Here is a 56,076-nt window from a genome sequence, read left to right as displayed (position 1 = left end):
GGGGCCGCGCACCCGGCGCACCCGGGCGGCGGGCCGCGCGGCCGAGCAGGCCGCAGAGCGCGCAGCGGGGGAGTGGGGTGCGGGGTGGCGCGGGGACGACGGCGTCTTCCGCGCGCCGAGCGCCGGGCCGCTGCCCGCCGTGCTGGGCCGCATCAGCGTCGAGGGGGAGTGGCCCAGCTCTGCCCTGGCCGGTGCTCCGCCGCTCCGCGGGCGGCGCCGCACCGTACTCCGCCGCGCCTGGCCGCTCGGGGTGGCCGCTCTGCTGCTGGTGGGGGCGGTCGTCGCCGGCGTGCGGGCCTGGCCCGACACCGCAGACACCGCCGCGGCCGGCACCGGGCAGCAGGCGGGCGCGGCCGAGGAGGCGCGCGACGCCAAGGCGCAGGCGTACTCGGCCGCGCAGCTGCGCGCGAAGGAGGAGGCCCGGCGCGAGGCACAGGACCTCCGCTCGGCAGCGGTGGAGCGCGCCGAGGCGTCGGCGTCGGGCACCGTCGCCGGGGAGAAGCGGCCCGAGAAGGTGACCGTCCGGATGACCGCGGAGCGCCGCACGTGGGTGAGCGTCACCGGGCACAACGGCGAGACCGTCTACACCGGCGCCATGAAGAAGGGCGAGTCCCGCGAGTGGAGTGACGAGAAGGAGCTCCACTTCCACGTCGGAAACACCGCGGGCGTCCGGATGGAGGTCAACGGCGTCGACCAGGGCAGCCTCGGCACCCGCGGCGCGGTCAAGCGCTTCACCGTCTCGACCGAGGACGCCGAAGGCTGATTGCGCTGACCGCGCCGCCTGCCGCCGGGAACGGCCGGGAGGAGAGCATCCCGCGGGCGCACCGCCGTCCTGCGGTGCGCCGCAGCGGAGCCGGGCGCGGCAGCTGCGCGGCGCGCGGCCGCACCGCGGCAGGTTCGGGCGGTGGAGCGTGCCCACGGAAGCGGGGTGTGCGCCGGGCGGTGGCCAGGGCGGCGGGGAGAACATCTAGGCTGGTGGCCAAGCCGGTCACTCCGGGTGGACGATTCCCCTAATCTTGGAAGCCATGACATCGCGCCGTACTGTCTCACTCGTCACCCTCGGGTGCGCACGCAACGAGGTCGACTCGGAAGAACTCGCCGGTCGGCTGGCGTCCGGGGGATGGGACCTCGTCGACGGCGACGCCGGCGGCGAGGCCGACGTCGTGGTGGTCAACACCTGCGGCTTCATCCAGGCCGCCAAGCAGGACTCGATCGACGCGCTGCTCGGCGCCGCGGACCGCGGCGCCAAGGTCGTTGCCGCCGGCTGCATGGCTGAGCGGTACGGCAGCGAACTCGCCGACGCCCTGCCCGAGGCCCAGGTCATCGGGTTCGACGACTACTCCGGTATCGCCGACCGCCTCGACGACGTCCTCGCCGGCAAGGCCCTGGTGCCGCATGCGCCGCGCGACCGCCGCACCCTGCTGCCGATCTCCCCGGTCGAGCGGCACGGCGCCGACACCCACGTCCCCGGCCACGGCCAGGGCGGTGCGGCCCCCGGGACGCTGGACGCGATGCCCGAAGGGATCGCCCCGGCGTCCGGCCCGCGCATCCCGCGCAAGCGGCTCGCCGGCGGCCCGGTGGCCAACCTCAAGATCGCCTCCGGATGCGACCGCCGCTGCACGTTCTGCGCGATCCCCGCCTTCCGCGGCGCCTCGCTGTCCCGCCAGCCCGACGAGGTCGTGCGCGAGGCCGAGTGGCTCGCCGAGCAGGGCGCCCGCGAGCTGTTCCTGGTCAGTGAGAACTCCACCTCCTACGGCAAGGACCTCGGCGACCTGCGCGCGCTGGAGAAGCTGCTGCCGCGGCTGGCCGGCGTCGAGGGCATCGACCGGGTCCGGGTGAGCTACCTGCAGCCGGCCGAGGTGCGCCCCGGGCTGGTCGAGGTCATCACCGGGACGCCCGGCGTCGTGCCCTACTTCGACCTGTCGTTCCAGCACGCCAGCGGCCCGCTGCTGCGCCGGATGCGCCGGTTCGGCGACCGGGAGCGCTTCCTGGAGCTGCTGGCCGGCGTGCGCGAGCTGGCGCCCGAGGCGGGCGCGCGCTCCAACTTCATCGCCGGCTTCCCCGGCGAGACCGAGGAGGAGTTCGGCGAGCTCACCGCCTTCCTCCAGGAGGCGCGACTGGACGCGATCGGCGTCTTCGGCTACTCCGACGAGGACGGAACCGAGGCGGCCGGCCACTCCGGCAAGCTGGATGAGGACGTGGTCGCCGACCGGGTGGACCGACTCAACCGGCTCGCGGAGGAGCTCATGGCACAGCGCTCCGAAGAGCGCATCGGCACGCGTGTCGAGGTGCTCGTCGAAACCGGCCTCGGCGACGGGGTGTTCGAAGGCCGCGCCGCCCACCAGGCACCCGAGGTCGACGGCAGCACCGTCGTCGCGGGCTGCGGCGACGTGCGCCCCGGCGACCTGGTGCCCGCCGTCGTCACCGGCGCGTTCGGTGTCGATCTGGAAGCCGAGGCAGACCCGCGATGAGTGCGCAGAGCCCCGCCCCTGCACCGCACGTCCCGGTGCTCAACATCGCCAACATCCTCACCATCAGTCGGCTGGTGATGGTGCCGGTGTTCGTGGTGTTCATGTTCCTGCCCGAGCCGGCCTGGCGCTACGCCGCCTTCGCCGTGTTCGTGATCGCCGCCGTCACCGACCGGGTCGACGGCGAGCTGGCCCGGCGGCGCAACCTGGTCACCGACTTCGGCAAGCTCGCCGACCCGATCGCGGACAAGGCACTGACCGGTTCCGCGCTCGTGGTGCTGTCGATGCTCGGCGAGCTGTGGTGGTGGGTGACCATCGCCATCCTCGTGCGCGAGCTCGGCATCACCCTGCTGCGGTTCGCCGTGATCCGCTACGGCGTGATGCCGGCCAGCCGCGGCGGCAAGCTGAAGACGGTGCTGCAGATCGTGGCGATCGCGGTCTACCTGTTCCCGCTGCCGGATCCGCTGCACGTCATCGCCCACATCGTGATGGGCGCCGCGCTCGCCGTCACCCTGATCACCGGCGGCGACTACGTCGTCCAGGCACTGCGGCTGCGCGCCGAGGCCCGCCGCAAGGGCACCGCGGGGACCGCGGAGTCCTAGGGCGGGTTCGGCGGGCGGACGCCCGCTGCGCCGGCACCGCCCGCCGAACCCGCCCCGCCAGCCCCGACAGCGAAGGGAGGCGCCGACGATGCCGGAAGCCCGCAGCGGCGCACCCGCCCCCGCTGCCTCCGGCGCGGACGGCCCCGCGGGTGAACGCGCCGCTGCAGCAGTGGCCGCGCTCGCCGCGTCCGGCGCCACCCTCGCGACCGCCGAGTCACTGACCGGCGGCCTCATCGGTGCGCTGGTCACCTCCGTACCGGGCGCCTCGGCGGTCTACCGGGGCGGCGTGGTCTCCTACGCCACCGGCGTGAAGGCCGGCCTGCTCGGCGTCGATCCGCAGCTGCTGCACCGCGCCGGCGCCGTGCACCCCGACGTGGCAGTCCAGATGGCGCTCGGGGCCCGCCGATCGCTGACGGCCGGTTTCGGCCTCGCCGTCACCGGCGTGGCCGGGCCCCAGCCGCAGGACCGCCAGCCCGTGGGCCGCGTCTACGCCGCCGCGGCCGTGCCGGGGGGCGCCGTGCGGGCCGTCCGGTTCGACCTCCCCGGCGGCAGGCCGGCCATCCGGGCGGCCACCGCCGAGCGCGCTCTGGCGCTGCTCACCGCCTGTATCGGCCCCTTTCCCGGCGGTCCCTCCGCACCCGCTGAAGTGGGCGCCCGGTGTGCCGCCAGCGGGGGCACGGTGGTCCGCATCACCCGCGGTTGAGACCTCCTGGACCGTTCAGGACGGCCGCTGCGGGGAACAAATCGTCAACAGGACCGTGTTACCCCTCCAGCGAACAGCTGGTCATGCGGTGTCACGATCGGACGGGTGACAGGTACGGTGTTTTCATGAAGGTCGCGACCGCTGGGAGGGAGCGCGAATGATGGTCCTGCTTCGTCACCTGCTCGGTGACGTGCTACGGCGGCTCCGGCAGCGACAGGGCCGCACCCTCCGCGAGGTGTCGGCCGAGGCGCGCGTGTCTCTGGGGTACCTGTCGGAAGTCGAGCGCGGACAGAAGGAGGCCTCCTCCGAGCTGCTCTCCTCGATCTGCGGTGCGCTGGGCGTTCCGCTGTCGCAGGTGCTCCGCGAGGTCGCCGACCACCTTGCGCTCGCAGAGCTCCAGGAGGCGGCGATGCTCGGCGACTCGGTGGGTTCCGACGCGGTGCCCGAGGGGCTCGACCGGGTGCCGGACCGCGTGCCCGACGTCGTCGACATGGTCGGCGTGTAGCGGCCTGCGCGGTGCGCGCGGCGGCCCGCTGCGGCGTACGCCGGAGGTGCGCGGGCGCTCACGGCGCCCCGCGAACCCGGTCCCCGCGGCCGGAAGACATGCAGAGCCAGCAGACCTGGCCGAGAGAACGACTGCGGCGGGGCCGCCCGGGAGAATCCGGGCGGCCCCGCCGCAGTTCTGTGCCGGTGTGCCGCCTGCGGCGCTCAGCCGCCGCGAGAGCACTCGGCTGCGGCCGGGCGGGCGCGCGGGTGCGCCGGACGGGCCTCCGCGGGGATGCGCCGGCTGGGGCGCGCGTGGTGGGTCGTGTCCGCAGCGAGCGGTGCCCCGGGGTGCGTCCGCCGCACGGCCGGGGCAGGGGAGCGGGCGGGCCCGCTTCTCCTCCTCGCCCCTCGGTTGAGGAGAACGCTGCGAGGGGCGTGGCGGGGCGCCGCGCAGCAGGGCAGGTGTCCACCGGGTACGCCTGGGGCGTGTTGGGTGGGTGGCGTTTGTCGCGAGCGGTGTCGGCGGTGCACCCGTCGCTAGGCCGGCGGAGGAGTCAGGGCGGGGTTTTCCCTGTCGAGGAGAGGAGAACGCCGCGAGGGGGGTGCCAGGGCGCCGCGCAGCAGTGCAGGTGCCCACCCGACACGCCCTAGCTGGCCCACGCCTCCGGGTCCTCGGCGAGGCGGCGCACCGCGTCCGGCAGCTCGCCGGTGGACAGGTGCTCCAGGGTGACGCCTTCGAGGATGGAGCGCTCATTGGCGCGCAGGGCGATCCACACCTGCTGCAGGCTGCGGGCCGCCCCTTCGTAGTCGACGTCCTCTGGGCGCTCGCCGCGCACGTTGGCGAGCGGGCCGTCGACCGCGCGGATGATGTCCGCCAGCGAGATCTCTGCGGACGGGCGCGCCAGCCAGTAGCCGCCGACGGGGCCGCGCTGGCTGCGCACCAGGCCGGCGCGGCGCAGCTGGGTGAGGATGTTTTCGAGGAATTTTCCGGGAATGGCCTGGGCGCGCGCGAGTTGTTCGGCCGTAACCGGGCCGCCACTGGCGGCTGCGAGTTCGGCCGCGGCGCGCAACGCGTAATCGACCCGGGCAGAGAGGCGCATGCTGCGATTATGCCGTGAATCGGAGGGGCGGTGCACAGGGGCGCGGGTGTTGCGCTCCGCGCTGCGCGGTGCCGCGGTGGCCCGAGGTCATACCTGCCGCCTCCAGATCGCCGGGTGCGCCGCCCGGGTCGGATCCGGACGGCGCACTCACCCTACTCCCTCGGTGGGCTGCTCAGCCGCTCCCGCCGTGCCGGGCCGCCACCGCGGGTTCGGTCCGGCCCAGCAGCTCCGCGACGGCCTGGCCGCTGACGCGGGACGCGCCGTGGCTGCACACGTGCGTGCGGGCCGGCGGGCGCCACGCCGCCAGGCCCATCTCCACGACCACGGTGTCCGGCCGCAGCGTGCACAGCTCGGTGACGTAGGCGCGCACTGCCGGGTACCGGTGGGCGTCGCGCACGACCGCGATCACCGGGCGCGCCCCCGCCCGGCGGAGGACGGGGCCGGGGCCCTCGGCGGAGGCGTCCACCCGCTCGGTGTCCGGGAACCACGGGGCGAGCCCCCAGGGCACGTCGCCGACGGCGATCCCGGCCGGCACGTCGAGCTCGACGACGACCGGGTCGGCCCGGTCCCCGGCGGCGGGCAGCGGGCCGTCGACGGCCACCGCGCGGCGGGCACCGTCCAGCCCGGCCGGCACCGCCGGGGCGTCCTCCCCGGCGGCCGGGGCCCGCTCGGCGGTCCAGGCGCGCAGCGCGGCCGTCCGCTCGGCCGCCTCCTCCAGCCGCTCGCCGGGCAGCCGGCCGCTGCGCACAGCGCCGGTGATCGCCGCGCGCACCGCCGCGACGCCGTCGGCGTAGCAGAACCGGCCCAGGCACAGCAGGTCGCAGCCGGCGGCCAGGGACCGCACGGCGGCCTCCGGCAGGCCCACCCCGCCGCTCACGCCGGCCATGTCCAGGGCGTCGCTGATCACGGTCCCGGTGAAGCCCAGCTCGCCGCGGAGCAGGTCCACCAGCACCCGCCGGCTCGTGGTGGCCGGACCGTGCACGCCGAGCCCGGGCAGCGTGATGTGCGCCGTCAGCACGGCCTGCGCGCCCGCCTCCACCGCAGCGCGGAACGGCGCCAGCTCGCGGATGCGTAGCACCTCGGCCGGCGCGTCCACACTCGGCAGGTCCACATGGGAGTCCTGCTCGGTGGCGCCGTGCCCGGGGAAGTGCTTCGCGGCGGCTGCCACGCCGGCCTCCTGCAGGCCGCGTACTGCGGCCGCGGCGTGCCGGGAGACCAGGTCGGCCTGGGCCCCGAAGGAGCGGGTGCCGATCGTCGGGTTGGCGGCCGCGGTGTTGACGTCGACCGTCGGCGCCAGGTCGAGGGTGAAGCCCAGCCCGCGCAGTTCCGCGCCGAGCTGCGCGTGTACGCGGCGGGTCAGTGCTGTGTCGTCGACTGCGCCGAGCGCCGCGTTGCCCGGGTAGTCGCTGCCGTGGGCCTGGCCGATCCGGGTGACGTCACCGCCCTCCTCGTCCAGCGAGATCAGCGGGGCCGCGCCGGCGGCGGCCAGCGACCGGGTCAGGGCGCGCAGCTCGCCGGGCCCGCGGGACAGGTCGATGTTGTTGTGGAACAGGCAGACGCCGGCGATCCCGTTCTGCAGGCCGTCCAGGATCCACGGCGGTGCGGACCCCGCCTCGAACGGGACGAGCAGGGTGGCGTTGGCGAGGCGGTCCAGGGTCGGGTCCGCGGTCATCGGGCGGCTCCGTTCAGTTGCGGTGCGCGGCGGCGGTGCGGCCGCGGCGGGGCGTGCAGGGCGCGTGCGGGCACGGCGCGGCGGGGCCCGGGAGCCTGCGCGGCGCCGCCGCCTCACCCCTTGACCGCGCCCATGGTCAGGCCGGAGACCATTCTCCGCTGGACGAACAGGAAGAACACCATGACCGGCACGGTGAGCAGCGTCGACGCGGCCATGATCGGCCCCCACTCCGTGCCGGTGCGGCCGAAGTAGTAGGAGAGCGTCAGCGGCAGCGTGAAGTATTCGGTACTGCGGCCGAGGAATGTCAGCGCGACGATGAACTCGTTCCAGGCGGTGATGAACGCGAAGATGCTCGCCGCGACCAGTCCGGGCGCCACCAGCGGCATGAGGATCTTCCAGAAGATGGCGGCGTTGGTCGCCCCGTCGATCGCGGCGGCCTCCTCCAGCTCGCGCGGGACGGCGGCGACGAAGCCCCGCAGCATCATGATGGTGATCGGCAGCGACACGGCGGTGTAGACGATGAGGATGCCGGTCAGGTTGCCGAGCATGGTGATGCCGGAGGCGTCCTGGATCTGCCGGAAGTTGATGAAGATGGAGATGATCATGGCCTCCATCGGCACCATCTGGATCACCATCAGCAGCACGATGAACGCCGTGCGCAGGCGGAACCGGAAGCGGGCCACGGCCACCGCCGCCAGCAGCGACAGCAGCGCGCCGGCGGCGACCGAGACCAGCGTGACGGTCAGGCTGTTCACCAGGAACTGCCAGAAGTCCACGCCGGGCAGCAGCCGGCCGTTCACGACCCGGTTGAAGTGCTCCAGCGAGAAGGAGCCGGGGATCAGCGTCTGCTCGGCGGAGAAGATCTCGCCCTGCGGGCGCAGCGCCGTGGCCAGCATCCAGTAGACGGGGAACACCGAGAACACCAGGACCGCGACGCCGGCCAGGTACATCCAGGCCGAGTGCAGGCGCCGACGCAGTGAGCGGCGCGGGCGGCGGCGGGGCCGGGCGGAGCCGGTGCGGCCGCTGGCGGCCGGTGGGGCGGCGGCGCGGGCCGGCGGGCTGGTCGGTTCGGCGCTCATCGGGTCTCCCCCTGGCGGATCATGATGCGCAGGTAGTACGTCGACACGGCGAGGACCAGCAGCGTCATCACGACGGCGATCGCCGACCCCATGCCGTAGTTCGGCGGGCTCGCAGCGAAGCCCTGCTGGTAGATGTAGTAGGAGAGCAGGTAGACCGACTTGTTCTGGAAGCTGTTGGCCAGGATGTAGAGCTGGGTGAACACCCGCAGGTCCCAGATGATCTGCAGCACCAGCAGCAGCGCGAACAGCGGCCGCAGCATCGGGAAAGTGATCGTCCAGAAACTCCGCCAGGCGCCCGCGCCGTCGACCCGGGCCGCCTCGTACAGCTCGCCGGGGATGCTCTTCAGCCCGGCCAGCACCGACACCGCGATGAACGGGAACGACTGCCACACGATCACCAGGATCAGCACGGTGAACAGCGATCCCGGCTCCAGGAACCAGTTGAAGTCGCGCCAGCCGGAGCCCACCAGCCAGTCCGGCATCCGGTCCAGCACCACGTTGACCAGGCCCCGGTCGGGCATGAACAGCCAGCGGAACACCAGCGACGCGCTGATGGCGGGCGTGGCCCAGGCCAGCATCATGCCGATCGCGACCGTGGTGGAGAACCACTTGGGCAGCCGGTGCAGCAGGTTGCCGACCAGGGTGCCGAGCACCAGCGTGATGCCCACCATCAGCACGCACACCACGACGGTGTTGGCGAGGATGGTCCAGAACTCCGCGTCGGTGAGCAGCGTCCGGTAGTGCTCGGTCCCGATGAACTCGGGGTCGGGGCCCGCGGGCATCAGGTGCCGCGTGCTGTACCCGTGCAGCGAATACCAGACCATCTGCGCGATGGGCGCGATCAGCACGACCGTCAGCAGGATCAGCGCGGGCGTGATGAGGAGGTAGGGGGCGGGGAGCCGGAGCCGCCGGGTCCGGCGCGGCGCCGGCCCGCCCTCCGGTGCGCCGGCCGTCCGCTCGGTGCGGTCGGGCGGCGGCGCCTCGACGGTCTGTGCCATGGCGGCCTCGCAATCTAGCGGGCGGAGTAGGGGGCGGAAGGGGGATGCGGCGGCGCACCCGGTGCGGGCGCACCGGCGGCGCCGTCCGGGACGGCGCTGGGTGCGGGAGGTGCCGCCTCCCCCGGGGCACGGGGGAGGCGGGGCGCCCGGAAGGAGAGGGGGCCCGGACGCCCCGCTGCGCGGCGGTGCCGGCGGCGGAGCCCGCCGGCTCGCACGGGCACCGCCGCGGGATCCGGCCGGGCCCTGAGCTGCCCTGTCCCGCCGGGGGAGCGGGGGCGGGCGTCCGGCCGGGCGCGCGGTCCCGGTCCGCGCGCTAGTCGGTCTCTTCGTTGAGGGTGGCGGTGAGGTCCTCATCTGCCTTGGCCAGGACCGCATCCGGGTCGCCGCCCTTGACGATCTCCAGGACCGCCGCGGAGAGGATCTTCTGGTCCTGGTCGGCGGCGTTCCAGCGCGGCGTGGTGGGGAAGAACTGGGTGTTCTTCATCTGCTCGGCGCCGGCCGCGGTGACCGGGTCCTCCTGGTAGGCCGGGTCGTCGAGCATCTCCGGGTAGGCCGGGAAGAAGCCCGCGGCGTCGGCGTAGTCCTTGCCGCCCTCCTTGCCGCCCATCAGGGCGAGCAGCTCGAACGCGTGCTCGGGGTGCTCGGTGGTGGCGAACACCCCCAGCGCGGAGCCGCCGGCGAAGGCCGGGGCAACGCCGTCGGCACCGGGGATCGGCGCGGCGGAGATCTCCTCCAGCAGCTCCGGGTCCTCCGCCTGCTCCTCCATCTGGGTCATCGCCCAGTTGCCGTCGATGTACATGCCGAGGTTGCCGTTGGCCATGTCGGCCAGCGGCACCAGCTCGTTCTCGCCGACGTAGGACTGCGGGGAGATCTGCTCCTCGGTGGTGAGCGAGGCGTAGAACTCGATGGCCTCCTGCGACTCGGCGGAGGAGAGCCGGCCCTGCCACTCGCCGCCCTCCTCGACCGCGAGCTCGCCGCCGTTGCTCCAGATGAAGCTGGCGACGCCGTTGGTGAAGTCGGTGGGTGCGGCGAAGCCCGGGACGCCGTGCTCCTCCTCGATGGCCTTCGCGGCGTCGACCAGCTCCTGCCAGTTGCCCGGCGGCTCCTCGCCGAGGTCCTTGAACCAGTCCGCGCGGTAGTAGAGGGTGCGCACGCCGGCGAACCACGGCACGCCGTACTGCGCGCCCTCGAACGTGCCGTACTCGAGGGCGTCCTGGTCGAGGTCGGCCGCCTCGTCCCACTCGGCGACCTGGTCGTCGACGGCGAGCAGCGCGCCCTGCTGGGCCCAGTTGGCCGTCTGGTCGTTGCCGACCTCGAGGACGTCGGGGGCGTCGCCGCCGGCGACCGCGTTGGTGATCGAGGTCTGGGCGTCCTCCCAGGGGATGAACTCCACCTCGACGGCGGTGTCGGGATAGGTCTCCTGGTAGCGCTCCTCGATGGTGTCGAAGTAGGCGGTGAGCTCGTCGGCGGCGCTGCCCATGACCCAGACGGTCAGGCTCTCCGGGGCTTCGGAGGGGTCGGCTCCTCCGCCGCCCGATCCGCAGGCGGTGGCAAGGAGCACCGCCGCGCCGGCGGCTGCGGTCTTCGGGACTCTCATTCGGTCTCTCCCTTCACGCGGCGCCACGCGCGATGACCGTCTGCGGGGGGCGGGTCGGCGTCGAACGCTGTGCAGGCTTCGTGATCGGTGCGGCGGTGTGCTGAAGTAGCACCCGTGCGTGCGCTTCTGCGGCCCTGCCGCCCGTCGGAGACGAGACCGCGGTCACGTTGCGCGCTAAACTAACAAGAAACTTTCTTAACTAATAGGGATGGGGGTGTCACGGTTATGTCTCGGCGTCCGGGGACTCCGCGGCTGCTGCGCCAGCTGAACGACCGTGCCGCGCTGGAGCTCCTGCTGGCGTCCGGGCCGCTGACGCGCACGCGCCTCGGCGAGGAGACCGGGCTGTCCAAGGTCACGGCCTCGCAGCTGCTCTCCCGGCTGGAGGAGCGCGGCCTCGTGCACACCGTCGGCACCCAGGCGGGCGGCCGCGGCCCCAACGCCGCGCTCTACGCCGTGGTCCCCACCAGCGGGTACGCGGTGGCGCTCGACGTGAGTGCCGCGCAGGTCCGCATCGTGCTCGCCGACGTGGCGGGCACCGTCATCGCCGAGGCGGCGGTCGAGCCGGCCGCCGCTGCAGAGCCGGTCGGGGCGGTGTGCGCCGAGGTGGCGGCGCTGATCGAGCGCTCCGGCGTGCCGCGGGAGCGCATCAACGCGTGCGTGATCGGCACGCCGGGCGTCGTCGACCCGCGCAGCGGCACCGTCCGGTTCTCCTTCGACCTGCACTCCTGGCTGGAAGGGGTCTTCGACGCCCTCGGAGCCGAACTGGGCCGGCCGGTCACCATCGAGAACGACGTCAACCTCGCCGCGCTGGCCGAGCACGCCGAGGGTGCGGCCGCCGACGCCTCCGACTTCGCCCTGCTCTGGTTCGGCCGCGGCGTCGGTATGGCGATCATGCTGGACGACCGGATCCACAGCGGCCGCTCCGGCGGCGCGGGCGAGATCGGCTACCTCCCGGTCCCGGGCGCCCCGCTGCCCGCCGAGGCCGGACTGCCCGGCGGCTACCAGTCGCTGCACAGCGACGACGGCAGCATCGCGCACGGCTTCCAGTCCCTGGTGGGCGCAACCGCCATCGTCGAGCTCGCCCGCGCGCACGGCATCGACGCCCCGACCGCCGCTGCGGCGCTCACCGCCGCCCGCGAGGGCGGCCCGGCCGGCGCCGGGTTCCTGTCCGTGCTGGCCGAGCGCATCGCCCGCGGCGTCGCCTCCATCAGCGTGGTCCTCGACCCGGGACTGGTCGTCCTGAGCGGCGAAGTCGCCCTCGCCGGCGCCGACGACCTGGCCGGCCGCATCGCCGCCGCCGCCCCGACCATCGGCCCCAACGCCCCCGATGTCGCGATCGGCCGCGTCGCCGACCCCGTCCTCCGCGGCGCTCTCCTCCTCGCCGTCCGCAACGCCCGAGAGGAGCTCTTCGCAGCCGCGGAGTGATCCTCCCGGGGCGGGTTCCCCGCGGAATATCGTGATTCTCCGTGATGGGCCGGGTGTGCGCTGTAGTTTTCTGGCGTGTCACCCACCCAAGACCATGAGACCCGGGTTCAGCCCCTCTCAGGTCAACGCTGCAGGGACAACCCGGACCTCGCCGCGGTACTGCTCAGCCGGTGCCGCGGCGTCGACGTCCCGCACTACGAGCAGGCAGTCCTGCACAGCGTCGACGTCGGCCACACCGTCCCGGTCGAGCGCCGGGCCGACGCCGTCGTCGGCCTGGTCGATCCCACGGTGATGGAGAAGAAGGCGGACCACGGCGCGACCGAGATGGTGATTGTCGTCGAGGTCCAGCTCAAGCCGGCGACCGACAAGGTCGCCCGCTGGGCCCAGTGCCTGGGGATGGTCGCCGGTACCGAGCAGTGTCCGGTGGCCCTGCTCGTCATCTGCCCGCACCAGGTCACCGCCGACGTCTTCGACACCTGGTTCGAGCTCGGTCCCGGCTATCGGATCCATCCGCAGGTCATCGGCCCCGACCGCCTCCCGCCGACCGTGTCCGCCGAGGAGGTGGTGCGCGCTCCCGAGCTCGCCCTCCTCGCGGCCGCCGCCCACCCCGGTGCGCCCGGGGCGATCAAGGCGCTCGCCGAGGGGTTCGACACCCTCGCCCAGGCCACCGCAGCGAAATACACTGAGTACACGCTCGCCCTCCTCGACGGCGAGGCTCGCGCCGAGATGGACGGAATCATCGCCATGGGTGCCGTGCATTATCGGAGCGAGTTCACCGACCGCTTCCGCGAAGCGGGTATCGAAGAGGGCATCCTGGTCGCCCGGCGCCAGGATCTCCTCAGGGTGCTGTGGCACCGCGGTGTGCCCGTGGGCACCGCAGAACGGGTGCGGATCGATGAATGCGCGGATCCGGACGTGATGGACCAGTGGTTTGAACGCGCCTGGTCGGTCACGTCGGCCGCGGAGCTGTTCACCGACTGACCGGGGTCAGGGCTGCGTCCAGTCGGCGTCGGCGCCGGTGAGGCGGGCGGATTCGGTCCACAGGCGGCGGGCGGCGGAGGTGTCGCGGGCTGCCGCGGAGCGGGAGCAGGGGCGTGGGGTGCCGGACATGCCGAACAGGCCGCCGGGGCCGATGTAGGCACCGCCGCGCAGGGCGGGGTCGACGGTGGCGCGGACCGTGGGCAGTGCGCCGCCCACATCACTCTGGCCGGTCAGCGAGGTTGCCTGCCGCAGCAGCGACGCCGTGCGGGTCCGGCCCTCCATGGCCGGGCCGGTCGAGGCCAGCTCTGTTGCCGCCATCCCCGGATGGGCCGCCATTGAGAGCAGCCCCGCCCCCGCCTCGTCGGCCCGGCGCTGCAGTTCCGCGGTGAAGAGCAGGTTGGCGAGCTTGGAGTTGAAGTAGGCGGGCCAGCGCCGGTAGCGGCGTGCGTCGGGCACCGCGGTGGTGACGCGGCGGGCGCCCCGGTGCAGTTCGCTGGAGACCGTGGTGACCCGGGGCTCCGGCGCCGCCAGCAGGCGCGGCAGCAGCAGGCAGGTCAGTGCGAAGTGGCCCAGGTGGTTGGTGCCGAACTGCATCTCGAAGCCGTCCGCCGTGGTGCGGAACGGCAGCGCCATCACGCCGGCGTTGTTGACCAGCAGGTCGATGCGGTCCGGTGCGGTTTCGGCGAACGCGCGGACCGACCCGAGGTCGGCCAGGTCCAGCGCAGCCAGCGACACCTGTGCTTGCGGCACCTCGCCGCGCAGGCGCTCCAGTGCTGCCTGGCCGCGCTCGGCGCTGCGGCAGGCCAGCACCGTCTCCGCGCCCAGTTCGGCCAGCATGCGCGCCGCCTGGTAGCCGATCCCGGAGTTGGCTCCGGTGACCACGGCGACCCGGCCGTCCTGCCGGGGAGCGCTGTGCAGGGTCCACGCTGCTTGCGCCATCGTTCCTCCTCCGGCCCACGGACCGTTCCTGCAGTCGGGCTGCCCGGGCGCGCCATGCTATCTGCGTTGCGCCTGCCCGGCCGCGGCGGCGCCCGGTGCGCCGCCGTCCAGCCGGAATTCCATGGCGATCCGCGGGGCGACGCCGATGCCGGCCTGCTCTTCGGCCCGCCATTGCGCGGCCAGGCCGGGGCCCCAGTTCTCCGCGGGGAGTTCGGCGAAGCCGCGCGCGGCATAGAACGGCGCGTTCCACGGCAGATCGCGGAACGTCGTCAGGGTCAGCCGGCTGAATCCGGCGGCTGCGGCGTGCGCGCAGGCGGCCCTCAGCAGCGCCGACCCGATGCCGCGCCGCCCGTGCGCCGGATCCACGGCGAGCTGCTCGAGATGGGCGGCGCCGTCGAGCTCGACCAGAGCGGCAAGCCCCACCGGCGGGTCTCCGGCCACCAGCACCGCGGAGAACCCCTCCGCCCCGCGGACGTGCGCGAGCATCTCCCGCGGATCGTCCTCGGGCAGGTCGAGCCCTGCATCCGCGAACATCCGGTCCGCGGCCAGACTCACCCGCACCACCTCGGCCTCGTCGGCCGCGGTCATCTCCCGCACGGCTACCGTTTCCACCATCCCCTCACCCTCTCAGACCCGCGTTGCGCACCCTGCGGAGAGCGGCCTGCGCGGCCGCACCCGCTGCCAGCCGGAGCGCCGCGGGCGGCCGGGCAGGACTGCTGCCGGGCGCCAGTGGTGTCGGGGCGGTGTCAGCGCAGGCGGAGGCCCTTCGGGGTGGGGTGGAAGCCGGCGGCGGAGAGAGCGGGGTCGAGCGGGGTGTCGAAGACCGGGGCGCCGTCGGCGCGTTCGACGGTGAGGGCGGAGACGCGGCCCGCGGAGACCGCGTCGGCCAGGGCGCCGGCGGCGCGGCGCAGCGCGTCCGGGCCCGAGCCGAAGGTCAGTGCGGTGCGGCCGCCGCGCTCCAGGTAGAGGGTCGGCACGCCGCCGTCTAGTACGACCAGGGCACCCGCCTTCCTCCCGGGCCGCGCCCCCGCCGCACCGGTGTCCGGCCAGGACAGTGCGGCGCCGTAGACGTTGGCCGGGTCGGTGGCCGCGAGGACCAGCGGTGCGGTGCCGGGAGAAGCACCCGCAGCGGCCCGCGGGGCCGGTACGCCGCCCGCCGGAGCGAACGAGCGCAGCCGGTCGACCGCCCCGGGAAGGGCGAACTGCGCGGCCCCCAGGCCCTCGACGAAGTAGCCGCGCCGGGCCCGGCCGGCCTCCTCGATCCCGCGCAGGACCGGGTAGACGGCGCCGAACCCGCCGCCGGTGCGCTCCCCGGTGCGCCGCCGGACCTGTTCGGCGACCACCGGCCCGCGGGTCACCAGCCCGTACCGGTCCAGCAGCGCCTCAGCGCCGGCCAGCGCCCGCCGCGTCGGATCGGGCTCCCGCTCCGGCAGCACCCACCAGCGGCCCGCCGCGGTCGGCGGCCCCGACCGACTCGGCATCGACGGCCGCCGCGACCGGCGCCGGTGCGCCGCGCCGCCCGCGCCGCCCGCGCCGAGCAGGGCGCGCAGCGGCGCCAGCGTGTCGTTGGCGAGCACGCCCGCCCAGACGAGGTCCCAGACGGCGCCGACCAGTGCGGCGTCGGATGCGGCAGCGGTGCCTTCGCGCCCCGCGACCCGGTCGGAGAGGTCGCGGAAGAACAGGGCCCCGCCGCCGTCCAGTGCGGAGCGGACCGCGGACTGCAGTACGTCTTCCGCCGCTTCGGCCGGATCGGGCAGCAGCTCGGCCGCCTCGTCGGACGGGACCAGGCAGACCCAGCCGTCGCTGGCACTGATCCGCCCCACGCCGGCCCACAGCACCTCGCCGGCCGCGGTGAGCTCGTCGAGCATCGCCGGGGAGTAGTCCTCGACACGGGCCGGCAGCACCAGCGACTCCAGCGCCGACGCCGGCACCGGGCAGCCGCGGAGTCCCTCCACGGCGGCGAACACGGCGTCCGGTCCGCGCAGCCGCCGGCGCTCCGCCGAAGGGCGGTCCGGTGCGGCGTTCTGCCACGCCGGAACGAACGACGCCAGTGCCCGCTGCGGCACCGGCTCGACCTCCTCGCGCAGCCGCGCCACGGACGCCCGCCGCAACCGCCGCAGCACGCCCGGGTCGCACCATTCGGTGCCCTGCCCGCCGGGCCGGAAGCCGCCTTCGACCAGTCGGCCCTCGCCGGCCAGCCGCGCCAGCACGCTGCGCACCGGCGCCCGCTCCAGCCCGAACCGGGCGGCAGCGGCTTCCGCGGTGAACGGGCCGTGCGTCCGCGCATGGCGGGACAGCAGATCCCCCAGCGGGTCCGCCACCGGAGCCGCGAACGCTGCCGCCGCACCACCGGTGAGGCCGCCCTCGGCGGCGTCCTCGGACGAGCCGTACCCGCCAATGCGTTCGAGGCGGCCTTCCTCCGCCCCGCCCTCCTGCCCCGCAGCCTCTCCGGCGGGGCTGACCGCGCCGGGACCGGTACCTGCCGCGGCCGCCGGCGCGGCACGGCCCGCTCCTCCGGCATCAGTTCCGCTGTCCGCGGCGCGGGATTCGCGGATGGTTCCGGAGCCGGCCTCCGAGGTCTCGCCGCCGTCGGCCGCTGAGCCGCTGCCCCCGCTGCTAGGGGACGCCGTTCCCGCCCGGTGGTCCTTGCCGGCGCTGCCGCCTTCGCCGGCGTGCGCGGGCGCGGCGTAGGAAGGCACGGCGCCGTCGGCGGCGCTGCCGCCAGTACGGGTGGACGCGCGGCGGGTTTCGGCGCCGGCCTCAGGGAGGCCGGTGCCGCCGGTGGGCTCAGCACCGCTGCTCTCGGTACTGCGGTCCTCCTCCGCGCCCGGCGTGCGCGGTCCGCGGGAGCTGCCGCGATCGGCGGGCGCAGCGGCGCCGCTGCCGACTGCGGCGGAAGGTCCATCGCCCGCCTTCCCGGCAGCCCCGGCTGCGAGGGCACCTGCGCCGGCGGACGGGGCTGCGAGCCAGGCGGGCAACGCCGTGCCCAGGGCGTCGCGGAGGCGGGCGGCGTCCTCGGCCGCGGCCCACTGCTCGGCGCCGGCCAACCGGACCCGGATGGCGCGCCGGGCCGCCTCCAGCTGATCCAGCCAGGCCGGCTGGGCGCCGCGCTCGGCGGCCTGGTCCGGTGTCAGCGGGCCGAGCTCGCGCAGCAGGTCCGCGGTGTCCTCCACGCCCTGCTCGGGGCGGACCCGGCGGTCCGGAGTCAGCCGCTGCAGCGCCGCCTCCACGTCGTCGACCACGCCGGCGTCCAGTAGCTCGCGCAGGTCGGCCTGGCCGAGCAGGTCGGCCAGCAGCTCCGAGTCGAGCGTCAGCGCCTGCGCCTTCAACTCGGCCAGCGGGGCGTCGCCCTCGTACAGGAACGCCGCGGTGTAGCCGATCAGCAGCGACTGCGCGAACGGCGACGCCTGCTCGGTCTGCACCTCGACGATGCGGGCGCGCCGCGCCGCCAGGTCGCCCATGAACCCGACCAGGCCGGGCACGTCGAACACGTCGCGCAGGCACTCCCGCACCGTCTCCAGCACGATCGGGAACTCGCCGTAGCGGCTTGCCACGGACAGCAGCTGCGCCGAGCGCTGCCGCTGCTGCCACAGCGGCATCCGCTTTCCCGGCCGCTGCCGCGGAAGCAGCAGCGCCCGCGCCGAGCACTCCCGGAAACGCGCCGCGAACAGCGCCGAGTTGCCCAGCTCCGCGGTGACCAGCGACTCGGTCTCCTCCGGGTCGAGGGCGACCAGGTCGGCGACGCGCAGCCGGCCTGCGGCGTCGTCCACGTCGGGCAGCCGCAGCACGATGCCGTCGTCGCCGTGCACCACCTGCGCGTCCAGCCCGAACCGCTCGCGCAGCCGCGCGCCGAGCGCCATCGCCCACGGCGCGTGCACCCGCGCACCCAGCGGCGAATGCAGCACCACCCGCCAGTCGCCCAGCTCATCGCGGAACCGCTCCACCACGACCGTGCGGTCGTCGGGCACGCTGCCGGTGGCCTCCCGCTGCTCCTCCAGATAGCCGACCAGGTTGTCGGCGGCCCACTCGTCCAGGCCGAGGCCGGCCGCGCGCTCCCGCGCCGCCGCCGGATCCAGCGCCTCCAACCCGCGCACGAACGCCCCGATCGCCCGCCCCAGCTCGGCGGGGCGCCCCGCCTGGTCGGCCTTCCAGAACGGCAGCCGGCCCGGACGGCCCGGCGCCGGCGTGACCAGGACGCGGTCCGGCGTGATGCTCTCGATCCGCCACGCAGTGGAGCCCAGCACGAAGACGTCGCCCACCCGCGACTCGTAGACCATCTCCTCATCCAGTTCGCCGACGCGGGTCGGCGCCCGGTCGCCCGACGACGCCAGGTGCACCGCGTACGCGCCGCGGTCGGGGATGGTGCCGCCGCTCACCACGGCGAGGCGCTGGGCACCCGGCCGGCCCTGGACCGTTCCGGCATCCCGGTCCCACACGACCCGCGGGCGCAGGTCAGCGAACTCGTCCGAGGGGTAGCGGCCGGAGAGCATGTCGAGCACGCCGGACAGCGCCGAGTCGGGCAGCCCGGCGAACGGGGCGGCGCGCCGCACCAGCGCGCCCAGTTCCGCCACGGGCCACTCGTCCATCGCGGCCATGGCCACGATCTGCTGCGCCAGCACGTCCAGCGGGTTGGCGGGCACCGCGATCTCCTCGATCGCGCCCTGCCGCATCCGCTCGGCGACCACGGTCGCGGCCAGCAGGTCGCCGCGGAACTTGGGCACGAACACCCCGCGCGACTCCGCACCCACGTGGTGCCCGGCGCGGCCGACCCGCTGCAGCCCGGATGCGACCGACGGCGGCGACTCCACCTGCACGACGAGGTCCACCGCGCCCATGTCGATGCCCAGCTCCAGGCTGGACGTCGCCACGACGCAGCGCAGCCGGCCCTCCTTCAGGTCGGCCTCGATCTCGGCGCGCTCCTCCTTGGAGACCGACCCGTGGTGGGCGCGCGCCACGACCACCCCGGCGCCGCGGCTCTGCCCCGACTGGCCCGCGACTTCGGAGGGGACTTCCTGCGGCGGCAGCCGGGGCGCGTCCTCTGCGCCGGGGAGAGCAGAGATCTGCTCCGCACTGCTGTGGAGCTCCCAGTCGCCGTCCGGGGCGGTGCCGGGGCGGGAGCCGGCCGCCCGCTCCGTCGCGAGCTCGTTGAGCCGGGCGCAGAGCCGCTCCGCCACCCGGCGGGCGTTGGTGAACACGATCGAGGAGCGGTGCTGCTCCACCAGGTCGAGCACGCCCTCCTCCACGTGCGGCCAGATCGACGACCGCGCCTTGGTCGCCGTATCGTCGGCGCGCTCGGCCCCCACCGTCGACTCCAGGCCCGTCATGTCCTCCACCGGAACCCGGATGCGCACGTCCAGCCGCGGGTCGGCGGGCGGTGCCACCACGGCGGCCGGCTCCGCGCCGCCGAGGAAGCGGGCCACCTCCTCGGCCGGGCGGACCGTGGCCGACAGCCCGATCCGCTGGGCGCGGCGGCCGGTCAGCGCGTCCAGCCGCTCGAGCGACAGGGCCAGGTGTGCGCCGCGCTTGGTGCCGGCCAGGGCGTGCACCTCGTCGAGGATCACCGTCTCCACCCCGGCCAGGCCCGCGCGGGCCTGCGAGGTGAGCACGAGGAACAGCGACTCCGGGGTGGTGATGAGCACATCCGGCGGTGCCGTGGCGAGGTTCCTCCGCTGGGCCGCGGGGGTGTCGCCGGTCCGCATGGCCACCTGCACGCCGAGCGGCTGCCCCGCTTCCCGGGCGATGCCCGCGAGCGGGCGGTCCAGGTTCCGCTGGATGTCGGCGGCCAGGGCTTTGAGCGGCGACACGTACAGCACGCGGCAGCGCAGCGCCTTCTCCGGGCGCGGCGCCGACGCCAGCCGGTCCAGCGACCAGAGGAACGCGGCCAGGGTCTTGCCCGATCCGGTGGGTGCGACGACGAGGGCGTCGCGCCCACCGGAGATCGCGCCCCACGCCCCGGCCTGCGCTGCCGTGGGGCCGTTCGGGAAGGCCGCGGCAAACCAGGAGCGCGTCGCCGCGGAGAACGCCGCCATCGGATCGTCGGACATCGGCTCGGACATGAGGCCAGTGTGCCTCCCCGCGCTGACGGAACCCGGGAGCGAAAGGCCCGCCGGTGGACAACCGCCCGCAGCCGAACGGGACCGCCCCGCCTCAGCTTCCGGGGTGATTCGGGACCTCCGGCTGCGCCGAGCGGAGTACACCGGTTCGCTCCCGCGGACGACGGGCCGGGGGTCTCCACTCCGCAGCGTCGGCCGGGGTCCGGGCGGGACAGCCCGGACCGGCCGATGGAAGGGGCGCCCGTGAAGCCCCTGGGTAGGGCTGCAGCCGGCCTCGTCGGCGGCGGGGCGCCGGGCTCGCCCTGCCGGTTCCACTGCACTCCGCCCTGGAGGCTGCGGGCTGCGGAACCCCGCTCCCGGCCGCCGCGGGACTGCTTCCCTCAGTGACTGCGGCGGCGGGCGCCGTCGCTGCCCCGCTGATCGCCGCCCGCAGCGACGGCAGCTGGCCCCGGTGGCCCGGCCGTTCCGGGCCCTGGGCGCCCGCAGCGGGGCGGGCGCCGCGCGGCCGCGGGCGCGATCCGCGACGCTGCAGGTGCCGGGCCGGCCACGTATCAGCGAGGCGGATGCACTGGAGCTGCCCGAGCTCCGCACCCACGCGCCCGGGCCGTCGCCGGTCCACGGCTCCGTGCCCGCGCCCGCCGCGCCGGCGCGGACGGCTGGAAAGGATGCGGCGGTGCGGGACCGGAAGGGGACGGGTCCGCGGCAGCGAGGCCGGTGCGGAGGCCGCAAGGCGCGCGGCGCGACGGCGCAGGCCCCCGGGCGCCGGGCGGAGCCGGCCGGATTCGGGCGGGTGCCGGCCGGCGCGGGGCAGCTGGGGGGCCGGGCCAGGATGCCGGCCGCCCCTCCGGCTGCTCCGCAGCAGCAGCGCTGCTTTCGCCGTGCCGGGGCGCCGCGGGCGGAATGCACCGGGGCGGATCGGCGCGGCCGCGGAAAGGGCGCGCGGCGGCCGGTTCCGTGCCGGTGAGGCCGGCACGGCTTGCGGACGCCTGCACCGCGGTCGGCGGCGGCCCGAAACTGCCTTGTGGCACTGGGAGCCGATGCCTAAGCTGGACGCATGCACCGGCGATGTTGATTCCCCACCGTCCTTCCCGCCCTGCGCGGCCTCCGCGGGCGCCCCGAGGGGCCGACCGCACGGCGGCTGTACGCGTATGCGTTCCTGACGGACTCCGTCCTCCTCTACCCGCTCTATCCGCTGCTGTTCACGGCCAGCGGCCTCTCACCGGCCCAGGTGTCGTCGCTGTTTGCGCTGTGGTCGGTCACCGGGGTGCTGTTCGAGGTGCCGTCCGGCCTGCTGGCCGACGCCCTGCCGCGCCGCCTCCTGCTCGCCGTGGCGCCGCTGTTCACCGCATCCGGGTTCGCGCTCTGGATCCTCGCGCCGGGCTACGCCGCGTTCGCCGCCGGCTTCGTGCTGTGGTCGGCCGGGCTGGCGCTGGTCTCCGGCACGCTGCAGGCGCTCGTCTACGACGAACTGGCCGCGGTTGGCGCCACAGCGGCCTACCCGCGGCTGATCGGCCGGTCCCGCGCCCTCGGCTCGATCGCGGCCGTTGCGGCGACCGCCCTGGCCGGCCCGGTCCAGGCCGCCGGCGGGTCCGCCGCGGTCGGTGCCGCAAGCGTGCTCGCCGTGCTCGCCGCCGCTCCGGTCGCACTGCTCTTCCCGCGGGCCCCGCGGGCGGACGGGTCGCGCCCCCGCAGGCAGCGCCGCCGAGGACGGCAGGCGGTGCGGACTGCACTGCGGGGCGCGCTGGCCAGGTGCGCCGCCATCGCGGCGGCCGCCCGGAGCAGTCTGGGGACTGCGCTGCGCGACGTGCGCGGGACGCCCGCGGTCCGCCGTCCGCTCCTCGCTATGGCGCTGCTGCTCGGCCTGAGCTCGTTCGACGAGTACATCCCGCTCCTCGCCGAGAGCGCCGCCGGCGGCCTTCCCGGCGGCGGGTCCGCGGCCCTCGTGCCGCTGCTGGTGCTGCCCGCCACGGCGCTGGCGGCGGCGGGGGAGTGGTGGGCCCACCGCGGGCGCCGCTGGACCGCGCCGGCCCTGGCCGCCGCGGCCGTGCTGCTCGCCGCCGGTGCGCTGGCCGGCCATCCGGCGGGCATGCTCGCCGTCGGCGCCGCCTTCGGCGTGCTGGCCTGGGCGTCGGTCGGCGCGGAGACGCGCCTGCAGGAGGCCGCCGACGGGCGCGCCCGCGCGACCGTGCTCTCCGTCGGCGGGTCGGCCGCCGAAGGGGTCGCGCTGGCGGTCTTCGGCGGCTACGCCCTGGGATCCGCGGTGGCCGGCCCCGCCGTGCTGTTCGCTGCCGCGGCACCGCTCCTGCTGGTCGCGGCTGCCGCTGCGGTGCCGCGCACGTCCGCCGCGCCCTGATACTGGGGGCGATGAGACTGACACTTTTCTGGCAGCGCATGCGGGAGCAGTTCGGCGAGGCGTACGCGGAGAGCCTGGCCCAGGATTACGTGATCGAAGGGCTGGGCTCGCGCACGGTGCGCCAGGCCCTGGCCGACGGGGTGGCGCCTAAGGAGGTCTGGCGCCGCGTCTGCGACGCGTTCGGCCTTCCGGAGTCGGCGCGCTGAGCAGCCTGTGGATAACTCGCCGGTGGACAGAGCCTTTCCTCGAACAGGAGTTCGGGTAGGGTGGTGTTTGAGGGAAGCGTGCGCGAGAGTGGCAGGAGACACGCCAGAGGCGCAGTGCGGACCGCACGCCCCGTCCCGCCGCACGGCAGCGCCGTGTGTGCCCGGGCTTCCGCCGCCCGCGGCCGGCGACGTCGTACCGACTGTCGTGGCCAGGGCATAGCGTCATCCCGAGATGAAGAAGAAGACACCGACCCAACAGGGGTTCCCCGTGGCAGCTGCTGACCGAGACAAGGCTCTCGAGACCGCGCTCGCGCAGATCGAGCGCCAGTTCGGCAAAGGCTCCGTCATGCGCCTCGGCGATGACGACCGCCCGCCGATCCAGTCCATCCCCACCGGCGCCATCGCGCTGGACGTCGCGCTCGGCATCGGCGGCCTGCCCAAGGGCCGCGTCGTCGAGGTGTACGGCCCGGAGAGCAGCGGTAAGACCACCGTCGCCCTGCACGCCGTGGCCAGCGCCCAGCGCGAGGGCGGCATCGCGGCCTTCATCGACGCCGAGCACGCCCTGGACCCGGAGTACGCCAAGAAGATCGGCGTCAACACCGACGACCTCCTCCTCTCCCAGCCGGACACCGGCGAGCAGGCCCTGGAGATCGCCGACATGCTGATCCGCTCCGGCGCGGTCTCCATCCTCGTCGTCGACTCCGTCGCCGCGCTCGTGCCGCGCGCCGAGATCGAGGGCGAGATGGGCGACAGCCACGTCGGCCTCCAGGCCCGCCTCATGTCCCAGGCCCTCCGCAAGATCGCCGGCGCACTCAGCCAGACCGGCACCACCGCCATCTTCATCAACCAGCTCCGCGAGAAGGTCGGCGTCATGTTCGGGTGCATGCATCCGACCACCCGGGTCACCCTTGCCGACGGCACGCAGGAGAAGATCGGCAAGATCGTCAACCAGAAGATGGACGTCGAAGTCCTCTCCTACGACCCGGAGAGCGACCAAGTCGTCCCGCGCAAGATCGTGAACTGGTTCGACAACGGCCCTACCGACGAATTCCTCCAGTTCACCGTCGCCACGTCGGGCGGCAACGGCCGCTCCCAGTTCGCCGCGACGCCGAACCACCTCGTGCGCACGCCGGGCGGGTGGCGGGAGGCCGGTGAGCTGATCGCCGGCGACCGTGTGCTTTCCCGCGAGCCGCACTACCTGAACGACCAGCAGCGCCAGCTCGTCTTCGGTTCGCTGATGGGGGACGGCGCGCTGTCGCCGAACACCCGCGGCCGCACCGGCACCCGGTTCCGGATGGGGCACGGCCAGCAGCAGGCCGCATACCTCGACTGGAAGACGGGTCTGCTCGGCAACATCGGCCACAGCCGGTCCACGAACGACCGCGGAGCAGTGTTCGCCGACTTCACGCCGCTCCCTGAGCTGCACGAGCTGCGCGAAGTCATGTACTTCGGAGACGGCCACAAGCACCTCACGTGGGAGTTCCTCAAGAGCCTCACCCCTCTGGCCCTCGCCGTTTGGTACATGGATGACGGTTCCCTCACGGTGCGCTCCAAGGGCGTGCAGCAGCGGACCGAGGGCGGCAGTGGGCGGATCGAGATCTGCGTCGAGGCGATGAGCCCCGGTTCCCGGGACCGGCTCGTCGGCTACCTCCGCGACACGCACGGGCTCGACGTCCGGTTGCGCTCCGCCGGCGCCCGCGACACGGCGGTCCTCGTATTCAGCACGGATTCGAGTGCGCGCTTCCAGGAGATGATCGCTTCCTACGTGCCCGAGTCGATGGACTACAAGCTCCTGCCCCGCTTCCGCGGCCGCCATGCGATGGAGCCGCACTTCAGCGACCCGGTTGACCGCCTGACTGCCGCGGAGATCATCGACATCCACGTCAAGCCCGAGACGCGGAGCATGCACCGCTTCGACATCGAGGTCGAGGGCAACCACAACTACTTCGTGGACGGCGTCATGGTCCACAACAGCCCTGAGACCACCACCGGTGGCAAGGCGCTGAAGTTCTACGCGTCGGTGCGGCTGGACGTGCGCCGGATCGAGACGCTGAAGGACGGCACCGACGCGGTCGGCAACCGCACGCGGGTCAAGGTCGTGAAGAACAAGACCGCGCCGCCGTTCAAGCAGGCCGAGTTCGACATCCTCTACGGCGTCGGCATCTCCCGCGAGGGCGGCCTGATCGACCTCGGCGTGGACAACGGCATCGTCCGCAAGTCCGGTGCCTGGTACACCTACGAGGGCACCCAGCTCGGGCAGGGCAAGGAGAACTCCCGCAACTTCCTGCGGGAGAACACCGACATGGCGCTGGAGATCGAGAAGCGCATCAAGGAGAAGCTCGACGTCCCGATGAAGGGCGACGACTCTGCCGGCAGCGCGGGCGGCGCCGACAGCAAGGACGCCGCCGCCAAGGACGCTCCTGCCAAGGCCGCCCCCGCGAAGGAGGATGCCCCCAAGGAGCCGGCCGCCAAGCGCACCGCCAAGGCCAAGAGCCCCGCCGCGGATGCGTGATCCGCTCGATGGCAGCCACGGCGCAGACCCCGGGTCGGAGCCCGGCACCCTCGCGGGCGCCCTCTCCGACCCGGGCAGTGCTGCCGGATCTGCGGAAGCCACTGCAGACGGTGCTGAGGGGCCCGTACCCGACGGCAGTGGTACGGCGCCCAGCGGCCGCGTCCGCGATCCCGAGGAGCGCGCCCGCCAGATCTGCCTGCGCCTGCTCACGATGGGGCCGCGCACTCGCGCCCAGCTCGCCGAGGCCCTGCACAAGCACGAGATCGACGAAGGTGTCGCCGCCGGCGTCCTCGACCGGCTCGGCGAAGCTGGCCTGATCGACGACCAGGCATTCGCCGCCGCCTGGGTCGAGTCCCGGCACACCGGCCGCGGGCTCGGCCGCCGCGTGCTCGCCGCAGAGCTGCACCGCCGCGGTGTCGACGCCGAGACCGTCCGCTCCGCCGTGGACGACATCAGCGCCGACACCGAGGAGGAGACGGCCCGCAGCGTCGCCCGCCGCAAGCTCGCCTCCACCCGCGGCAAGGACGACGCCACCCGGGTGCGCCGCACCATGGGTGTGCTCGCCCGCAAGGGCTTCCCCGGCGGCCTCGCCTACCGCGTCATCCGCGAAGAACTCGAAGCGGAGGGCTCCGACCTCGACCTTCCCGACCCCGACCTGGACTAGGTCGTGTTTTTTGCACCATTCCTGGCTGCGCGACCACCAGGCTGCCTCTCGCTGCGCCGCTGCACTCGAAAAGCCCAACCAGGCTTAACTTCGCACAGCGGACTTGCGAGAGATTGCCTGGACGGCCGCTCGCCTGACGGAAGCCGTCAAAAAACACTCCCTAGCGGCGGCGCACCCCTCCCGGCTCCGCGGCGCCTGCGGGCGGCTTCTGCCCCGGTCGCGCGCCGCGTATGCGCAACGTCCGTCCGGGCCGCCGGCCGCGGTGCAGCACCGCGCTGCGGCACCGGCGTGCGGAGGTGCCCGCTCTGCTGCGGCAGCGAACCCGGCTGTGGGCCTGGCCCCGCCCGCCCAGCGGCCCTCTCCGCTGCGCACGGTGCCGCGCAGGGGCGCCCACCGATGACTTCCGCGCTGGTCAGCGGTCAGTACCGGTATGACGAAGACAACCCGCGTACTCAGCGTCTCCGTCCCGGTTGCCGACCAGGACGCGGCGCTGCGGTACTACACCGAGGTGCTCGGCTGCGAGCTCCGCACCGACGTCGAGGTCTGGCCGGGGGCGCGGCTGGTCGAGGTGGTACCGCCCGGCTCGGACGTCGCGCTGGTGCTGCTGCCGCCGGACAGCCCGATCCCGATCGCTGTCCGGCTGGGCACCTCAGACGCCGCCGAGGCGCACGAGCGGGTGCGGGCGTCGGCGGGGACGCTCCACAACGACGAGCTGATCCGGATGGAGGGCATCCCGCCGATGTTCTTCTTTGCCGATCCGGACGGCAACGGGCTGGTCTACATCGAGGACACCGGGGACCTCCCCGGCACGTGATCGCACCCGGCCGCGCCCCTTCGCCGGACCGGCGGGCGCCGAGCGGACGATCGGCGGGGGCGCCGTACCCGGCCGAGTACGGCGGGCCGGACCGCGGAAGCGCGGCCGGCGCGTGAAGCTGCGGGTTCCTACGCCTTCCCGCCCCGGTCGGGCCAGATCGGCTCAGCGGTGGTGCGGCGGGAGTCCTGCGGCGCGGTGATCGGGCGCGTCGGGGCGAGGTAGGCGGTGGTGGGCGGTTCCTCGGTACTGCGGTCCCACGGGATCAGGTTGTGCCGGTCGCCGGAAGCCTCCTCCTGCGGGGCCTGCTGTGTCTCCGGGGCCTGCGGGGCCGGCTCTGCGGGCTCTGGCGGGGCGAACCCCGGCCCCGCGCTCTGCGCCGGCCGCACTGCGCCGTCCGGCTCCGCGCCGGTGTCCCCGCCGGCGCTGTCCGGGGGCTCTTCGGCCCCCTCCGCTGCACTGCCGGGTGCTGCGCCGGCGGCCCCGCCCTCGCTGCCCTCGGCGCCGGGCGCTCCTGCGCCGGCCTGCTCCGCGGCAGGGGCAGGGTCGGCGCCGGCACCGCCCGGGGCGGCTGCGTCCGCTCCCGGCCCGGCCAGCTCGGCCTCGTCCAGGTCCGGCAGCGGCTCGGCCACCAGCTCCAGGTCGGGGTAGTCGGTCACCAGCTCCACCGGCGCAACGCCGGGCGGGCTGAAGCCGAACACCTCGCCGTAGAACGCCAGCTCGGCTTCGAGGGCTCGCTCGACGGCGTCGGCGGAGGCGAACCCGTGCCCCTCGCCGGGGAACTCGATCAGGGCGTGCCGCACGCTGTGCTCGGCGAGCGCCGTCGCGAACTCGGCGGCCTGCGCCCGCGGCACCACCGGGTCGGCCGTGCCCTGCAGCAGCAGGATCGGAACCCGGACCTGGCCGGCGCGGTGGATCGGCGAGCGCTCCCGGTAGGTGGCCTTGTAGCCGGGCAGCGGGCCGACCAGGGAGTCGAGGTAGCGCGACTCGTAGTCGTGCGTCTCGGCCGCCAGCCGCAGCAGGTCGGCCACCCCGTAGCGGGACACCGCGCAGGCGAACACCTCGCCGGTGGCGCCGACCAGCGACGTGTAGCCGCCGGCGCTGCCGCCGCGCACGGCGAGCCGCTCGGCGTCGGCGTCGCCCTCCTCGGCCAGCGCCAGCGCGGCCGCTTCGGCGTCCTCCACGTCGACGATGCCCCACATGCCGTGCAGCCGGTCGCGGTAGGTGCGGCCGAAGCCGATCGAGCCGCTGTAGTTGACGTCGATCACGCCGATGCCGCGGCTGGTGAAGTACGCCTTGGCGAGGTCGGGCTCAGTGGTGGAGCGCGCGATCGGGCCGCCGTGCACCCATACCGCGTACGGGGCCGGTCCCTCGGACTGCACCGCGGGGTTGGTCGGTGGGTAGACGTTGGCGTGCACCGTGCCGCCGAACCGACCGGGCACCTCCACCCGGCGCGGGGCCGGGAGGTAGTCGGGGTCGGGCAGGTCGTCGTGCGAGCCGCGCAGGGTCCACACCCGGCCGGAGCCGGGGTCGAGGCGCACCAGGCTCGCGGGCGTGCGCGGGCCCGCAGCGATGCCGACGACGGTGGTGCCGTCGCTGTTGAGCGTCTGCCAGCTGGAGAACGGGGTGTCCAGCGGTTCGAGCTCCAGCGTCTGCGGGTCGTAGACGGCGGGCGTGAGGTCGGCGTCGCCGCGCAGCACCACGAGGCGGCCGTCGTCGAGCCGCACGCACGGGCGGGTGCCGAGCAGCGCCGGGCCGGGCGTGTACTCGGCCTCCTCCGGGTACAGCGCGATCGCCTGGCCGGTGAGGCCGATCTCGTAGAGGTTCCAGAACCCCGGCCAGTCGGACACGAAGCAGAGCCGGTTCGCGGCGATCCACAGCGGGTGCAGCACCGACTCCGACACGCCGCCCTTGAGCGTGTAGGCCGCGGTGACGGGCGACTCGGTGCCGCCGGAGAGCCGGCCCACGCGCAGCTCGGTGCCGTCCCACGGCATCCGCGGGTGGCTCCAGGCGACCCAGGCGAGGTGGGCTCCGTCGGGCGACGGGGTGGGGGAGGAGAAGAAATCGGCGCCGGTGACCAGGTCGGTCACGGCGCCGGCGTCGGATGCAGCCCGTCCGGAGAGCGGGACGGAGACGATCGCGCGATCCACCCCGCCGTCGGCGGCGTGCCGCTCGCGCACGCACACCACCGCCGCTCCGTCGGCTGACAGCGCCGGATCGGCGTAGCGCAGGGCAGCGGGCGCGTCCGGCTCGGGGGTGAGCGGAAGCGGCTCTGCAGCGCCCCGCGCCAGCAGGTAGAGGCGCTGGTCGCCGGCGTTGCTGAAGACGATGCCGTGCCCCTGGGAGCCGCCGTCGGCCGCGGGGACCGGCAGGAACGACCGGCCGCCGTACTCGTGGACGCGCGTGCGCGCGCTCCACGGCTGCCGGAGGAGCTCGTGCACGGTGCCGTCGGCGTCCCGGCGCAGCACAGCGGTGCGCCCGCCCTCCGCCGGGCGGGCCTCCTCCCACCAGATCTCCTGGCCGACAGCTGAGGGGAACCCCAGCCGCCGCACTCCTCGGGCGACGTCGCTGGCTGCGATGGGCGATGGCCAGGCGCCGTGGGGGGCCGTCACTCGATCGGTCATGAGGGGTCTCTGCGTTCGCGGGGAAAAGAGGTACATGACGACCTTAGTGGTCGTGCGGGCGGTGCGCATCGCGATGCGCCGGTCTGCGGCGGCGCGAGTGGATGTTCCGTATTGTCTGCCGGGCCCGGCGCGCGGGGGGTGCGGGCTCGGCGCCGCGGGGCTTCGCGCGCGAGGGCAGTTGTCCGCTGAGCATGCCCTAGCCTGAACGGGTGAGCCAGAGTCGTACTTACGAGGTGCGCACCTACGGCTGCCAGATGAACGTCCACGACTCCGAGCGCCTGTCCGGTCTGCTGGAGGACGCGGGGTACGAGCGCGCAGCCCAGGACAGCACCGCAGATGTCATCGTCTTCAACACGTGCGCGGTCCGGGAGAACGCGGACAACCGCCTCTACGGCAACCTCGGGCACCTGCGCCCGGTGAAGGACGCGCACCCGCAGATGCAGATCGCCGTGGGCGGCTGCCTCGCGCAGAAGGACCGCGGCGAGATCGTCCGGCGCGCCCCCTGGGTGGACGTCGTCTTCGGTACGCACAACATCGGTTCGCTGCCGGCGCTGCTGGAGCGCTCGCGGGTGCAGGCCGAGGCGCAGGTGGAGATCGAGGAGGCGCTGCAGGCGTTCCCGTCCGCCCTGCCCACCCGCCGCGAGTCGGCCTACGCCGCCTGGGTGTCGGTCTCGGTCGGGTGCAACAACACCTGCACGTTCTGCATCGTGCCGTCGCTGCGCGGCAAGGAGAAGGACCGGCGGCCCGGCGACATCCTCGCCGAGGTGCGCGCCCTGGTCGGCGAGGGCGTCAGCGAGATCACGCTGCTCGGCCAGAACGTCAACGCCTACGGCGCCGAGTTCGGCGACCGCCAGGCGTTCTCCAAGCTGCTGCGCGCCTGCGGGGAGATCGAAGGGCTGGAGCGGGTCCGCTTCACCTCGCCGCACCCCCGCGACTTCACCGACGACGTCATCGCCGCGATGGCCGAGACGCCGAACGTCATGCCGCAGCTGCACATGCCGCTCCAGTCGGGGTCCAGCCGGGTGCTGAAGGCCATGCGCCGCTCCTACCGGCGCGAGCGCTTCCAGGGCATCGTGGAGCGGGTCCGCGAGGCGATGCCGGAGGCGGCCATCACCACCGACATCATCGTGGGCTTCCCCGGCGAGACCGAGGAGGACTTCGCCGAGACGCTGGAGGTGGTGCGCGCGTCGCGGTTCGCGTCGGCCTTCACCTTCCAGTACTCGCCCCGCCCCGGCACGCCGGCCGCCGACATGGACGGCCAGGTGCCCAAGAAGGTCGTCCAGGAGCGGTACGAGCGGCTGATCGCGCTGCAGGAGGAGGTCTCCGCCGAGGAGAACGCCCGCCTGGTCGGCCGCGAGACCGAGCTGCTGGTCGCCGAGGGCGAAGGCCGCAAGGACGGCGAGCGGCGGCGGCTGTCCGGTCGCGCGCCCGACAACCGGCTGGTGCACTTCGCGGTCGAGGAGGGCGCTCCGGAGCCGCGGCCCGGCGACATGGTCAAGGTCGGCATCACCTACGGCGCTCCGCACCACCTGGTGGCCGATTCCGGCATCCTCGAGCTGCGCCGTACCCGCGCCGGCGACGCCTGGGCCGCCCGCAACGGCCGCCCGCCGGAGGCGGAGGGCGCGTCCCCGGGGGTGCTGCTCGGCATGCCCGGCGTCGGAGCCCCCGAGCCGCTGCCCGCCCAGCCCGCCGGCGGCTGCTGCGACGCCTAGGGCGTACCGGGCGGACAGCTGTCCTGCTCTGCGCCGCCCGGGCACGCCCCTCGCTGAGTTCTCCGTAGTCGGCCGGGAAAACCCGCCCTGACTCCTTCGCCGGCCCTGCGATGGTGCACCGCCGACACCGCTCGCGACGAACGCCATCCACCCGACACGCCCGGACCCGCGGCGCCGCCGAGTCCGGCGGAGGCACCTGCAGCGGCTCGGGCGCCCGCGGTCGGACCGCGGGCGCCCGAGCCGGTCGGCCCGCATCGCGTTGACGCGCCGTGATGGCGGCCGCGCCGCGCCGGCACCCGGGTCCGACACGGCCGAGTGCGGCCGGTCCGAGCGGCACACGCCGAACGGTCCGGTGCACGGGCGCCCGCTGCCTCTGTCCCGCTGGCGCCGGGGCCGCTCCCCGGAGGCGGCGGCCGGAGTCCGTTTCCGTCGCGGGTTCCCGATCCCTTCGCGTGCCGCAGCCTCTCCCCGGCAATGCGGGGATCGAGTCGGTCCCGTGCGGCCGGTGCGCTTGGGTGGGCGCCGGCGCTGTGGAGCGCTGTGCCGGGCCGGTCGGAATGTGCCGGGCCGATGGGCGCTGACGTCGACGGGGCCGGCACCTGCCCGGCGCGCGGATTGCGGCTGCGCCCCGCCCGCACTCCTCGGTGTCCGTGTGCGGCTCGGTCGGCACCCGGCACCGCCGGTCGCGCCCCGGGCTTCGAGAGAGGCCGTGGCCGGGCAACCGCATCCGGTTGCCCGGAGCGGCAAAGGAGGGCGGGCTGCGAGGCGGCGCCCTGCCGCGGCGACGCACCGGCCTGCGGTCCGAGACGCCGTACCGCCTTCGTGCCCCTGTGCGGTGGCTGCTATCCCAGCCGGACCGGGAGCTCCTTCAGGCGGTGGATGAGGGGGAGCTGGGCGCGGCGCAGGTCGCCCGGGTCCACGGCCAGGGACAGGTCCGGGTAGCGGTCGAGGAGGCCGCGGAAGGCCACCTCGCCCTCCTGGCGGGCCAGGGCCGCGCCGAGGCAGTAGTGCGGGCCGTGGCTGAAGCCGACGTGGGTCTCGCGGCGGCCCGCCGGTTCCCGGGTCAGGTCCAGCCGGCCGGGGTCGTCGAACACGTCCGGGTCCCAGTTGGCCGCACCGAGCAGTGCCACCAGCGGGCCGCCGCGCGGCAGCCGCAGCCCGTCGATCTCGATGTCCTCGGCCGGATAGCGCGTCCGGGTCCCCAGGATCGGCCCGCACCAGCGCATCAGCTCGTGGACGGCCCGCTGGTCCAGCTCGCGGTCGTGCTGCAGCAGCTCCCGCTGCTCGGGATGGGTGAGCAGCGCGGCCGTGCCGTTGGCGATGAGGTTGGCGGTCGTCTCGTGCCCGGCGAGCACCAGGGTGAGCAGGATCGACACCAGCTCGGTCTCGCTCAGCCGGTCGCCGTCTTCGTCCCGGGTGCGCACCAGGGCGCTCGCCAGGCCGTCCCCCGGGTGCGCGCGGCACAGCTCCACGAGTGCGCGCGCCTGTTCGACGAGGGCGACCATCGCCTTCTGCATGGTGCCCGGCGCGCCGGAGGAGAGCCCGCGCCCTGCCTCCCGCCAGGCGGGGCGCTGCTCTTCGGGTACGCCGACCAGCTCGCAGATGACGGTGATCGGCAGCGGGTAGGCGAACTCTTCGAGGAGGTCCACGGTGCCGTTCTCGGCCCGATCGGGCAGGGCGTCGAGCAGTCCGGCGGCGATCTCCTCCACCCGCGGCCGCAGCGCGCTGACCCGCCGGACGGTGAAGGTCCGCGACACGTGCTTCCGGATGCGCGTGTGGTCGGGCGGATCCATGTCGAGGATGCTGGCGTCGATGAGGTACGGCGCGTACTCCTCGCCCAGCCCGAAGGCGGCCAGGATCTTGCGGCGCACGTTCTCCGCTGTGCCCTCCTCCACCAGCGGCGCCGGGTTGTTCAGCATGCGCGGGTGGGACAGGACGGCGCGCACGTCCTCGTAGCGGGTGATGGCGGTGAGGCGCTCCCCGCTCAACGGGATGGTGGCGGGTGCGGTCCGGCCGTGGGCGCGCATCCGCGCGTAGAAGCTGCGGGGGTCCGCGGCGGCTTCGGCCGACATCAGGTCGAACGGCTCTGCGAGGGCTTCCATGGCTGTCCTTCCGGTGGGCCCCGCGGCGCGGGGCGGATCAGCTGAGCAGGCGGCGGTCGATCTCGGTGTGCAGCAGGTCGATGACGTGCGCGTAGGCGGGGACCACCGCATCGGCCACGGCGCGCAGCGCGTCCGGCGCGGGGTCGGGAGTCTCGAAGGCGTCGCGGACGGTGGCCTCCAGCAGGCGGGCGACGCCGGCTTCCGGTACCGGCCCGGCCGGGTTGATGCCGGGGTAGACGAGGAACCCGGTGAGGACCGCGGAGAAGGAGGTGAGCACGTCGTCCGGCGTGCCGGAGCTGGAGCGGATCAGTCCGCGCCGGTGCAGCGCCGTGAAGTGCTCGCGCAGCGCGGCCTGCCGCTCGCCCATCAGGCCGCCGACTTCCTGGACCGCGTAGCGGACCAGCGTGCCCAGCGTCGCGGTGTCGCCGAAGACGACGGCGTGGATCAGCGGGTCGGCGGTGATGCGCGTGTGGAACTCGGCCGCGAGCCGGCTCGGCAGGACGTTGCGCGCGTCGTCCCGGACCATGGCGACCAGGCCGTCGGCGAGCCGGGCCTGGGTGGACAGCAGCACCGTCAGGAAGAGGTCCTCCTTGGAGGGGAAGTGCAGGTACACCGTCCCCTTGCCGATGCCGGCCCGCTGGGCCACGTCCCCCATCGAGACGCGCTGGTACCCGAGCGACCCCATCAGCTCGCCCGCGGCGGCGACGATGCGCTCGACGCGCTCCCGCCGCCGCGCTGCGCTGCGGCCGCCCTGCTGGTCCTGGGTGCGGTGCTCCGCCATTCCACTCCGTTCCCGGGGCCGCCCGGTTGCGGCGTCCCGCGTGACCGAGTGACCGTTTCTGCCGAATTGGTCAACCAGTCACAACGCTACGGACCGGACCGCGCCGCTGTCCACCCCGGTGCCGCCACACAGCCGTCACCAACCCGGCGGCTCCGGGGGGCGCCGCGGTTCATCTGCGGTCAGGGCGGGTGGCCGCCCGCGAGCGCCGCGGGAGGCCACCGGGGGGCCGCAGCCGGACGCCACCCGCCGGAGACGCCCTAAGGTGGGGCGATGCTGATCGCTGCCGCGGTGTGCCCGCACCCGCCGCTCCTGGTGCCCGAACTTGCCCGGGGCGCCGCCCCGGAACTCGATGGCCTGCGCGCGCAGTGCGCCGCTGCCGTGGATGCGCTTGCCGCGGCGCGGCCCGACGTGCTCGTTGCCGTCGGTGCGGGCGGCCGCGTCCACCTGCACGGCCCGGACGCCGGCGGCAGCCTCGCGCCGTTCGGCGCGGACGTGCAGATCGGCCCCGGAGACGCGGCCGGCGGCGCTGCGCTGCCGCCCGCGCTGCTCATCGGCCGCTGGCTGGCAGAGCGCTCCGGGCTGGGTCCGCACCGCTACCTGGAGCTCGCCGGAGACACGCCGACCGCGGTCTGCGGGCTGCTCGGCGCGGGCCTGGCCGCCCTGGCGCCCCGGGTGGCCCTGCTCGTACTCGGAGACGGCAGCGCGCGCCGCCCGCCCGCCTCGCCCGGCCGACCCGATCCGCGGGCCGACGTCCACGATGCCGCGGTCGCCGCCGCGCTCAAGGACGCCGACGCTTCCGCGCTGCTGGCCCTCGAACCGGCCGACTCCGCCGAACTCATGGCCGCCGGGCGCCCCGCGTGGCAGGTCCTGGCCGGGGCCGGCCGGGAAGCCGGGCTCTCCGGCGAGCTGCTCGCCGACACCGCGCCCTACGGCGTCGGCTACTTCGTCGCCTCCTGGAGCTGACCGGCGCCGCGTTCGGCCCCGGCCGCGCGGCCGGGCGCCGGATGGCACAGCCTCCGGCTAGGCTCGCGGCGCGCCCGCCCGCCGGAGGCGGCCGCGCGAGGGAGGGGCCCGTGCCGCCGCAGCCGAAGACCGACTTCAAACGGGAGATCGCCGCCTATTCGGCGCGGTCCGGAGTGTTCTCCCTCGTGGACGTGGCGCCGCTGCAATACCTCATGGCCGACGGGCACGGCGACCCGAACACCGCGCGGTCCTGGTCGGCGGCGATCGAGGCGGTCTACCCGCTCGCCTACAAGTTGAAGTTCGCGAGCAAGGCGCGCGGCCGCGACTACGGCGTCATGCCCCTGGAAGCCCTGTGGTGGGCCGAGGACATGGCCGCGTTCACCTCGGCGCGAGACAAGTCCCGGTGGAGCTGGACGCTGATGAACATGGTCCCGGACTGGATCACCGCCGACGACCTCGTCGAGGCGCGCGCTGCGGTCACCACCGGGGCCCCCGTCGGCCAGGTCCGCCTGGAGCGCTACCGCGAGGGCCTGTCGGTGCAGACGCTGCACGTCGGCTCCTACGACGACGAGGCGCCGGTCCTCCGCGCCCTGCACGAAGGGCTCCCCAATGGGGACTGCATCCCCGGCGAGCGGCTGCGGATGACCGGGCGGCACCACGAGATCTACCTCAGCGACGCCCGTCGCACCGCACCGGAGCGGCTCCGCACCATCCTGCGCCAGCCGGTCGAGCGGATCGGGGAAATCCGGGAAGGGGCGGCGCAGGCCCGCTGACCTGTGCCCAGCGCCGGCCCCGGAGGCTAAAGTGCCGGCGCCTCCAAGGCCGCGAAGCGCGCGCCGTCCGGGTCGGCCAGCAGGGCCCAGCGGCCGTAAGCCCCGGCCCCCGGGGGCTGCAGCACCGCACCGCCGCCCAGCACGGCCGCTTCCGCGGCGGCCTGGGCGTCGGCCACCGCGAAGAACGGCAGCCACGCACCCGGCCCGGACGCCACCCCGCCGCCCAGCGGTGCGGCCACGACGCCGCACACCGGCACGCCGGAGCTGTACAGCGCCACATAGTCCGGCCCGAACACCCGCTCCGGCTCGAACCCGAAGAGCCTGACCAGGAACGAGGTCGTCCGCGCGGCGTCGGCGCTGGTCACCTCGGCCCACATCGGGGCACCGGGCACGCCGAACGCCTCCGCGCCGGCCACGTCTCCGGGCTCCCACAGGGCGAAGACCGCGCCCGCGGGGTCGTGCACCAGCGCGCGGGTGCCCAGGCCGGCCACGCTGCGCGGCCCCTCCAGCACGGTGCCGCCGAGACCGCTGACCGCCCCGAGCGACGCCCGCAGGTCGATGGTGCGCAGATGGGCCGTCCAGTGCGGACCCGGCGACGGGCAGGGCGCCAGCCCCGGCGAGGCAGCCGTGGTGAGCCCGGCGACGCGGCGGCCGCCGACCGTCGCGAGGGTGTAGCTGCCGCCGGTGAACCCCCAGCCCAGCAGGGCGCCGTAGAACGCGGCGGCCCGGCCGACGTCGGTGACCGACGCCTCCGACCATGCCGGAGCCCCGGACGGGTATTCGACCGTGGTCGTCATGGCGCGATTGTGCCCTTTTGGGGGTACGCCACCCCGGTGCGCGCCACCAAGGGGCCGTCAAGCTCTGGCCGCGGCCGAGTCATCCGCGGCGCGGGCGGAAGGGCACTTCCGCCGGCGTCCGACCGGGGCGGAGCGTCCGTGCCGGCGCGGCGCGGCTCCGCTCGCCCGATCCCGGGCGCGGGCGGGGACTGGCTGCAGCCGCCCCGGTCCGCGCGCCTGCCGCCGTGCCCCGCGGCGGCCGCTGCTGCGGCCCGGGACGAGCCGCTGGTCCTGCAGAAGGCCGGCCGTGCCGCTGGCGCGCCGATGGGCGGGTGCCGCTCCGGCCGCGGGAGGGCAGCGGCCCGCGGGGCACCGTTCCGCTCAGCGTGCCGACGCGGAGTCCGCACGCTCCCGGGCGATCAGCTCCAGTGCGCGACCAGTCAGGTCGGGCGCGTCGAAAGCAAGCCAGTGGATGCGCGGGTCGCGGCGGAACCACGCCTCCTGGCGGCGGGCGAACTTGCGGGTGCCGCGCACCGTCTCCTCCCGGGCCTCCTCTTCGGTCGCCGTACCCTCCAGGAAGCGGAGCACCTGCGCATAGCCGAGCGCGCGCGACGCAGTGCGCCCGTCCGCCAGGCCGCGCGCGGCCAGCGCCCGGACCTCGTCGATCAGGCCCTGCTCCCACATGCGGTCCACGCGCAGCGCGATCCGCTCATCCAGCACCGGGCGGGGCACCTTCAGGCCGATCTGCGCGGCCGGATAGGCGGAGGTGTGCGACGGCAGCGTCGCGGTGAACGGGCGGCCGGTCAGCTCCACGACCTCCAGCGCGCGGACGATCCGCCGCCCGTTGCTCGGCAGGATCGCCGCTCCCGCAGCCGGGTCCCGCTCGGCCAGCCGGGCGTGCAGCGCGGCCGGGCCCCGATCGGCGAGCTCCGCGTCGAGCCGCGCCCGGATCTGCGGGTCGGTACCGGGGAACTCCATGTGGTCCAGGACCGCCCGGACGTACAGCCCCGAGCCGCCGACCAGTACCGGAACGGTGCCGGCCGCGCGCAGCGCGTCCACCCGCTCGCGCGCCATCCGCTGGAAGCGGGCGACGTCGGCGGGCTCGGTCACCTCCCACACGTCCAGCAGGTGGTGCGGCACGCCGCGGCGCTCGGCTGCGGAGAGCTTCGCGGTGCCGATGTCCATCCCGCGGTAGAGCTGCATGGAGTCGGTGTTGACGATCTCCCCGCCGAGCGCCAGCGCGATATCCACGGCCAGGTCGGACTTCCCGGCGGCGGTGGGGCCGACGACCGAAACCACGGGTGCGCCCGCGCCGGCGCGCGGGTTCTGAGCACTGCACATCCTCACAGTCTGGCAGCGCACACCGGTCCTTTCGGACACGGCACCCAAGGCTGCCACCGGCGCCTAAGATGATTCGCATGCGTTTCGCCAAAGGCCACGGAACCGAGAACGATTTCGTGATTCTTCCCGACCCCGACGGCGCGCTCGACCTCACTCCCGAGCTGGTGGCCCGGTTGTGCGACCGCCGCGCCGGCATCGGCGGGGACGGCGTGCTCCGCGTCGTGCGCACCGCGGCCCTCGGTGCGGACCTCCCCGCGCGCGCCGCGTCGTCGGCGCAGGCCGAGTGGTTCATGGACTACCGCAACGCCGACGGCAGCATCGCCGAGATGTGCGGCAACGGCGTGCGCGTCTTCGCCCGCTACCTGCTGGAATCCGGGTTGGCCAGCGGCGACCGCGTCGACGTGGGCACCCGCGCCGGGCTGCGCCCCGCCTCGGTCGAGGCCGACGGCGAGATCACCGTGGACATGGGCCGCCCCGAGGTGCTCGGCGGCTCCTCGGCGGAGCTCGCCGGCGCCGCCCTGGAAGGCCTGCGCATCTCCGTGGGTAACCCGCACCTGGCCGTGCTGCTCGACGCGGGCGCGGACCTTGAGGGGCTGGACCTGTCCGGCGCCCCCGCCTACCCGGCCGCTGACTTCCCCGACGGCGCCAACCTCGAACTGGTGCGGCCCGCGGGGCCCGGCCGGATCGACATGCGCGTGCACGAGCGGGGCTCCGGCGAGACGCGGTCGTGCGGCACCGGCATCGTCGCCGCCGCCGTCGCCGCCTCAGCCGCTGCCGGCGACCCCGAAGGCACGGCCGCCACCTGGAGGGTCCGGGTGCCGGGCGGCGTCTGCACGGTCTACCTGGACGCCCGCGGCGCGCGGCTGCGCGGCCCTGCGGTGATCGTCGCCGAGGGCGACGTCCGCCCGGAGTGAGACCCGCGGCGCGGTTCCTGCTGCGCCGACTGGCCGGCCGCCTCGCCCTGATCGCCGCCGCGGCCAGTTGCGCCTACCTCCTGTGCGCGGCGGTCCTGGACCCGCGGGGCGGATACGCCGCACAGCAGCCGCCTCCGCCGCAGAGCCAGGTCGACGCCCTGCTCGTCGAGCGCAACCTGCACCCGGACACCCCGCTGGCCGACCGCTACCTGGTCTGGGCCGGCGGCGTCCTCTCCGGCGACCTGGGCACCGCCTCGGACGGGCGCCCGGTCGGGGAGGCCCTGGGCGAAGGCGCCGGCGCAAGCCTGCGGCTGGTCAGCGGCGGCGCCGTGCTGGGCATCCTGGCCGGAGTGGGCGCCGGCGCCTGGGCGGCCGCGCGCCCCGGGTCCCGCGGTCCGGCTGCCGCGTCCGCCGCCGCGATGGTGCTCATCTCGGTGCCGCCGGTGGTCATCGCCGCCGTTCTGCAAGCGGGCGCGCTCCTGCTCAACGGGGCTGCGGGGATGCAGATCCTCCCGGCGGCCGGCGAGGCGGACGCCGGTGCCCCGCCCGGCGAGCAGCTGCGCTACGCCGTACTACCCGCGCTGGTGCTGGCCCTGCCGCTGGCCGCGGTGCTCGGCCGCTACCAGGAGTCGGTCATGCGCGCCGAGATGGGCGCCGAGTACGTCCGGACCGCGCGGGCCAAGGGCCTCCGGCTCCGCCGGGCGGTGGCGGTGCACGTTCTGCGGTCCTCGGTCATCCCCGCGGTCACTTACGCGTCCTACTGTGCGGCGGGCCTGTTCACCGGCGCGGTCTTCGCCGAGCAGGTGTTCGGCCGGCACGGAGTGGGATCGATGCTGATCAGCGCCATTGAGGCGGGGGACGCGAACTCGGCCGCGGCGGTCTGCCTGTTCGCTGCCGTGTGCGTGGCGGGCGCCGGCGCGGCGGCCGATGCCGCACGCGTCGCGCTGGATCCCCGGGTCAGGGCCTGACGCCCCGCCCCGTGCCAGTAAGCTTTCCCAATTGTTCCTTTAGCGGCATTCGTGCGCTCGGGGACTCATGGCCCTCGGGCGGTCCACGGGAGAGGAGGGCCGGATGCGACTCCACCGGGTGCGCGGGATACCGGCCCTGGCCTGCGCCGCCGTGCTCGCCGCCGCCGGCTGCTCGCCCGGAGCTGAGCCGCAGCGGCCGGAGGATGCCGCGGTGGTCGACGTCAATCCGGCGCCCCGCGGCGATATCGCGGACGGCGGCACCCTCGACTGGGGCGTCAACGACTTCCCCGCGCAGTGGAACCCGCACCACCCCGACGGGCGCACGGTCACGGTCAGCACCGTCGCCGAGGCCGTGCTGCCGCGCCCCTTCGAGGTGGACGCGGAGAAGGGGCCGCGGCCCGACCCCGACTACGTCCTCTCCGCCGACACCGGCACCGAGCGGGGGCAGCAGGTCCTGACCCTTGAGCTCAATCCGGACGCCCAGTGGTCCGACGGCTCGCCGGTCGACTGGGAGGACTACCGGGCCACCGCCCGCGCGCTCTCCGGCGTCGGCGAAGGGTTCCCGGTGGCCGGCTCGATCGGCTACGACCGGATCGCCGCGGTCGAGCGCGGCGCCGACGACTTCGAGGTGCGGGTCGTCTTCGACGAACCGTTCTCCGAGTACCCGGCCCTGTTCGCGCCGCTCCTGCCGGCGCGCTACGCCAGCGACCCGGACCAGTTCGCCGACGCCTTCCAGGGCGACATCCCCGTCACCGCCGGCCCGTTCGCGTTCGACGGCATCGACACGGCGCGCCAGACCATCAGCCTGGTCCGGTCCGGCGACTGGTGGGGCGAGCCGGCCAAGCTGGACGGCATCGTCTTCCGCGCCATGGACGCCCCGGCCCTGTCCACCGCCTTCCGCGACGGCGACATCGACACCTATACCCTGCCGCTGGACGCCGCCGACTACGAGAAGGCCGCCGCGGCCGGCGACGGGGAGGTGCGCACCGCGCTCGGCGCCGACTACCGCCACCTCACGCTGAACGGTGAGAGCCCCCGGCTGGAGGATGTGCGCGCGCGGCACGCGGTGTTCCTGGGGATCGACCGGACCGCCGTCGCCGACGCGGCGCTGAGCGGGGTGGGCTGGCAGGACGAGCCGCTGGACCACCGCTTCGTCCTCAAGGGCGCCCCCTGGACCGGAACCCCCGCCCCGTCACCCTCGGAGAAGGGCGGCGGCCCCGGCCACTCCGATCCCTCCGGAAACGGGGCCGGTGCTGACGAAGGCCGGGCCCCGGCAGAGGGGCAGGACGGACCGGCCGGGGGCGGCGACGCACCGGAATCCGGCGGCGGCGCGGGCACAGCGGGGTCCGGCGGCGCGGGCGGCGAGCCGGCCGGCGGCGCCGGTGCGGGCGCAGAGGGCGGCTCTGGAGGCGGTCCCAGCGGCTCCGAGGGCGGCGGGAGCGCGGTCGGTGCGGGCGGCGCCGCGGAATGGGGCGCCTACGACCCCGAACGGGCCCGCGCGCTGCTCGACGAGGCCGGCTGGCGGCTGCCCGGCGGCGCCGGCAAGGACGGCGGCTCGCCGGACGACGCCCCCGTGCGCCGCAACGCCGACGGCGACCCCCTCGAACTGCGCTTCGTGGTCCCCCGCGGCTTCGCCCCCGCCCAGCAGGAGGCCGAGCTGATCCAGGGCATGCTCGCCGAGATCGGCGTCGGTGTGGACATCGTGCCGGTCGGCGGCGACGAGCTGTTCTCCCGCTACGTCATCCCCGGCGAGTACGACCTGGTCGCCTTCGTGACCGTCGGCGGCGCCTACCCGCTGGTCGGCTCGATGGACCAGTGGGCCTCCCCGCCCGACGGCCCGCCCACCGCGGCCGGCGGCCCCAACTGGCGCGCCAACGTCGGCCGCATCGCCTCGGCGGAGATCGACGCCTCCCTGGAAGACGCCCTCTCCGCCCTCGACCCCGACGCCGCCCGCACCGCCCTCGACCGCGCCGACCGCCTCCTCTGGAACGCCGGCCACACCCTCCCCCTCTACCAGCGCCCCCAACTCACCGCCGCCCGCACCACCCTCGCCAACACCGGCTCCCCAGGCTTCGCCACCCTCAGCTACGAGGACATCGGATTCCTGGACCAGTGAGGGGCGCGGGGGACGACGGTGTACCGGTGACTCCGTGCCCGTGTTGCGGGTACATCGTGCATGCGCACCCGCCCGGCTCGCATCGGATCTGCCGGCTGTGCTGGTGGGAGGACGACCTGGTGCAGCTGCGCTGGCCCTTCCTGGCCGGCGGAGCCAACCGGCCCAGCCTGGTGGAGGCGCAGCGCACCTACGCCGCGACCGGCGCTTCCGAGCTGCGGTTCCGCGACCGCGCCCGCACGCCCGCCGGCGAGCGCCGTGCGCCGGGCTTCCGCCCCATCGACCCCCGACGCGACCGCTTCGAATCCGCTACTGGCCCGCCCGCCCCCTGGCCCGCCCGCCCCCTGGCCCGCCGATCGGACCGTCCTCTACTGGTGGCGCGCGGACTTCTGGCTCCGCAGCGACCCCTGACGCGCGCGGCGGTGCAGCGGCCGGCTGCCGATGAGTAGCCTGCGCCGCATGAAGATCGAAGTGCGGGAATATGCCGCGGCCGACCGCGAGGCGGTGATCGCTCTGTCGCTGCGGGCGTGGGCGCCGGTGCATGAGTCGCTGGGGGAGGTGCTGGGGGAGGAGCTGCAGCGGGCGATGACGCCCGATCCGATGGCGGCGCAGCGGGGTGATGTGGAGGCCGCGTTGGACGATCCTGCGCTGCGGGTGCACGTCGCCGAGGTGGACGGGGCGGTTGCGGCGTTCTCGGCGGTCCGGGCCGAGGCGGGGGCAGAGCTGGGCGAGGTCCACATGGTGGCGGTCGACCCGGACCACCAGGGCCGCGGGATCGGGCGGCTGCTCACGTCGCACGCGGTGGACACCATCGCCGCCGCCGGCATCCCCGTCGCCATGGTCGAGACCGGCGGCGACCCCGGCCATGCCGCCGCGCGCCGGACCTACGCCGCTGCCGGGTTCACTCCGCTCCCGATCGTCCGCTACTTCCGGCTGACCGGATCGGGATAGGTCCCCTAGCGGCGACGGGACTGAGCCCGCAGAATCAGGGGCGGCGGCTCGGATCCGCCATGCGCCGCCAGAGGTCCGCCACAAGCGGCACGGGCCTTCGGGGCGCGGCCAACTGCGGTGAGGGGCCGGGATGGAGAGGTCGGCGGGGCGGCGGAGCAGGGCCTTGTGGGCTGCGGGGGCGGTGCTTCTGGCCGCGGCGTGCGGCGAGATAGAGCCGGACAGCCTTCTCAGTGAGAAGGAGGCGCGGGAGCGGGTGGAAATGCATGTCCGCAGTTCGATCGCCGGCCTTCCGGAGGAGCCGGACCTGCGGCCGTTCCGACCTCCCGCCAGCACAACGTGTAGGGAGGATGTGCTGGTCACTGTCACTCAGAGGTTCTGGTTGGACGGGCTCAGCGGCGACTCCGAGGCGCACGTCGACGCAGTGGTGGCGGAGTGGGAGGCGACCGGCTTCGAGATCGTCACCGACGAGCGGCCGGAGGACACCTTCGTTTCCGCCGTGCACGAGGACGACGGATTCAGCATGTCGATCAAGGAGAGCGTTCAGGGAGATCTCTCCATCGGGGCGACCTCGCCCTGCCTCCATCCGGACGGCATCCGCGGCTGAGCGGATCAGCGGCCCCTGAGGCGCAGCGGCGCGGCCAGGTGCTGCCGGCAGCCTGAGCGATCGGGCGGACCACGTGCCCGGTGCCCGGCGCGCGGCGGGCCGCGCACCGGGCGGGTGCATCAGGTCTGGGCGGAGATCATGACGCGGCGGTTCTGGGCCTTGCCGTCCTCGTCGTCGTTGGAGGCGGTGGGCTTGGATTCGCCGTGGCCGGTGGCGGTGAAGCGGTCGGCGTCCAGGCCGCCTTCGTCGACGAGCCAGTCGACGACGGCCTGGGCGCGGCGCTCGGACAGGTCCTGGTTGTGCTCGGCGTCGCCGTCGGAGTCGGTGTGCCCCTCCACGCGGACCGGGGCGTCGGACGGCAGCTGCTCCATCTCATCGGCCGCGGCCTGCAGGGAGTCGGCCGCCTCGCCGCGGATCTCGGCGGAGTCGGTGTCGAAGAGCACGTCGGCATCCAGGTTGTAGGTGACCTCGCCGTCGCCCTCCAAGACGGTCATGTCGTCGACGATGCGGCTTTCAAGAAGATCGCTGTCGATACTCACCGCGTCGACACTGACGGCGTCGACCTTCGTCGAGGGGACCTCGACCGCCGGGATCTCGGTGCCGTCCGGCAGCTCGGTGGCGGGGCGGCGGAGCGATCCCTGGAACGCCGAGTTCCGGAAGAGGCCCTCCCGGAAGATCGACGGGCGGAGCACGCTGCCGATCAGGCCGCCGTCGCCGGCCTCTTCCTCGCTGATCTGGCACATCTCGTCGGCGACGTCCCCCTCGGCTTCGTCGCCCTCTTGCGTGACCGCCTTCTCCGCTTCCCCGGGAAGGACCTCCTCGCCGTCAACCTCCAGGGCCGGGATCTCCACCTCGGGGATGGTCACCGGCGGGATCGCGGACGGCGGGATGGACGCGCGCCCCAGGCAGCCGGCCGGAGCGGGCTCGACCTCGGCGCACTGGGCCGGAATGCGCTGGTCGGGGATCTCGCGGGCCGGGATCTCCGACTCCTCCTGGACGGTCTCGCCGGCCTCGTTCTTCACCTCGGGGATCGTGACCGCCTCGGTGGAGAACCCCTCGATCTCGACCGCCTCGATGAAGGTGCTCTCGCCGGTGCACGCGTCTTCCGAAGCGTCCTCGGCCTGCAGCGGGTCGTTGCTGTCGGCCGAGGGCGACGCCGAAGGCCCGGCCCCCTGCCCGCCCTCGCCCGACGAGCACCCCGCCGCCGCCAGCATTACCGCAATCGCCAGTACTGAAGCCCGATACCACGCCATACCTGTGCACTCCCGGGGGATTGGCTGCCGTCAGCTCTATAGACGGCACCCCCGTGAGCCCGGTTCCCCGCGGACCGGCGGGGGCGGACCGATGAGTCTCGCGGAGCATCCAGGTCGTTCCCAGGTGGAGCCCCCCGGGCCTCCACCCGGCTGCCAGCGCTGTCGCAGCGCTGGCGTCAATGCCCCTGCCCGGCGACCTGAGGATGTGACACGTTGACCGGTGGACCTGAAGTTGAGCTGGGCCCGTTCTCGGCTCCGAACGCACAACCGACGCCGTGGGCGTCGGCCCTGGCGGTCCTGGACAAGTCCGAGGTGTGCTGGATCTCCACGGTGCGGCCCGACGGGAGGCCGCACGTCACGTCTCTGCTGGCGGCATGGAGCCTCGGCGGCCTGTGCTTTGCCACCGGAGAGCAGGAGCAGAAGGCGCGGAACCTCGATCGGAACCCCCGCTGTGTGCTGACGACCGGTACGGGCTCCTTGACCGGTGTGGACGTCGTCATCGAAGGGACCGCATCCCTGGTGGACGAACGCGCTCGCAGGGAAGAGGCCGTCGCGGACTTCGAGCGGAAGTACGGCGCGCATCTGACCAGTCCCGAGGGCACGTGGTTCGGGATGGGCAAGGACGTCACCGAAGGCGACACGCGGCTCTACCGCATGGCGCCGACGATCGGATTCGCTTTCGTCGCGCTGCCTGTCGCCAGCCAGACCCGCTACACGTGGCCGGGTCAGGTGACCCGACTCCATCATGGCAGTCAACGCTCCTGAGCGCCGTTGACGAACTCGTTGATACCGGAGTGGCAATCAGCGTGCCGATGTACGTTTGCCGCTCCGGTGTCTATGCTGCTGGAGCTCGCCTGCCGGGTGAGGGACCTCACGGCAATCAGCGGACGCGTTCCGCACAGCGGCGCGCCCAGGCGTGGTCAGTCTCGGGGAGGTCGGAGCGGGCGGCGGCTGCCTCGACAGCGGCCACCGCCTCGGGGTGAGCAGCGAGGTGCGACAGGGTGCCCAGAGCGACCGTCCATGCGTACCGCTCGGGGTCCCACGGGACACCGCCGGCGATGGCCAGCAGCTCCGGCAGGGCCACCGCCGCACCCCCGTTCCGCCGCAGCGCCCGCATCAGCACCATCGCCCGGTCCGGGCTGCTTGTTCTCCGCAGCGACTGTACGAGCAGGGGCACCGCATCCACGGCGACCGGAGACTTCGCAATAGCGTTCACCAGCGCACCAGCCTCGGCGTCCTCGCATTGCGGATCGTCGACGACCGCGAGCGCGGCGGCCGCCGCGTCGAGAGTGGCCTCGTTGGAGCGGAGCGTCTCGATGAGACTGACGCTAGGAGAGTCTGAGGAACTCATCGAAAGACCCCTTGTAGACCGTGCTTCTGGTCGGCATGTCTGGATTGTGGATAATGATGACACCCTTCTCGGAATCGTACCACGCTATTCGACCGTTCTTGAGGGACGGCTGCTTGGTGATCTTGCTGTCCTTGGTCGAAGAATTCCTGGGATCCATGGTCCTTTCCAGGTACTCCTGGAAGTCCTTCTTGCTTGTGAACCCGAGTTCCGACATTCTATCTGAGTGGCCAGCCATGAGCGCAGATGCCTCTTCTAGATCCTGCTTGAAGTACTCGTCGTCCGGGTCGAAGTCGTTTCCGCGGTCACAAGGGGTCCCGCCGACGGGGTTCTTGTCGTCTGCAGGAAGGAAGACAACGAGAGCTTCCGGCCCTCTGCCGGCTGAAGACCCCTCGGTGAACGACGGCCTGATGGAGAAGTCGGCTGTATCGGTACCTGTGGCCGTAGGGGCGACCCGGTTGCGAGGGCGCTTAGTGGTGCAGGCAGTGACGGCATCGTCGACCTTCCCCCGCGCCGTGGTGGCCGCATTTTCGGCGGTTTCGCGAGCCTTCTTTGTGCGGCGGAAACGGTTCCACAGCTTGACGATGGCTGGAGTATTCTTGACGAGTTTAGCGCCCTTGCCCCACGGGGTGAACCCCACCACCGTCCATAGGCACGCCATGATGTCGCCTTCAGTGATGCAGGCTTTGGCGTCGTTATATCCGATGATGTCGCCGAGTAGTTCGAGAAGTGCTTCTTTCGCCTCATCGAAACCGGCGTCGGCCAGTGCGGCTTCGGCTTCGTCTAGCTCGTCCTGGGCTGCCTCGTAATCAGCGGCGAGTTCGGGGTCGAACACACCCTCGGCATCTGCAGGAGAAACGTCCTCAGGGCTTTCGCCGTCCGACCCCTCTTCGTCCCCCGGGTCTCCTTCCCCGCCTTCCTCGCCGGATCCGTCATCCGGCGATGGAGAGGCTGACCCGCCCTCGCCCTGGTCATCGCATTCAGGGTTCTGGGTGTCGATTCTGCAAAGACCCTCAGCGTAGAGGTTACGTACATCGGTGGGGAGCCCGAAAGCCATGATGGCGCCGATTACCGCGGCAATCAGAAGGACGACAGCCGCGTATTCGGCAGTCGACGCGCCGCGCTCACCGATTCGTACTGGGCGCCGCATTCACTTTCCTCGCATCTCGGTCACCCCACTATGAGGACAGGAGAGACGGGAGTGGGGGCGGTCTATCGTAATGGGCCCCTGGTGCCGGTGTCTTGGGTCCGGGGGCCCAAGCGCCGTTGTTCTGCGATCGCCGAGCGACAACGGCCTGGGGCCGGCGTGGCGCGTCACATCCGGTGCGCGCCCGCGGAAGACGCTGATCAGCGGCGCCTCGAGGGTCTGGCTCGCGCGGGTGACAAAGATGGAGCGCCGACGCCCTTGAGGTCCGGAAGTGGCCAGGGGCGGTGCTCCGATGAGCCTCGCGTCAACTGCCTGAAGAGCCGACGGTCTCGCAGTCACGGCAGTGAGGTGATTCGCCTATCGGGCGCCGTCTGCGTGAGCACACTGCAGGTCGTTTTTTGGGCCTGCATTTGGGCCTCTAGGAGAGTTTGGGGTGAGCTTCTTGGCGTTGTAGGCGACATTATCGGGTACAACGACGCCAAGGCGTGCTTGGCAGAAATTCAATCTATTGAGAATTTGGTTCGGTGGATTTCAACGGCCTTGGCGTAACCGAAATTGGCGGTAGAATTATATTGTTCGATCGGATTGGTATCCAGGAAAGGAAAAATCAAGTAGTGCGTGATGAGGAGCCACGTTCCGTCGGGAGGGAAGGGCTGGAGCGCGCTCTGGCGGACGGGGCGTACAAGAGCTGAGTTCAGTGGTGAACGCGGTGGCGCAGCACGACACCGATCCTGAATGTTCGCAGGAGACGCTCTTAATCCTGACCTTTCACGAGGCTGGGGAAGTTCGGTGGCGTGCGGTGTTGGGATTGGGGCACCTGGCACGGATCCACGGAGCAGTTGACCACTCTACGGTTGTGCCGCGACTCGCCGAACTCCGTGCCGACTCAGCCGTGGGCGGCTCGGTTGACGACGCCATGGACGACATCGAGATGTTTACCCGCTGATCACTGTGGATCGTGGAGGCAGAGGCATAAGGAGCAGCATCCAGCGTCAGTCGCCAAGGCGCCCCCTCGTCACCGCACCAATAGAGCGTCTCCCGGCAGCCCGCGCAGTGACGCGTCGAGGACCTGGGCGGTGTGGGCGACGGCGATGGGGCGGCCGGAGCGCTCCAGGGACTGGGCGATCTGGAGGGAGCAGCCGGGGTTGCCGGCGATCAGGAGGTCGGCGCCGGTGGTGGTGACGTCCTCGGCCTTGCGGTCGCCCAGTTCGGCGGCGGGTTCGGGGTTGAGGAGGTTGTAGACGCCGGCCGAGCCGCAGCAGATGTCGGGGTTGGGCAGGTCGGCGACGTCGAGCTCGGGGATGGCGCGGAGCAGGTCGCGCGGCTGGGCGGTGATGCCCTGGCCGTGCGAGAGGTGGCAGGCGTCGTGGTAGGCGGCCCTGACCGGCAGCGGGTGGCGCACGGCCTGCGGGCCCAGGTCGGCGAGGAACTCCGACAGGTCGACGACCTTCTCGGCCAGCGCGTCGGCCCGCTGCACCAGTGTCGCTGCGGCGCCGGCCTCCCGCAGCACCCGCCCGTAGTGCTTCATCGTTCCGCCGCAGCCCGCCGAGTTCACCACGATGGCGTCGACCCCGGCCCGCTCGAACGTGCGCACCGTCGCCTCGGCGAACGCCGCTGCCTCCCCGGCACGTCCGGCATGCGACGACAGCGCGCCGCAGCAGCCCTGCTGCTTCGGGATCACCACGTCGCAGCCCTCACTGGCCAGCACCCGCGCCGTGGCCGTGTTCACCTGCGGGAAGAACGCGCCCTGCACGCAGCCGGTCAGCATGCCGACCCGGGCCCGTCGCGGCCCGCGGGCGTCGACCTGCTCGGGCAGCTCCGGCACCTTCGACCGGATCGGCGGCGCCATCCGCTCCATCGTCGCCAGCGACGGCGCGACGCGCTCCAGCAGCCCCGACTTGCGGATCCAGCGCGGCAGACCGGACGCCTGATAGGCGCGGAGCGGGCCGCGCAGCAGCGACAGCCGCCGCTTGTAGGGGAACAGCGAGAAGATCGCCGAGCGCAGCAGCTTATCCGAGCGCGGACGCTCGTGCTCCTCCTCCACCCGGACGCGGGTCGACTCGATCAGGGCGTCGTAGGCCACCCCGGACGGGCATGCGCTGACGCAGGCCAGGCAGCCCAGGCAGTTGTCGAAGTGGCCGACGGCCGCCTCGGTGAGCACGTCGTCGTGCACCGTCTGCGCCATCAGGTCGATCCGGCCGCGCGGCGAGTCCATCTCCTCGCCCCACAGCACGTAGGTGGGGCAGGTCGGCAGGCAGAACCCGCAGTGCACGCAGTCCCCGAGGAGCTCGGAGAATCCCCGCTCCTCGTGCACGCTCTCGGTCATCGCGTCCTCCTCGTGGTGCGCCCGCGGCGGCGCGGGTCCGGGCACGTCGGTGTTGGCTGGGCGGGCTGGGCAGAGCAGGGGACCGGGCGGGCCGGTGCGGTGGTCAGATCCCGCCGGCGTAGCGGCCGGGCGCCAGGCGGCGGTGCGGGTCGAAAGCGTCCTTGACCGACTCCATGAGCGGCAGGCCCGGGACCTCGCCCCAGGGATCGAGGCCGGCAGCGTGCACGTCCGGGGCAGCGCGCGGCACGGTGAGCGACGCGGCATGCCCGGCCAGGGCGGCGCGGAGCCGCGCGACGCGGGTGACCGCCTCGCCCGGATCGGTACCGGCGGGAATCACCGACCACAGCACCCCCGAGCCGGCCGAACCGGACACTGCGGCGGCGCCCTCCTCCGCCCCCGTGCCCTCGCGCAGCAGCGCCAGGACGGCGGGCAGCGCCGCCGGCGGAAACGCGGCCTTGAGCAGCGTGTCCTGGGCGGCGCCGGGTAGCCGGCCCCAGCCGCCGGGCAGGGCGTCGAGCGTCTGTGCAGCGCCGATGAGCTTTTCCACCGCCGCGGTGCGGGCGCCGATGCCCGCGGCGGAGCCTTCGAGGAGCACCCGGACGCGGAGCGGGCCGCCCGGCTCGGCGTCCACCTCCACGCCGGCGGGCACCGCGGTCGAGCGGAGCACCGCGGCCGCCTTGTCGCGCGCCTCGGCGGGGTCGGCCGCGGCCGCCTCGACCACCCGGACCGCGCCCGGAAGCGGGCGCAGCCGGAACGTCACCGACGTGGTGACGCCGAGCGTGCCGAGTGCACCGGTATGCAGCTTGGCGAGATCGTAGCCTGCGACGTTCTTCACCACCCGACCGCCGGAGGACGTGCGGACGCCGTCGGCGCGCACCACCTCCATGCCGATGATCAGGTCGCGGATGCGCCCGTGCAGCACCCGCCCCGGACCGGCCAGCGCGGTGGCGACGGCGCCGCCCACCGTGGTGCCGGGCACGACTTCGTCCAGCGGCAGCCGCTGCCCCGCCGCGGACAGCACCTCCTGCAGCCGGGCCAGCGGAGTGCCGGCACCGGCGGTGGCGATCAGGTCGCCGGCGGCGTGGTCGATCGCGTCCAGCGCCGACGTGTCGACGAGGACGTCGCAGCGCTCCGGGGGCGCACCCCAGTCGAGCTTGGTGCCCGCGCCGCGCACGGCCAGTGCGCATCCGGCGCCCGCAGCCGCAACCACGGTGTCCGCGACCTGCTCGGCGTCGGCTGGCGCTGCCACGGTCCGCGGAACGGTGCCGCCCACTGCGTCCTCTGCGGTGCCCGGCCGGAGTGCGACGGATGCCTTCCCCGCGGCTGCCTCGAACGCCGCGGTATCGGCGGTCGGAGCGGCCATGCCGGAGCCCGCGGCGGCGTCGGCATCGGGCGCGCGGCCGCCGGAGGCGGAGCCGTCTGCGCCGTCGGCTTCTCCGCGGTGTGCCATGGGTGGACCTTCCTGGTGCGGCGGGAGGGGGCTGTTGTCGGCTGCGGCTGGTCACGGCGCCTGACCCGGCTGCGGAGCCCGGCTCAGTACCGCGGCGGGTGTTGAAGGGGGTGCGCCAGCGCGGCGGCAGGCGTCAGAAGAGCTCGGCGCGCCCCTCGGCGACCAGGGGGTGCGGTTCGGCCCCGCGGACCACCCCCGGCCGCTCGCCGCACAGCCGCGGCGTCGGCAGGAGCTTCTCCGGGTTGGCGATGCCGCCGGGGTCGATCGCGCCGCGGAACAGGTCCATGGTCTCCAGGTCGGCCGGGGCGAACATGCGCGGCATCGAGCACGCCTTGTCTACGCCCACGCCGTGCTCGCCGGTGATCGACCCGCCGTGCCGGATACACAGGTCCAGGATGGCGCCGGAGACTTCCGCCGCCCGCTCGCCGGCGCCCGGCTCGCGGTCGTCGAACAGCACCAGCGGGTGCAGGTTGCCGTCGCCGGCGTGGAAGACGTTGGCCACCCGGATTCCGGACTCCGCGGACAGCCGCGCGATGTCGCCCAGCACCTCGCCGAGCGCGGTGCGCGGCACCACGCCGTCCTGCACGATGTAGGCGGGGCTGATCCGCCCGACGGCGGCGAACGCCGACTTGCGCCCCTTCCAGATGCGCCCACGCTCGGCGGCGTCGCTGGCGGCGCGGATCTCGAACGCGCCGGCGGCGGTGCAGAGCCGCCGGACCTCCTCGGTGTCGGCGTCGACGTCGGCGGCGGGCCCGTCCAGCTCCACCACGAGCACCGCGCCCGCCCCGTCGGGGTAGCCGCAGGCCACCGCGGCTTCGGCGGCCTCGATCGACAGCGCGTCCATCATCTCGATGGCCGACGGCAGCACGCCCGCGCCGATGATCGCCGACACGGCCTCGCCGCCGGCGTCCATCGTTGCGAATGCGGCGAGCAGCGTCGTCACCTTCTCCGGGGTGCGCAGCAGCCGCACGGTGATCTCGGTGGCGATGCCGAGCGTGCCCTCGGAGCCGATGACGGCGCCGATCAGGTCATAGCCCGGTGCCTCGGGGGCCTTGCCGCCGAGCCGCACCACTTCGCCGCGCGGCGTCACCAGCTCCAGCCCGAGCACGTGGTTCACGGTGAACCCGTACTTGAGGCAGTGCGCGCCGCCGGAGTTCTCCGCGATGTTGCCGCCGACCGAGCACACCTGCTGGCTGGACGGGTCGGGCGCGTAGTAGTAGCCGTGCGGGGCGGCGGCGCGGGTGACGTCGAGGTTGGCGACGCCCGGCTCGACGACCGCGCACTCGTTGTCGATGTCCACCTCGACGATGCGGCGCATCCGCGACGTCACGATGAGCACCCCGTCGGCCCGCGGCAGCGCGCCGGCCGAGAGCCCGGTGCCGGCGCCGCGCGGCACGAACGGCACCCCTTCGGCGGCGCACAGCCGCACGACCGCCGCCACCTGCTCGGTGGTGGTGGGAAGGACCACGACGCCCGGCACCTCGGCGTGGTAGGTGAGGCCGTCGGAAGCGTAGGTGCGGCGGCGCGAGGCGTCGGTGAGGACGCCGTCGGTGCCGCAGATCGCGGTCAGCCGGGGAACCAGGGGCGCCAGGTCGCGGACGCCCGGGCGGTCCGCGTCGAGCACGGAGCTGCCCGGGGAGGTGCTGGTGCTGCTGCCTGCCGTGCGGTCGGACGTGGAGCTGGGCACGGGGGTCGCCCTTCCGTCGGTCGGTTCCGTCGCGGACCCGCGGCCGGTGCAGCGTCCCCGGTCGGGCCGGTGCCGCCTGCCGGCCGCGGGCGGGGCCGGGCCGCGGGATGCGTGACGCATCCCACGGCCCGGCGGTTGGCCCTGACGCTACGGCATCCGCTCGTAGGCCGGAAGGGTAAGGAAGTCGACGTACTCGTCGGCCAGCGCGACCTCCTTGAACAGCTCCTCGGCCTGGGTGAAGAGGTCCTCGTCGAAGGCGTCGCCGAAGGAGGCCCGGATCGTCTTCAGCTCCTCGGCGATGAGCCGCTCCACCAGCTCGCCGGTGACCTTCGGGCCGTCGTCGAGGACCACGCCGTTGTGCAGCCACTGCCAGATCTGCGAGCGCGAGATCTCCGCGGTGGCGGCGTCCTCCATGAGGTTGTGGATGGCCACCGCGCCGTTGCCGCCCATCCAGGCGGCCAGGTACTGCAGGGCGACGTTGATGTTGCCGCGCAGCCCGGCCTCGGTGACGCCGCCCTCGGCCGAGGCGACGTCGAGCAGGTCGCGGGATGCAACGGACACGTCGTCGCGCTGCCGCTCGATCTGGTTGGGGCGCTCGCCCAGGACGCCGTCGAACACCTCGCGGGCGACCGGGACCAGGTCGGGGTGGGCGACCCAGGAGCCGTCGAAGCCGTCGCCGGACTCGCGCGACTTGTCGTCCCGGACCTTGGCCAGCGCCGTCTTGTTGACCTCGGCGTCGCGGCGGCTCGGGATGAACGCCGCCATGCCGCCGATGGCGAACGCGCCGCGCCGGTGGCAGGTGGAGACGAGCAGCTCGGTGTAGGCGCGCATGAACGGCGCGGTCATGGTGACGGCGTTGCGCTCCGGAAGCACGAATTCGCTGCCCCGGGTGCGGTGCACCTTGATGATGCTGAACAGGTAGTCCCAGCGGCCGGCGTTGAGCCCGGCGGAGTGGTCGCGCAGCTCGTAGAGGATCTCCTCCATCTCGAACGCGGCCGGGATCGTCTCGATGAGGACCGTGGCGCGGATGGTGCCGTGCGGGATGCCGAGGGACTGCTGGGAGGTGGTGAAGATGTCGTTCCAGAGCCGCGCTTCGAGGTGGCTCTCCATCTTCGGCAGGTAGAAGTAGGGGCCCTTGCCCTTGTCGATCTGGCGCTGGGCGCAGTGGAAGAAGTAGAGGGCGAAGTCGACGATGCCGCCGGCCACGCGCTCGCCGTCGACCAGGATGTGCTTCTCGTCCAGGTGCCAGCCGCGGGGGCGGGCGACGATCGTGGCGAGGTCCTCTTCGGCACCGAGCGCGTAGGACTTGCCCTCGGGGGTGCTGAAGTCGATGGTGCGGTCGAGGGCGTCGCGCAGGTTGAGCTGGCCCCCGATCATGTTCTCCCACAGCGGGGTGTTGGCGTCCTCGAAGTCGGCCAGCCAGACCTTCGCGCCGGAGTTGAGCGCGTTGATGGTCATCTTCCGGTCGGTCGGGCCGGTGATCTCGACGCGGCGGTCGGCGAGGCCGGGCGCGGGCGGGGAGACCGTCCAGCTGGTGTCCTCGCGGATGTTCCGCGTCTCGGGCAGGAAGTCCAGGTTGGCCCCGCCGTTGATGCGCTGCTGCCGTTCGGCGCGGGCGGCGAGCAGCTCCTGGCGGCGCGGCTCGTAGCGGCGGTGGAGGTCGGCGACGAGCGCGAGCGCGTCATCGGTCAGGATCTGGTCGAACCGGTCGAGGAGGGGGCCGGTGATTTCGACCCCGGTGGTGGCGCCCATGTCTGAAACCTTCCACAAAGCGAAAATCTGTTCTGGGATGTGGAAAAAGACGTTACTCTGACGTCCTATCGTGGTCAATGATGTGCACGGCGCGTGAGCTGGGAAACATTCTGAACATGGAAAAGATCACTCTTCTTCTTGGTGAAACGTGCCGGAGTGTTCGGTCATAGGCACGTTGTGCTGGTCCGACCGTGGTCGACGCCTCCCTGACGTGCGTCCGTCTCTGCGCGTTCGGCGGTTGCGCCGATTTGATAGCGGTTCGCCGAGCGGCGCGGCGGCGCACGGCGCAACCGGGGGAAGAGCGCCGCATGCGGACAGCGGGATGGAGGGGGCGTGCGTCCGTCCAGCTCATGCCCAGTGGGCGGAGCGGGGGTGCAGCGCTGCGGCGAGACCGGCGGCGGCGCCGCGCCGTAATGCCGGTGACGTGCCGGCCTGCTCGTGCGACCATCCCTGGGAACAACGCCTCGCCGCGGGGCGTTGCTCCGGCTGGAGGGCTATGACTACGACGTACGACCGCATGCACGATCTTGACCAGGGTGAACTCGAACTCGAAGAGCGCAATGCGCTCCGCCGCGTCGCCGGGCTCTCGACCGAGCTCGACGACGTCACCGAGGTGGAGTACCGGGCACTGCGCCTGGAGCGGGTGGTGCTCATCGGCGTGTGGACCACCGGGACGCAGGCCGACGCCGACACTTCGCTCACCGAGCTCGCCCACCTCGCCGAGACCGCGGGCGCCGCGGTCCTCGAAGGGCTCACTCAGCGCCGCGCCAAGCCCGACCCCGCCACCTACATCGGCCGCGGCAAGGCCGAGCAGCTGGCCGGGATCGTCGCGGCGTCGGGCGCGGACACCGTCATCGCCGACGGCGAGCTCGCCCCCGGCCAGCTGCGCCAGCTGGAGGACACCGTCCGGGTCAAGGTGATCGACCGGACCGCGCTGATCCTGGACATCTTCGCCCAGCACGCGCGCTCGCGCGAGGGCAAGGCGCAGGTGGAGCTCGCCCAGCTCAGCTACCTGAAGCCGCGGCTGCGCGGCTGGGGCGACTCGCTGTCCCGGCAGGCCGGCGGCCGCGCCGGCGGCAACGGCGGCGTGGGCCTGCGCGGGCCCGGTGAGACCAAGATCGAGACCGACCGGCGGCGGATCAACACGCGTATCGCGAAGCTGCGCCGCCAGCTCGGCCGCTTGTCGACCGTGCGCGGAGTCCAGCGCGACCGGCGCCGTGCCCGCGAGGTGCCCGCCGTCGCCATCGCCGGCTACACCAACGCCGGCAAGTCCAGCCTGCTCAACCGGCTGACCGGCGCCGGCGTGCTGGTGGAGGACGCCCTGTTCGCCACCCTGGACCCCACGGTCCGCCAGGCGCGCACACCCGACGGCCGCGCGTTCACGCTGGGCGACACGGTCGGGTTCGTGCGGCACCTGCCGCACCAGCTGGTCGAGGCGTTCCGCTCCACGCTGGAGGAGGTGGCCGACGCCGACCTCATCGTGCACGTCGTGGATGCCTCCGACGCCGACCCGGACCGCCAGCTGACTGCGGTGCGCGAGGTGTTCGCCGACATCGGCGCCCAGGACGTGCCGGAACTGGTCGTGCTGAACAAGACCGACACGGCCGAGGACGTCACGCTGAAGCAGCTGCGCACCCGCGAGCCGAACGCCGTCGAGGTGTCCGCGCTGACCGGGGAGGGCATCGGCGACCTCGTCGCGGCACTCGCCGGGGCGCTGCCGGAGCTGCACCACGAGGTCCGCGCCGTGGTCCCCTACGACCGCGGCGACCTGGTCTCGCGCGTGCACGAAGAGGGCCGCATCCTCGCCCAGGAGCACACCGCCGACGGTACCGACCTGCACGC

The 56,076-nt window shown here is 73.8% G+C and carries 42 protein-coding genes and 3 pseudogenes (1 of these 45 only partly in view); 25 read left to right on the top strand and 20 right to left on the bottom strand.

Annotated features, from left to right (window positions below; translation table 11 throughout):
* The 5 genes from ACYVGT_RS10480 to ACYVGT_RS10460 all read left to right on the top strand — a co-directional run.
* A partial coding sequence (locus ACYVGT_RS10480) for a DUF4115 domain-containing protein (protein ID WP_460856503.1) occupies positions 1–763 on the top strand: 763 nt, incomplete at its 5' end.
* A 262-nt stretch (positions 764–1,025) separates the two neighbouring features.
* Positions 1,026–2,471, top strand: a complete 1,446-nt coding sequence (gene rimO, locus ACYVGT_RS10475) for a 30S ribosomal protein S12 methylthiotransferase RimO (RefSeq protein ID WP_460856501.1) — start codon at positions 1,026–1,028, stop codon at positions 2,469–2,471.
* Positions 2,468–3,070 (top strand): CDP-diacylglycerol--glycerol-3-phosphate 3-phosphatidyltransferase, encoded by a 603-nt coding sequence (gene pgsA, locus ACYVGT_RS10470; protein WP_460856499.1) that lies wholly within the window; start codon positions 2,468–2,470, stop codon positions 3,068–3,070. Before rimO ends, pgsA begins: the two co-directional genes overlap by 4 nt.
* 88 nt (positions 3,071–3,158) lie before the next feature.
* On the top strand, positions 3,159–3,773 hold the full coding sequence (locus ACYVGT_RS10465) for a CinA family protein (protein ID WP_460856496.1): 615 nt from the start codon (positions 3,159–3,161) through the stop codon (positions 3,771–3,773).
* A 157-nt stretch (positions 3,774–3,930) separates the two neighbouring features.
* Entirely contained in the window at positions 3,931–4,278 is a 348-nt protein-coding gene (locus ACYVGT_RS10460) for a helix-turn-helix domain-containing protein (RefSeq protein WP_460856493.1), read from the top strand.
* Positions 4,279–4,906: 628 nt separating this feature from the next.
* On the opposite strand, the gene ACYVGT_RS10455 is transcribed toward ACYVGT_RS10460, so the two are convergent.
* From ACYVGT_RS10455 to ACYVGT_RS10435, 5 genes are all read right to left on the bottom strand, one after another.
* Positions 4,907–5,359: an RrF2 family transcriptional regulator gene (locus tag ACYVGT_RS10455; protein WP_460856491.1), complete on the bottom strand. Its 453-nt coding sequence runs from the start codon at positions 5,357–5,359 to the stop codon at positions 4,907–4,909.
* Between the two features lie 172 nt (positions 5,360–5,531).
* On the bottom strand, positions 5,532–7,031 hold the full coding sequence (locus ACYVGT_RS10450) for a glycoside hydrolase family 3 protein (RefSeq protein ID WP_460856488.1): 1,500 nt from the start codon (positions 7,029–7,031) through the stop codon (positions 5,532–5,534).
* 113 nt (positions 7,032–7,144) lie between these two features.
* On the bottom strand, positions 7,145–8,110 hold the full coding sequence (locus ACYVGT_RS10445; protein WP_460856485.1) for a carbohydrate ABC transporter permease: 966 nt from the start codon (positions 8,108–8,110) through the stop codon (positions 7,145–7,147).
* Positions 8,107–9,108, bottom strand: coding sequence for a carbohydrate ABC transporter permease (locus tag ACYVGT_RS10440; protein WP_460856483.1), 1,002 nt, complete (start codon positions 9,106–9,108; stop codon positions 8,107–8,109). The genes ACYVGT_RS10445 and ACYVGT_RS10440 overlap by 4 nt, the downstream gene beginning before the upstream one ends.
* 313 nt (positions 9,109–9,421) lie before the next feature.
* The gene (locus tag ACYVGT_RS10435; protein WP_460856481.1) at positions 9,422–10,705 is read right to left on the bottom strand and encodes an extracellular solute-binding protein; all 1,284 of its coding nucleotides are present in this window, start codon (positions 10,703–10,705) and stop codon (positions 9,422–9,424) included.
* Positions 10,706–10,930: 225 nt separating this feature from the next.
* Here ACYVGT_RS10435 and ACYVGT_RS10430 point away from each other — a divergent pair, with 225 nt between their 5' ends.
* A complete protein-coding gene (locus tag ACYVGT_RS10430; protein ID WP_460856478.1) occupies positions 10,931–12,130 on the top strand; it encodes an ROK family transcriptional regulator in 1,200 nt (399 codons plus the stop codon).
* 75 nt (positions 12,131–12,205) lie between these two features.
* Positions 12,206–13,111, top strand: a complete 906-nt coding sequence (locus tag ACYVGT_RS10425) for a hypothetical protein (protein WP_460856476.1) — start codon at positions 12,206–12,208, stop codon at positions 13,109–13,111.
* 6 nt (positions 13,112–13,117) lie between these two features.
* Here the strand turns inward: ACYVGT_RS10425 and ACYVGT_RS10420 are convergent, their stop codons facing one another.
* The 3 genes from ACYVGT_RS10420 to ACYVGT_RS10410 all read right to left on the bottom strand — a co-directional run bounded on the left by ACYVGT_RS10420 (position 13,118) and on the right by ACYVGT_RS10410 (position 20,094).
* A complete protein-coding gene (locus ACYVGT_RS10420) occupies positions 13,118–14,050 on the bottom strand; it encodes an oxidoreductase (RefSeq protein ID WP_460856474.1) in 933 nt (310 codons plus the stop codon).
* A gap of 57 nt (positions 14,051–14,107) precedes the next feature.
* Positions 14,108–14,665: a GNAT family N-acetyltransferase gene (locus ACYVGT_RS10415; RefSeq protein ID WP_460856471.1), complete on the bottom strand. Its 558-nt coding sequence runs from the start codon at positions 14,663–14,665 to the stop codon at positions 14,108–14,110.
* A gap of 131 nt (positions 14,666–14,796) precedes the next feature.
* Entirely contained in the window at positions 14,797–20,094 is a 5,298-nt protein-coding gene (locus ACYVGT_RS10410) for a DEAD/DEAH box helicase (protein ID WP_460856531.1), read from the bottom strand.
* A gap of 1,102 nt (positions 20,095–21,196) precedes the next feature.
* Here ACYVGT_RS10410 and ACYVGT_RS10405 point away from each other — a divergent pair.
* From ACYVGT_RS10405 to ACYVGT_RS10375, 7 genes and pseudogenes are all read left to right on the top strand, one after another.
* Positions 21,197–22,456: an MFS transporter gene (locus ACYVGT_RS10405; RefSeq protein ID WP_460856529.1), complete on the top strand. Its 1,260-nt coding sequence runs from the start codon at positions 21,197–21,199 to the stop codon at positions 22,454–22,456.
* A gap of 11 nt (positions 22,457–22,467) precedes the next feature.
* Positions 22,468–22,662, top strand: coding sequence for a DUF3046 domain-containing protein (locus ACYVGT_RS10400; RefSeq protein ID WP_460856469.1), 195 nt, complete (start codon positions 22,468–22,470; stop codon positions 22,660–22,662).
* A gap of 268 nt (positions 22,663–22,930) precedes the next feature.
* Positions 22,931–23,779 (top strand): annotated as a pseudogene (recA, locus tag ACYVGT_RS10395) (recombinase RecA); the annotation flags it as partial.
* Positions 23,780–23,782: 3 nt separating this feature from the next.
* Positions 23,783–24,607: pseudogene (locus ACYVGT_RS10390) on the top strand (LAGLIDADG endonuclease); the annotation flags it as partial.
* Positions 24,608–24,616: 9 nt separating this feature from the next.
* Positions 24,617–25,174, top strand: a pseudogene (locus ACYVGT_RS10385) (recombinase RecA family protein); the annotation flags it as partial.
* Positions 25,167–25,838: a regulatory protein RecX gene (locus ACYVGT_RS10380; protein ID WP_460856467.1), complete on the top strand. Its 672-nt coding sequence runs from the start codon at positions 25,167–25,169 to the stop codon at positions 25,836–25,838. The pseudogene ACYVGT_RS10385 and the gene ACYVGT_RS10380, both read left to right, overlap by 8 nt.
* 430 nt (positions 25,839–26,268) lie before the next feature.
* Positions 26,269–26,652: a VOC family protein gene (locus ACYVGT_RS10375; protein WP_460856465.1), complete on the top strand. Its 384-nt coding sequence runs from the start codon at positions 26,269–26,271 to the stop codon at positions 26,650–26,652.
* A 128-nt stretch (positions 26,653–26,780) separates the two neighbouring features.
* Here the strand turns inward: ACYVGT_RS10375 and ACYVGT_RS10370 are convergent, their stop codons facing one another.
* The gene (locus ACYVGT_RS10370; protein WP_460856464.1) at positions 26,781–29,273 is read right to left on the bottom strand and encodes a S9 family peptidase; all 2,493 of its coding nucleotides are present in this window, start codon (positions 29,271–29,273) and stop codon (positions 26,781–26,783) included.
* A 233-nt stretch (positions 29,274–29,506) separates the two neighbouring features.
* Here ACYVGT_RS10370 and miaB point away from each other — a divergent pair, with 233 nt between their 5' ends.
* Entirely contained in the window at positions 29,507–30,985 is a 1,479-nt protein-coding gene (miaB, locus tag ACYVGT_RS10365) for a tRNA (N6-isopentenyl adenosine(37)-C2)-methylthiotransferase MiaB (protein ID WP_460856527.1), read from the top strand.
* 842 nt (positions 30,986–31,827) lie between these two features.
* Here the strand turns inward: miaB and ACYVGT_RS10360 are convergent.
* Both ACYVGT_RS10360 and ACYVGT_RS10355 read right to left on the bottom strand, forming a co-directional pair.
* Positions 31,828–33,087, bottom strand: a complete 1,260-nt coding sequence (locus ACYVGT_RS10360; RefSeq protein ID WP_460856462.1) for a cytochrome P450 family protein — start codon at positions 33,085–33,087, stop codon at positions 31,828–31,830.
* A 37-nt stretch (positions 33,088–33,124) separates the two neighbouring features.
* Positions 33,125–33,868, bottom strand: a complete 744-nt coding sequence (locus ACYVGT_RS10355; protein WP_460856460.1) for a TetR/AcrR family transcriptional regulator — start codon at positions 33,866–33,868, stop codon at positions 33,125–33,127.
* Between the two features lie 270 nt (positions 33,869–34,138).
* Between ACYVGT_RS10355 and ACYVGT_RS10350 the strand changes: the two genes are divergently transcribed.
* Both ACYVGT_RS10350 and ACYVGT_RS10345 read left to right on the top strand, forming a co-directional pair.
* Complete coding sequence (locus ACYVGT_RS10350; protein WP_460856458.1) at positions 34,139–34,831, top strand: class III extradiol ring-cleavage dioxygenase family protein; 693 nt, start codon at positions 34,139–34,141, stop codon at positions 34,829–34,831.
* A 110-nt stretch (positions 34,832–34,941) separates the two neighbouring features.
* On the top strand, positions 34,942–35,604 hold the full coding sequence (locus ACYVGT_RS10345) for a GyrI-like domain-containing protein (RefSeq protein ID WP_460856456.1): 663 nt from the start codon (positions 34,942–34,944) through the stop codon (positions 35,602–35,604).
* 26 nt (positions 35,605–35,630) lie between these two features.
* Here ACYVGT_RS10345 and ACYVGT_RS10340 read toward each other — a convergent pair whose 3' ends face one another.
* The gene (locus ACYVGT_RS10340) at positions 35,631–36,401 is read right to left on the bottom strand and encodes a VOC family protein (protein ID WP_460856454.1); all 771 of its coding nucleotides are present in this window, start codon (positions 36,399–36,401) and stop codon (positions 35,631–35,633) included.
* Between the two features lie 360 nt (positions 36,402–36,761).
* Complete coding sequence (miaA, locus tag ACYVGT_RS10335; protein ID WP_460856452.1) at positions 36,762–37,721, bottom strand: tRNA (adenosine(37)-N6)-dimethylallyltransferase MiaA; 960 nt, start codon at positions 37,719–37,721, stop codon at positions 36,762–36,764.
* A gap of 68 nt (positions 37,722–37,789) precedes the next feature.
* On the opposite strand from miaA, the gene dapF reads away from it, so the two are divergent.
* The 6 genes from dapF to ACYVGT_RS10305 all read left to right on the top strand — a co-directional run bounded on the left by dapF (position 37,790) and on the right by ACYVGT_RS10305 (position 43,271).
* Positions 37,790–38,635, top strand: a complete 846-nt coding sequence (dapF, locus tag ACYVGT_RS10330) for a diaminopimelate epimerase (protein ID WP_460856450.1) — start codon at positions 37,790–37,792, stop codon at positions 38,633–38,635.
* Positions 38,632–39,603, top strand: coding sequence for an ABC transporter permease (locus ACYVGT_RS10325; RefSeq protein ID WP_460856447.1), 972 nt, complete (start codon positions 38,632–38,634; stop codon positions 39,601–39,603). The genes dapF and ACYVGT_RS10325 overlap by 4 nt, the downstream gene beginning before the upstream one ends.
* Before the next feature lie 103 nt (positions 39,604–39,706).
* A complete protein-coding gene (locus tag ACYVGT_RS10320; protein WP_460856444.1) occupies positions 39,707–41,719 on the top strand; it encodes an ABC transporter family substrate-binding protein in 2,013 nt (670 codons plus the stop codon).
* Positions 41,716–42,165, top strand: coding sequence for a CPCC family cysteine-rich protein (locus ACYVGT_RS10315; protein WP_460856442.1), 450 nt, complete (start codon positions 41,716–41,718; stop codon positions 42,163–42,165). Before ACYVGT_RS10320 ends, ACYVGT_RS10315 begins: the two co-directional genes overlap by 4 nt.
* Positions 42,166–42,175: 10 nt before the next feature.
* Positions 42,176–42,667: a GNAT family N-acetyltransferase gene (locus ACYVGT_RS10310; protein WP_460856440.1), complete on the top strand. Its 492-nt coding sequence runs from the start codon at positions 42,176–42,178 to the stop codon at positions 42,665–42,667.
* 379 nt (positions 42,668–43,046) lie between these two features.
* On the top strand, positions 43,047–43,271 hold the full coding sequence (locus ACYVGT_RS10305) for a hypothetical protein (RefSeq protein WP_460856438.1): 225 nt from the start codon (positions 43,047–43,049) through the stop codon (positions 43,269–43,271).
* 119 nt (positions 43,272–43,390) lie between these two features.
* On the opposite strand, the gene ACYVGT_RS10300 is transcribed toward ACYVGT_RS10305, so the two are convergent.
* On the bottom strand, positions 43,391–44,524 hold the full coding sequence (locus ACYVGT_RS10300; RefSeq protein WP_460856436.1) for an OmpA family protein: 1,134 nt from the start codon (positions 44,522–44,524) through the stop codon (positions 43,391–43,393).
* 213 nt (positions 44,525–44,737) lie between these two features.
* Between ACYVGT_RS10300 and ACYVGT_RS10295 the strand changes: the two genes are divergently transcribed.
* On the top strand, positions 44,738–45,289 hold the full coding sequence (locus tag ACYVGT_RS10295) for a pyridoxamine 5'-phosphate oxidase family protein (RefSeq protein ID WP_460856434.1): 552 nt from the start codon (positions 44,738–44,740) through the stop codon (positions 45,287–45,289).
* Between the two features lie 115 nt (positions 45,290–45,404).
* On the opposite strand, the gene ACYVGT_RS10290 is transcribed toward ACYVGT_RS10295, so the two are convergent.
* The 6 genes from ACYVGT_RS10290 to aceB form a co-directional block, all read right to left on the bottom strand.
* A complete protein-coding gene (locus tag ACYVGT_RS10290) occupies positions 45,405–45,875 on the bottom strand; it encodes a hypothetical protein (RefSeq protein WP_460856432.1) in 471 nt (156 codons plus the stop codon).
* Positions 45,853–47,022, bottom strand: a complete 1,170-nt coding sequence (locus ACYVGT_RS10285) for a hypothetical protein (protein WP_460856430.1) — start codon at positions 47,020–47,022, stop codon at positions 45,853–45,855. The genes ACYVGT_RS10290 and ACYVGT_RS10285 overlap by 23 nt, the downstream gene beginning before the upstream one ends.
* Positions 47,023–48,034: 1,012 nt before the next feature.
* Complete coding sequence (locus ACYVGT_RS10280; RefSeq protein ID WP_460856428.1) at positions 48,035–49,345, bottom strand: (Fe-S)-binding protein; 1,311 nt, start codon at positions 49,343–49,345, stop codon at positions 48,035–48,037.
* Positions 49,346–49,448: 103 nt separating this feature from the next.
* Positions 49,449–50,795, bottom strand: coding sequence for an FAD-binding oxidoreductase (locus tag ACYVGT_RS10275; RefSeq protein WP_460856425.1), 1,347 nt, complete (start codon positions 50,793–50,795; stop codon positions 49,449–49,451).
* 133 nt (positions 50,796–50,928) lie between these two features.
* Positions 50,929–52,386, bottom strand: a complete 1,458-nt coding sequence (locus tag ACYVGT_RS10270; RefSeq protein WP_460856525.1) for an FAD-linked oxidase C-terminal domain-containing protein — start codon at positions 52,384–52,386, stop codon at positions 50,929–50,931.
* A gap of 243 nt (positions 52,387–52,629) precedes the next feature.
* Positions 52,630–54,234 carry a malate synthase A gene (gene aceB, locus ACYVGT_RS10265; protein WP_460856422.1) on the bottom strand — a complete coding sequence of 535 codons (1,605 nt, stop codon included), beginning with the start codon at positions 54,232–54,234 and terminating at the stop codon, positions 52,630–52,632.
* Positions 54,235–54,730: 496 nt separating this feature from the next.
* Here aceB and hflX point away from each other — a divergent pair, with 496 nt between their 5' ends.
* Positions 54,731–56,076, top strand: the 5' portion of a protein-coding gene (gene hflX, locus ACYVGT_RS10260; RefSeq protein WP_460856420.1) for a GTPase HflX. 55 nt of this gene lie beyond the right edge of the window; 1,346 of the gene's 1,401 nt are visible here — the first part of the coding sequence; it begins with the start codon at positions 54,731–54,733; its stop codon lies beyond the right edge, outside the window.

This window comes from Nocardiopsis coralliicola (assembly GCF_054779695.1).
This window is presented reverse-complemented; position numbering and strand designations above follow the sequence as displayed.

What these genes read in the sequence shown, in the direction of transcription:
- aceB (WP_460856422.1), bottom strand. Translation starts at nt 54,234, where the DNA reads ATGGGCGCCACCACCGGGGTCGAAATCACCGGCCCCCTCCTCGACCGG.
- pgsA (WP_460856499.1), top strand. Translation starts at nt 2,468, where the DNA reads ATGAGTGCGCAGAGCCCCGCCCCTGCACCGCACGTCCCGGTGCTCAAC.
- ACYVGT_RS10455 (WP_460856491.1), bottom strand. Translation starts at nt 5,359, where the DNA reads ATGCGCCTCTCTGCCCGGGTCGATTACGCGTTGCGCGCCGCGGCCGAA.
- ACYVGT_RS10350 (WP_460856458.1), top strand. Translation starts at nt 34,139, where the DNA reads ATGCTGATCGCTGCCGCGGTGTGCCCGCACCCGCCGCTCCTGGTGCCC.
- ACYVGT_RS10465 (WP_460856496.1), top strand. Translation starts at nt 3,159, where the DNA reads ATGCCGGAAGCCCGCAGCGGCGCACCCGCCCCCGCTGCCTCCGGCGCG.
- ACYVGT_RS10360 (WP_460856462.1), bottom strand. Translation starts at nt 33,087, where the DNA reads ATGGAAGCCCTCGCAGAGCCGTTCGACCTGATGTCGGCCGAAGCCGCC.
- ACYVGT_RS10340 (WP_460856454.1), bottom strand. Translation starts at nt 36,401, where the DNA reads ATGACGACCACGGTCGAATACCCGTCCGGGGCTCCGGCATGGTCGGAG.
- ACYVGT_RS10280 (WP_460856428.1), bottom strand. Translation starts at nt 49,345, where the DNA reads ATGACCGAGAGCGTGCACGAGGAGCGGGGATTCTCCGAGCTCCTCGGG.
- dapF (WP_460856450.1), top strand. Translation starts at nt 37,790, where the DNA reads ATGATTCGCATGCGTTTCGCCAAAGGCCACGGAACCGAGAACGATTTC.
- ACYVGT_RS10320 (WP_460856444.1), top strand. Translation starts at nt 39,707, where the DNA reads ATGCGACTCCACCGGGTGCGCGGGATACCGGCCCTGGCCTGCGCCGCC.
- ACYVGT_RS10410 (WP_460856531.1), bottom strand. Translation starts at nt 20,094, where the DNA reads ATGTCCGACGATCCGATGGCGGCGTTCTCCGCGGCGACGCGCTCCTGG.
- ACYVGT_RS10450 (WP_460856488.1), bottom strand. Translation starts at nt 7,031, where the DNA reads ATGACCGCGGACCCGACCCTGGACCGCCTCGCCAACGCCACCCTGCTC.
- ACYVGT_RS10460 (WP_460856493.1), top strand. Translation starts at nt 3,931, where the DNA reads ATGATGGTCCTGCTTCGTCACCTGCTCGGTGACGTGCTACGGCGGCTC.
- ACYVGT_RS10300 (WP_460856436.1), bottom strand. Translation starts at nt 44,524, where the DNA reads ATGGCGTGGTATCGGGCTTCAGTACTGGCGATTGCGGTAATGCTGGCG.
- ACYVGT_RS10380 (WP_460856467.1), top strand. Translation starts at nt 25,167, where the DNA reads ATGCGTGATCCGCTCGATGGCAGCCACGGCGCAGACCCCGGGTCGGAG.
- ACYVGT_RS10420 (WP_460856474.1), bottom strand. Translation starts at nt 14,050, where the DNA reads ATGGCGCAAGCAGCGTGGACCCTGCACAGCGCTCCCCGGCAGGACGGC.
- ACYVGT_RS10290 (WP_460856432.1), bottom strand. Translation starts at nt 45,875, where the DNA reads ATGAGTTCCTCAGACTCTCCTAGCGTCAGTCTCATCGAGACGCTCCGC.
- ACYVGT_RS10310 (WP_460856440.1), top strand. Translation starts at nt 42,176, where the DNA reads ATGAAGATCGAAGTGCGGGAATATGCCGCGGCCGACCGCGAGGCGGTG.
- ACYVGT_RS10445 (WP_460856485.1), bottom strand. Translation starts at nt 8,110, where the DNA reads ATGAGCGCCGAACCGACCAGCCCGCCGGCCCGCGCCGCCGCCCCACCG.
- ACYVGT_RS10400 (WP_460856469.1), top strand. Translation starts at nt 22,468, where the DNA reads ATGAGACTGACACTTTTCTGGCAGCGCATGCGGGAGCAGTTCGGCGAG.
- ACYVGT_RS10440 (WP_460856483.1), bottom strand. Translation starts at nt 9,108, where the DNA reads ATGGCACAGACCGTCGAGGCGCCGCCGCCCGACCGCACCGAGCGGACG.
- ACYVGT_RS10375 (WP_460856465.1), top strand. Translation starts at nt 26,269, where the DNA reads ATGACGAAGACAACCCGCGTACTCAGCGTCTCCGTCCCGGTTGCCGAC.
- ACYVGT_RS10415 (WP_460856471.1), bottom strand. Translation starts at nt 14,665, where the DNA reads ATGGTGGAAACGGTAGCCGTGCGGGAGATGACCGCGGCCGACGAGGCC.
- rimO (WP_460856501.1), top strand. Translation starts at nt 1,026, where the DNA reads ATGACATCGCGCCGTACTGTCTCACTCGTCACCCTCGGGTGCGCACGC.
- ACYVGT_RS10275 (WP_460856425.1), bottom strand. Translation starts at nt 50,795, where the DNA reads ATGGCACACCGCGGAGAAGCCGACGGCGCAGACGGCTCCGCCTCCGGC.
- miaA (WP_460856452.1), bottom strand. Translation starts at nt 37,721, where the DNA reads ATGTGCAGTGCTCAGAACCCGCGCGCCGGCGCGGGCGCACCCGTGGTT.
- ACYVGT_RS10370 (WP_460856464.1), bottom strand. Translation starts at nt 29,273, where the DNA reads ATGACCGATCGAGTGACGGCCCCCCACGGCGCCTGGCCATCGCCCATC.
- ACYVGT_RS10430 (WP_460856478.1), top strand. Translation starts at nt 10,931, where the DNA reads ATGTCTCGGCGTCCGGGGACTCCGCGGCTGCTGCGCCAGCTGAACGAC.
- ACYVGT_RS10285 (WP_460856430.1), bottom strand. Translation starts at nt 47,022, where the DNA reads ATGCGGCGCCCAGTACGAATCGGTGAGCGCGGCGCGTCGACTGCCGAA.
- ACYVGT_RS10435 (WP_460856481.1), bottom strand. Translation starts at nt 10,705, where the DNA reads ATGAGAGTCCCGAAGACCGCAGCCGCCGGCGCGGCGGTGCTCCTTGCC.
- ACYVGT_RS10355 (WP_460856460.1), bottom strand. Translation starts at nt 33,868, where the DNA reads ATGGCGGAGCACCGCACCCAGGACCAGCAGGGCGGCCGCAGCGCAGCG.